Raw genomic sequence first — 54,583 nt, 5'->3', positions numbered from 1 at the left:
CGGCACCGGCACCGGCGCGGCGCCGATCATCGCCAAGTGCGCGCGCGAGCGCGGCATCCTGACGGTGGGCGTGGTCACCAAGCCCTTCCACTTCGAAGGCCGCCACCGCATGCGCCTGGCGGACGCCGGCATCGGTGAGCTGCAGCGCTACGTCGACACCCTGATCGTCATCCCCAACCAGAACCTGTTCCGCGTGGCCAACGAGCGGACGACCTTCGCCGAAGCTTTCGGCATGGCCGACCAGGTCCTGCACTCGGGCGTGCGCTCCATCACCGACCTGATGGTGCTGCCGGGCCTGATCAACCTCGACTTCGCCGACGTCCGCACGGTCATGACCGAAATGGGCAAGGCGATGATGGGCACCGGCGAGGCGACCGGCGACGACCGCGCCCTGATGGCCGCCCAGAACGCGATCCAGAATCCGCTGCTCGACGAAGTCTCCCTGAAGGGCGCCAAGGCCGTGCTGGTGAACGTCACCGGCGGCCTGGACATGACCCTGCTGGAAGTGGACGAGGCGGCCAACGCCATCTCCGAACAGGTGGACCCGGAAGCCAACATCATCTTCGGCGCCGCCTTCGATCCGGCGCTGGAAGGCATGATCCGCGTGTCGGTGGTCGCCACCGGCATGGACGGCGTCTCCATCGCCGCCATCGAGCCGCGCCTGGAGCGCCGGGCCAACACCACGGCCCAGCCGCTGCGGGTGGACACGACCCCGGCTGCGGCCGCGCCGGCCCCCGAGCCGATGGTCTCCGCGGCGCCAGCCCCGGAGCCCGTCGCCTACGCAGCCGAAGCGGTGGAGGAAGAACAACCCGACCTCTACGCCGCGCCCGTGGCCGCTGCGCCGGAGCCTCAGATCGCCCAGCCGGTCTCCCGCATCGTCGATCCGGCGGTGGAGGAGGTCTCCGAGGACGAGCCGCTGTTCGCCGAGCCCTACGAGCCCCGGCGCCCGCGCGGCGGCTTCCTGAGCCTGTTCGGCGGCCGTCCGCGCTACGACGCGCCGCAGGCCCAGCCCGCGCCGGCTCCCGCGCCACGCGCCTCGGCGAGCCGCGGCGGAGCCCTGCCGGCCGAAGCGCCCGCCCAGGTGGAGCAGCCCGAGGCCGGCGAGGACCTGGAGATCCCGTCCTTCCTGCGCCGCCTCGCGAACTAGCCGCGCAATCCAACAAACGTGAATGCCGGGCGACCGGCCTTGGGTCTAGGCTCCTCCCTGCGGCGAAAACTGCGGGGAGGCGGTCATGCGGCGCGAGCACAGGATTTCGGTGGGACCGGTGGACGGCGGATGGACCGTCCGCTGCGAGGGCGAGACCCAGCCCCTGCTGTTCCTGTCGGGACGCTGCGCCGAAGAGCACGCCCGTAACCTCGCCAAGGCGCTCAGCCGGACCGGCGACGAGGCCCTGGTCTGCATCCATGACCGCTCGGAAGCCCTGGTTGGCGCAGCGCGCTATACGGCCCGAGATTCCGCCCGGGCGTAACCGCGGGAGGGCCGTCGCCCTCGGACTTCGCGGGCTGTCCCGAACCGAAACAAAGCGAAACAGCAAGTGTTTTGCTGCGCTGCGGCAATCGCCTTAACCAGACCGTGGGACGTAGTGCGGCCGAAGGGCCGCTCGCACGAGTAAGCAGGAAGGTCCCCTTGGCCGCAGACGCATTTCAAGACCGGGCGTTCCAGCACACGCTCCGGGCCCCGGCGTTCTTCGCCGGCGTCGGCGTCCACACAGGCGCCCACACGCGCGTCAACGTGCGTCCGGCGCCCGTGGACCATGGGATCGTCTTCGTCCGCACGGACGTGACCGACCGCGACAACCGCGTGCTCGCCACGGGCGAGGCGGTCTGCAAGACCCAGCTGGGCACCGTGATCGGCAACGCCGCCGGCGTGACCGTCTCCACCATCGAGCACCTGATGGCCGCCATGGTCATGCTCGGGATCGACAACGCCGTCGTCGAACTCGACGGGCCCGAGATGCCGATCATGGACGGCTCGTCCGAGCCCTTCGTCCGCATCCTCGACCGCGCCGGCCGGCGCGCCCAGCAGGCGGCCCGCCGCTACATCGAGATCCTGGACACCGTCGAGGTCGTGGACGGCGACAAGCGCGCCGCGCTCATGCCGGCGGCCCGCTTCGAGGTGGCCTTCGAGATCCGCTTCCCCACCGCCGTCATCGGCACGCAGGCGATCGACATGGCGATGGACGGCCCGACCTTCCGCCGCGAACTGGCCGACTGCCGGACCTTCGGCTTCCTGCACGAGGTGGAGGCCCTGCGCGCCATGGGCCTCGCCCGCGGCGGCTCGATGGACAATGTGGTGGTGATCGAGGGCGACCGGGTGCTGAACCCGGAGGGCCTGCGCCGCCCGGACGAGTTCGTGCGCCACAAGGCGCTGGACGCCATCGGCGACCTCTACGTCCTCGGCATGCCGATCGTCGGCCGCTTCGAAGGCGAACTGGCCGGGCATGCGATCAACAACCAGCTGGTGCGCGCGCTCCTCGCCCGGCCGGACGCCTGGCGCGTGAAGACCTTCGTCGAGGATCTCGCCGAGGCCGTCTGACGAAGGGCTTGTTGCGAGCAATTCGCAGCTCTGCTTCAGTGGGCGCGACCGCGGGGAGGCGCCCATGTCCGAGACCATGCAGGACCAGCTGGCCAGGCTGTACCAGCCGCCGCATCCGCGCACCGTCGCCAAGGCCATCGACTACGTGGACCCGCACGGGCGGCGGTTCATCGCGCTGTCGCCGTTCGTGGTGATGGGGTCCGTGGGGCAGGGCGGCGTCGACGTCTCGCCGCGCGGCGGCGGCCCGGGCTTCGTGAAGGTCGACGAGGCGGGCCGGACCCTCCTCATGCCCGACCGACCCGGCAACAACCGGATCGATTCCCTGAAGAACCTGGCCGACACGGGCGAGGTCGGGCTGATGTTCATGATCCCAGGCGTCGACGACATCTACCGGGTGAACGGGCGGGCGGAACTCGCCGACGAGCCCGCGCTGATCCAGGCCTTCGTGGAATTCGGCAAGCCGCCGCGTTCCGTGCTGCGCATCGCGGTGCGCGAGGCTTTCCTGCATTGCCCCAAGGCGCTGATGCGCGCCGACCTCTGGGGCGACAGCCACCGCGTGGACCGGGCGACCCTGCCCTCGCTGGCCGAGATGGTCTCCGACCAGATCGGCCTGCCCAAGCCGACCGCCACCCACGAGGAGCAGGTGGCGCATCTGCGCGAGACGCTCTGACCCGCCCCACCTTGGCCGCTTTCGCGCGCCATGGTCGCAGCCTCGGGCGCTTCCGTTTGCCAGGCGCCCGGCGTGGTGTAGAAGCGACTCCTCGCGTGGGGGCGCGCGTCTGTCCTTTGAGGTGAAGGTGTCCTTGCTTCGCAATTCGTGGGCTCGTCCGGCGCTCGTGGCCGGCGTCTGCGCCCTCGCCCTGACCGGGTGCGCCGGCCGTCAGAAGAAGCCCCGGCTGGTCTATGAGGAGCGGCCGGTCGAGCTGCTCTACGCCACGGGCGCGGACCGGCTGGACCGCCGCCAGTGGGCCCAGGCCGTGAACTACTTCCAGGAAGTGGAGCGCCAGCACCCCTATTCGGAGTGGTCGCGCCGCGCGATCCTCATGCAGGCCTTCGCCCACTACCAGGGCAACGACTACCCCGAGGCGATCGCCGACGCCGAGCGCTTCATCCAGCTCTATCCGGGCAACCCCGCGGCGGCCTATGCGCACTACATCAAGGCCATCTGCTACTTCGAGCAGATCGTCGACGTGGGCCGCGACCAGGCGGCCACGGGCCAGGCGCTCGCCGGCCTGCGGGAGGTGGTGCAGCGCTATCCGCGCACCGAATACGCGTCCGACGCCCGGCTGAAGATCGACATGGTCAACGACCAGCTGGCCGGCAAGGAAATGACCATCGGCCGCTGGTATCTGCGCAACGGCGACACGCTGGCGGCCATCGGTCGGTTCCGCACCGTGGTGGACCGCTATCAGACCACCAGCCACACGCCCGAGGCCCTCTACCGCCTGGTGGAGGCCTATCTGACCCTGGGTCTGGCCGACGAGGCCAAGCGCAACGGGGCGGTGCTGGGCCACAACTTCCCCGGCGACGCCTGGTACGGCGACGCCTACAAGCTGCTCACGTCGCGCGGCCTGCGGCCCGCGGTGGAGCCTGAGGGGGGCGGCCGGCGCGGCTTCCTGAAGATCCCGTTCCGCAAGGACAAGCGGGAGACCATCAAGCCGCCCGCCGCCGTTCCGGAGGCTGCCGCCACGGACGCCGCCGCGACGGAACCTAAGGCGAACTGAGGCCTTTCCGCCCGGCCCGATTCCGGGTGATCCTGTCCCCATGCTGATCGGCCTCTGGATCCGCGACGTCGTGCTGATCGAGGCCCTGGACCTGTCCATCGGGCCGGGGCTGACCGCGCTTACCGGCGAGACCGGGGCGGGGAAGTCGATCATCCTCGACGCGCTCGGCCTCGCCACCGGGGCCCGCGCCGACGCGGGGCTCGTGCGCCGGGGCGCGCCGCAGGCGGCGGCCTCCGCGGTCTTCGCGCCCGCCGCCGACCACCCGGTCTGGGACCTGCTGGAAGAGAAGGGCCTGTCCTACGCCCGCAACGAGGACCTGGTGTTGCGCCGCACGCTGGCCGCCGACGGCCGCAGCCGGGCCTTCGTGAACGACCAGGCGACCGGCGTGGGCGTGCTGAAGGAGGTGGGCGAGCTGCTGCTCGAGGTTCACGGCCAGCACGAGACGGTGGGCCTGCTGGACGCCCGCACCCATCGGCCGATGCTGGACGCCTACGGCGACCTCTCCGGGCATCTGGCGACGGTGGGGGAGCGCTGGCGCGACTGGCGGGCGGCCCGTGAGCGGGTCGACGAGCTGCGCGAGGCGGTGAACCGTTCGGCCGCCGAGACCGAGGAGCTGCAGCTGCGGCTGTCCGAACTCGACCGCCTGGATCCCCGTGAAGGGGAGGAGACGCAGCTCGCCGAGGAGCGCGCCGTGCTTGGCGCCGCCGAGAAGGCGCTGGCCGACATCGCCTCGGCGCGCGAGACCTTCGAAGGCCTGGGGCCGAAGGTGGCCGCCGCCATCCGGGCGCTGGAGCGGGCGCGCGAGCGTGCGGTGACCGCGGGGGCGGCGGTCGAGGGGGCGGCGGTCACGCGGCTGAGCCAGGCGTCCGAGGCGCTCGACCGCGTGCTGATCGAGGCCGGCGAGGCCGAGGCCGCCATCGACGCGGCCGCCGAGGCGTTCGAGTTCGAGCCCGACCGGCTGGAGAAGACCGAGGAGCGGCTGTTCGACCTGCGGGGCCTCGCCCGCAAGCTCGCCGTCTCGGTGGAGGAGCTGCCGCTGCTGCGCGTGCGCTTCGCCGAGCGGCTGCGGGCGGTGGAGTCCTCCGAGGAGGACCTCAAGGCCGCGGAGGCCGCGCTGAAGACCGCGCGCGGGGCCTACCTGGCCGCCGCCGGCGAGCTGACCGTCGCCCGACGGGCCGCGGGCGAGCGGCTGGCCGAGGCGGTGATGGCTGAGCTCGCGCCGCTGAAGCTCGACAAGGCCCGCTTCCGCGTCGCGGTGGAGCCCGTGGCGGAGGACCGCGCGGGCCCGGCGGGCCTGGACCGCGTCGCCTTCGAGATCGCCACCAATCCCGGCGCGCCGTTCGGCGACCTGGGCGCCATCGCCTCGGGCGGCGAGCTGGCGCGCTTTGCGCTGGCTCTGAAGGCGTCGCTCGCCGGGCGGGGGACGGGGCCGCAGCCCCTGATGATCTTCGACGAGGTGGACCAGGGGGTCGGCGGGGCGGTGGCCGACGCCGTGGGCCTGCGCCTGAAGAAGCTCGCCACCAAGGCCCAGGTGCTGGTGGTGACCCACTCACCCCAGGTGGCGGCCCGCGCCGAAGCCCACTGGCGCATCGCCAAGGCGGGCGAGGGCGAGCGCATCCGGACGGCCGTCGAGGTGCTCTCCCCGTCAGACCGCGAGGAGGAGATCGCGCGCATGCTGGCCGGCGCCCAGGTCACCGACGCCGCCCGCGCCGCCGCCCGGGCGCTGATCGGGGCGTGATCGATCGGCTGCGGTTGGGCTAGGGTCCGCGCCATGGATTCTGCCCGCGCAAAACCCGTCGACCAGCTCACCGAGGCCGAAGCCGTCGAGGCGCTGACCTTTCTCGCCGACGAGATCGCGGCGCACGACATCCGCTACTACCAGCAGGACGAGCCCTCGATCTCGGATGCGGACTACGATGCGCTGAAGCAGCGCAACGCCGAGATCGAGGCGCGCTTCCCGCACCTCGTCCGGGACAACTCCCCCTCGCTCAGGGTGGGCGCGGCGCGCTCGGAGCAGTTCGCCCCGGTGGAGCACGGCGTGCCGATGCTCAGCCTGGACAACGCCTTCTCAGACGAGGACGCCGTCGAGTTCGACGCGCGCGTGCGCCGGTTCCTGAAGCTGGACGAGGCGGTGGCCTATACCGCCGAACCGAAGATCGACGGCCTGTCCTGCTCGATCCGCTACGAGAACGGGGTGCTGGTGCGCGCCGCCACCCGCGGCGACGGACGGGTGGGCGAGGACGTCACCGCCAATGTCCGCACGGTGGGCGAAATTCCCAAGCGGCTGGCGGGGAAGGGCTGGCCCGAGGTCATCGAGATCCGCGGGGAGGTGTACCTGGGTCACGAGGAGTTCGCGGCCCTGAACGCAGCGGCGGAAGCTGCGGGCCAGAAGACCTACGCCAATCCCCGGAACGCCGCGGCGGGGTCGCTGCGCCAGATCGATCCGAAGGTCACCGCCCAGCGGCCGCTGCGCTTCTTCGCCTACGCCTGGGGACTGGTCAGCGAGCCCTTCGCCACGAGCCAATGGGAGGCCCTGCAGCTCCTCAAGAGCTGGGGATTCCCGACGACGCCGGAGAGCCAGTGCGTGACGGGCGTGGAGGGCCTGCTGGCCGCCTACCGCGACATGGAGGCGGCCCGGCCGAAGCTCGGCTACGACATCGACGGCGTGGTCTACAAGGTCGATCGCCTGGACTGGCAGCAGCGGCTGGGCTTCGTCTCCCGCGCCCCCCGGTGGGGCGTGGCGCGCAAGTTCCCGGCCCAGCAGGCCCGCACCGTGCTTGAGGCCATCGACATCCAGGTGGGCCGGACCGGGGCGATGACGCCCGTGGCCCGGCTGACGCCGGTGACGGTGGGCGGGGTCGTGGTGACCAACGCCACGCTGCACAACGCCGACGAGATCGCCCGCCTGGACGTGCGGATCGGCGACACGGTCATCCTGCAGCGCGCTGGCGACGTGATCCCGCAGATCCTGGGCGTCGTGCCCGAGGAGCGGCCGAAGGATGCCGTCTCTTACGAGTTCCCGCACGTCTGCCCGTGCCCGCTGCACACTGAGGTGGTGCGCGAGACGACGGCGTCGGGGGCGGAGACGGTGGTCCGCCGCTGCTCGGGCGAGTTCGCCTGTCCTTTCCAGAAGCTCGCCCACCTGCGCCACTTCGTCAGCCGTCGGGCCTTCGACATCGAGGGGCTCGGGGAGAAGCAGCTCACCCTGTTCAACGAGCGGGGCTGGCTGAACTCGCCGGCCGACATCTTCCGGCTGCACGAGAAGCGCGAGGAGCTGCTGGCGCTTGAGCGGTTCGGCGAGACCAGCGTGAAGAACCTCCTGGAGGGTATCGAGGCCCGCCGCACCATCTCCCTCGACCGCTTCATCTATGGGCTGGGCATCCGCCACATCGGCGAGACCACGGCGGTGGTGATGGCCCGCGGCTACCACACGGCGGACGCCTTCCTGGAAGCCATGGACCGCGTCGCCGCCCGCGACCCGGAGGCCGTCCAGGAGCTGGACGACATGGACCAGATCGGCGGCGCGGTGATCGACGCCGCCGCCGCCTTCTTCGCCGAGGACCACAACCGGGCCATGGTCCAGGACCTGAAGGCCCAGCTCGCCGTGCAGGACGCCGAGGCGCCGAAGACCGACACCGCCGTCGCCGGCAAGACCGTCGTCTTCACCGGCGCCCTGGAGAAGATGACCCGGGACGAGGCCAAGGCCCAGGCCGAGCGCCTGGGGGCGAAGGTCTCCGGCTCGGTGTCCAAGAAGACCGACCTCGTGGTGGCCGGGCCGGGCGCGGGCTCGAAGCTGAAGACCGCCGCCGAGCTCGGCATTCAGGTGCTCACCGAGGACGAGTGGCTGGAGCTAGTGGCCGGGTAGGGGGAAGGCTGCCGCTACTCCGGCGCCTTCAGCTCCGCGCACGAGCCGGGCTCGGCCGTGAACATCAGGCTGGCGACCTTCCACTGGCCCTCGACCTGCACCATATCGAAGACGTCCACGCCGCAGTGCAGGCGCTTGCCGCCCTGCTTGATGTCGTAGGGCGCCCAGACCACCGCGATCGGGCCGCGGCGCATCACCGTCGGGCTCCAGATCCGCTCGTCGAGGTCGGGACTCGTCCTGATGCCCTCCAGCCAGGCCGTCACCGGCCGGCGCACATGGCGCTGGCTTCCGTCGGGCGCGACGCGCACGATGGTCATCACGCCGTCGGCGTAGATCAGCTTCTCCAGCCCCGCCGTGTCCTGCCGCTTCATGGCCGCGAAGAAACGGTCGATCTGCGCCAGGATCGCCGCCTGCTCGGCGTCGGCCGGAGGTTGCGCGGCGGTCGGCCCGGCAAGGACGATGGCCAGAGCCGCGAGGGCGAGCCGGGTCTTCATCCGGGGACGGTCGCGGAGACGATCCATGTCGCCGAGGGCAGCTTGACCCCCTCCGGACCGTCGTAGGCCGTCAGCGCCTCGCGGACGGCGGCAACGACCGCGTCCCGCTTGTCCGGGTTCTCGCGCAGCATCATGCCCAGCGGACCGATGCGCAGCGACAGGCCGACGGCGGTTCGCAGATCGCCGCCGCCGACCGCCTCGTCATGGGGGCTGATCGTGACCGCCTCGAAGCCCGCGGCGGCCAGGATGCCGCGTACCCGCTCGGGATCGGCGAAGGCGAAGGGCCCCGGTGCGTGCGGGTCCGCCGGCGGTGCGGGCGCGGGCAGGTGCTGCGCGGCCGCCGCCATCGGCGCCGTCATGATCGGGTTCTCGGCAGGCGGTCGCCAGCAGACGAAGGCCAGCCGGCCGCCCGGCTTCAGCGCCCTGCGGATGTTGGCGAAGGCCGCCGGCGGGTCGGCGAAGAACATCACGCCGAACCGGGAGAAGGCGCCGTCGAAGCTCGCCGGCTCGAACGGGTGGGTCTGGGCGTCGCCTTCGAGGAAGCTGACGCCGGCGGCGGCCGGACGGGCGCGGGCGACCTCCAGCAGCGGCCGGGAGATGTCGAAGCCCACGACCTCGCCCCCGGGCGCGACGGCGGCCGCCAGCTCGAGAGTGGTCTGGCCGGCGCCGCAGCCGATGTCGAGCAGCCGCTCGCCGGGCTTGGGCCCCAGCGCGGCCATGGCGGCGCGGCCCAGCGGGGCGAGCTGCCGGTCCAGCGCCTCCTGCATCTCGGCCCAGGTCTGGCCGGCGGCGTCGTTCCAGTACGCGACCTGGGCCGCGTTGGGGGCTTCGCTCATGGGCTCAGACCGGCGCGCAGGCGTGTTCGAGCCAGGCGCGGACCTCGGGCTCGACCTGCGGTCCGACCACGGCCAGGACGCGGGTGTGGTAAGCGTCGAGCTGGGCGCGCTCCTCCGAAGTGAGAAGATCCACGGCGACCAGGCGCCGGTCGATGGGCGCCAGCGTCAGGGTCTCGAAACCGAGCATCGGCCGCTCGCCGCCGGGGATGGCCTCGGGCGGGGTGACCACCTGCAGGTTCTCGATGCGGATGCCGTAGGCGCCTTCCTTGTAGTAGCCGGGTTCGTTGGAGAGGATCATGCCGGGCCGGAGCGCTACCGTGTTCGGCGCCTTTGCGATCCGCTGCGGGCCCTCGTGGACGCCGAGGTAGCTGCCCACCCCGTGGCCGGTCCCGTGGTCGTAGTCGAGGCCATGGGCCCAGAGCGCCATGCGGGCGAGCGCATCGAGGTGGGTCCCGGTGGTGCCGGCCGGGAACCGGACACGCGCCAGCGCCAGATGCCCCTTGAGCACCAGGGTGAAGCGCTCACGCATTTCCGCGCTTGGCTCGCCGATGGCCACCGTGCGGGTGACGTCGGTGGTGCCGTCCAGGTACTGGGCGCCGGAGTCGATCAGCAGCAGCGAACCGGGCTCGGCGCGCTTGTTGAGGCGCTGGGTCGGCCGGTAGTGGACGATGGCCCCGTTCGAGGCGGCGCCGGCGATGGTGTCGAACGACAGGTCCTTCAGGGCGCCGGTCGCCTCGCGGAAAGCCTCGAGCTTCGAGACCGCCGTGATCTCGTCCGGCGGGTTGGTCTGCCCCTCGGTCGCCAGCCAGTGCAGGAAGCGGCTGAGCGCCGCGCCGTCCCGCGCATGGGCCTTGCGGGCGCCTTCGACCTCGACGGCGTTCTTGCAGGCGCGCGGCAGGGTGCAGGGGTCTTCGGCGCGGACCACCTCCGCGCCGGCTGCGGCCAGGGCCTCGAAGTACCAAGCCGACGACTGGGCCGGATCGACCACCACCTTCTTGCCGCGCAGGTCGCCGAGCGCCGCGGGCAGGTCCTCCGGCGTCTCCAGCCGCACCTGGTTGCCGAGCCAGGCGGGCAGGTCGGGGGTGACCTTCTGCGGGTCGAGGAACAGGCGCGCCGTCCCGTCGCGGTTCAGGATCGCCTGGGCGAGCGGCAGGGGCGAGCGGATGACGTCCCCGCCCCGGACGTTGAACAGCCAGGCGATCGAGGCCGGCGCCGTGAGCACGGCGGCGTCCGCGCCGCCGGCCAACGCCCCGCCGATGCGGGCGCGCTTCGCCGAGGACTCCTCGCCGGCGTACTCGAGCGGGTGCGGCGCGACGGGTGCGACCGGCTGTGGCGGACGGGCCTCGCCCCAGGCCTTGTCCAGCGGGTTCGGCGTGACCGGGCGCAGTTCCGCGCCGGCCCTGGCGGCGGCGGCCTGCAGGTGGGCCAGGGCGTCGGGGCTGTGCAGCCGGGGATCGTAGCCGATCTTCTGGCCCTTGCCGGCGGCGGTCTCCAGGTAGGCGGGCACGCCGCCCTCCACGAGGTCACGGATCTCGAAAAGCCCGGTGTCGACCTGGTCGCGCACCTGCAGGGCGTATCTTCCGTCCACGAAGACGGCGGCTTTGTCCTTCAGGATCACGGCGGCTCCGGCGGAGCCGGTGAAGCCGGTGGCCCAGGCCAGGCGGTCGTTCGCCGCGGGGAGGTATTCGTTCTGGTGCTCGTCCTCGTGCGGCACGAGGAGGCCGTCCAGGCCCTGCTCGGCCATGGCCTGGCGGATCAGCGGCACGTGCCGGGGTCCGAAGGAGCGGTCGGTGGTCTCGTCGAAGGTCTGGCGCATGCAACGGATTTAGTCGCTTCGGCCGCTCCGGCAAAGGCCGGTGACCTCGCCGATTATACCCGGATGAAATTGACAGGCGCCGCCCTGCAGGCTAACGGGCGGCCATGGACAAGCAGCGCCGACGGGACCTGATCCGGGACTTCAAGGAGAAGAAGACGCAGGTCGGCGTCTTCGCCGTGCGCTGCGTAGTGACCGGCGAGGCGTGGGTCGGCGTCTCACGCAATCTCGGCCAGCAGCAGAACGCCATCTGGTTCTCGCTGCGCATGGGGCCGGGTGGGCGGCTGAACCGAGACCTGCACGCTGCCTGGACCAAGCATGGGGCCGACGCGCTGGCGTTCGAGGTGGTCGAGGCGATCGACGACAAGGACCTCGGGACCTACGGCGTCGACAGCCGGCTCAAGGATCGGCTGGCTCACTGGCAGGCGCAACTCGGCGCGAGGAAGGTGTTCAGCTGAGGGCGGAAGGCGCGGGCGTCGCCTGGTGGACGCCCGCGCCCCCGCTCCGGCTCTCCAGGCGCCCTTAGGGCTGCGGCGGAGCGGTCTCGGTGACCTCGGCGGAGGCGTCGGCGGCGGCGTCGGCGGTGTCGCGGGCGGCCTGCTGCGCGTCCTCGGCCATGGCCTCGGTGGCCTGCGCCGTGGTCTCCATCGCCGCCTGGGCCGAGCGGCTGGCGTCGGCGGCGGCCTGCTGGGCGGTGGCCGCGGCGGCGGCCACGGTGGCCTCCGAGGCGCCGGCGTCGCGGGCCGCCTGCAGTTCGGCGCCGCGGTCGCCGTTCATGCTGCTCATGAAGAAGATCACGCCCACCACCGCCACGATGGCGATGAGAGCCGCGACCCACCAGCCGGCGCTGCCGCCGCGCCGGTGCACGACCGTCGTGGTCGGGCCGCTGGTCGTGGTGGTGGTCCGTTCGATGTCGTCAGACATTATGGCGTTCTCCGGCCGGCCCAAGCTGGGCCGTTCGGCGGAGAAACGTCATTTCGTCGACGCGGGTTCCGGTCCGGTCAGGCCCGACGAAGGACCAGGGTCGCCCAGGCGTCGCGATGCAGCCGCCGCACCAGCCGGAACCCCTTCGACGCATAGGCGGCGAACACCCGCCGCTCCTGGGTGCGCAACAGTCCCGAGAGGATGGCGATCCCGCCGGGCTTGAGGGCGCCCTTGATGTCCTGCGACAGGGCCACGAGCGGCGGCGCCAGGATGTTGGCGAACACCAGGTCGTAGGGTGCCTCGCCGCGCACCCGCGGGTCGTCCAGACCGCTGGCATGCACGAACCGGGCGGTGGCCCGGTTCAGGGCGGCGTTCTCGTTGGCGATCCGCACGGACGGGGCGTCGATGTCGGTGCCAACCGCCACGCGGCTGCCGGTGCGCGCCGCGGCGATCGCCAGGACCCCGGTGCCGCAGCCCACGTCCAGCACCTTCTCGAAGCGCCGGGCCTTCAGGAGGTCGTGGAAGGCCTGCAGGCAGCCGACGGTCGTTCCGTGATGGCCCGTGCCGAAGGCCGCGCCCGCCTCGATCCGCAGGTTGACCGTGCTGGCCGGCGCGAGACCGCGGTCGTGGGCGCCGTAGACGAAGAACCGGCCCGCGCGCACGGGCGGCAGACCCGACAGGGCCATGGCCAGCCAGTCGGCGTCGGCGAGCTTCTCGGTGGTGACGCGCAGGGCTGCGTGGGCGCCCAGCACCTCCACGAGGGCGGCGCGCTCCTCCTCGGACGTGGGGAAGGCGTCGATGCGCCAGACGTCGTGGTCCTCGTCCTCCTCCAGGATGGAATAGGTGAGGGTCTCGGTCCCGGGGGTCTCGTCGAGCCGGGCCGCGGCGGCCTCGGCTTCGGCGCGCGGTCCACGGGCGGTGATCTGCAGGGCCTCGTCGGTCATCCCGCGCCCTCTAAAGGCCGGGGCGGCGAAAGGCGAGGGGAGATCAGCCGCGGACGATGACGGTGGTGTCGCCGGTGGCCTCCGGCATGGCCTCGGGGTCGAGATCGGCCGGCGGCGGGGGCGGCGGGGGCAGGTCGACGCCGTAGGCCACGCCGCCGCTGAGCGACGGATAAGGTGGCGGATCGGCGGCGGGCTCCTGCCAGGAGGCGTCGACCGCATAGCTGGCGGTGTCGGCCGCGGGCTCAGGCTCGTCGAAGACGGAGTAGTCCTGCGCCGCCTCGACGATCTCCGGCGCGTCCTGCCAGGCGATGGTCTGCTTCCAGTCGGTGCCGACCACATAGTCCGGGATCCGGCCCTCGTAGTAGGCGAGGGTCATGCCGTCGTCGAAGGGGCCGGTGGAGCGGGCGCCCGACCAGCCGGCGAAGATCTGCGGCCCCTCGGGCCGCTCGTCGCCTCGCAGGTCCGGCTGCATGGCGCCGCCGAGCAGCAGGCCCGACACCGCCGCCACGCCAACCCCCGCGAACAACGTCTTGAGATCCACGGCTGAAGCCTTTGATGATCGAGTTCCAGGCCGCTAGAGCGCGCGAGCCGGCGGTTGGTTCAGGGCCAAGGCTGGCGCCATATGGCGGACCGTGCGTTGAGCCTCGGGGAGACGTCACCATGAGCAAGTACAGCCCGCTGTCCGACCGCCTGGCCGGCCATCCCGCCAACGAGTGGCAGGCCAGCTTCGCCGAGATCGAGGAGGTCCTGGGCTTCCCGCTGCCGAAGACGGCGCGGACGGGGAAGTCCTGGTGGTCGGGCATGGACAAGCCGCACGCGCGGGCCTGGACCGCCCACGGGTTCGAGGCCGACGTGGACCATGCCCGTAGCCTCGTCACCTTCCGCCGCAGCGAGGTGTCGCCGGCGGCGGTGGAGGCCGTTCTGCCGCCAGTCGGCGAGATCGCGCCCGAGCGCCTCGAGGCCTCCGCTCCGCCGCCTGCCACGACGCAAGCGCCGGCCGCAGCGTCCGACGACGCCCGCCGCCAGAGGACCCTCGGCATGGCGGCGCTCGCAGCCGGGGGCGTAGCGGTGGTGGCGGGTCTCGGCGCCCTGCTGATGAAGGGCCTCGGGCGGAGAGATCGAGCTTGAGATCGTCATGGCCGGGCTTGTCCCGGCCACCCATTGAACGCTGGCCGTCGTCAGTCACCCACGACCTAGCCGAGCTTCTTTTCTGAGGACGCCGAGATCATGGGTGGCCGGGACAAGCCCGGCCATGACGAAGAGTCAGAGTGAGGGCTCCCGCCAGCTGAGGTGCGACAGCGGGCCCTGCTCGGCCACCAAGGCGGGGAACAGGTCGTCCCAGTTGGGATTGTCGCGCTCGATCAGATTGATCTTCCAGTCTCGCTTGTACTTCTTCAGGGATTTTTCGCGCTGGATGGCGCTCACGATGTCGTCGTGAACCTCGTACCAGACGAGGCGCCGCACGCCGTAACGGCTGGTGAATCCCTCGTGGACTCCCGCCCGGTGCTGCGAAATCCGTCGGACAAACTCACCGCTGACGCCAATGTAGAGCGTGCCGTGCCGACGGCTCGCGAGGATGTAGACGGCTGTCGACGAGTGCAGGTCCAGGATCTCAGCCCTTCTCCACGAAGCTGTCGAGCACCTTCTTCTCGCCGGCCTTGTCGAACTGGACGGTGAGCTTGTTGCCCTCCACGCCGGCCACCTTCCCGTAGCCGAACTTGATGTGGAAGACCCGGTCGCCGCGCTTGTAGGCGCTGGCGGCGGAGCTCTCGGCGACCAGGCGGCCCTCGCCCTCGATCACCTGCTGCCGGCCCGGGTGGCTGCCGCGGTAGTTGGCCTGCTGGGCCCGCTTCCAGCCGGGCGAGGAGTAGCCGGCCCCGAAGGAGGGGCTCTCGTCCCAGCGGCTGCCGTGCTGCTGCATGCCGGGCCCGCCGCCGTAGTAGCCGGTCTCCGACGAGGCCTCGACATTGGCCACCGGCAGCTCGTCCACGAAGCGCGACGGCAGCTGGCTGGTCCAGCGGCCGTAGACCTGGCGGTTGGCGGCGAAGGAGATGCGCGCCTCCTCCCGGGCCCGGGTGATTCCGACATAGGCCAGGCGTCGCTCCTCCTCGAGGCCCTTCTCGCCCTTCTCGTCCATGGAGCGCTGGGACGGGAAGACGCCTTCCTCCCAGCCCGGCAGGAATACCAGCGGGAACTCAAGGCCCTTGGCCGAGTGCAGGGTCATCACCTGCACGGCGTCGGCGGCGGGGCCGCGGTCGAGGTCCATGACCAGGGAGACGTGCTCCAGATAGGCCTCAAGGGTGTCGAAGCTGCCCATCGACTGGACGAGCTCCTTGAGGTTCTCCAGGCGTGTCTGGGCGGTCGGGCTCTTGTCGAGGCGCAGCGCGTCCGTGTAGCCGCTCTCCTCCAGCACCTGCTCCATCAGGCGCGGGTGGGCGATCCGCTGGGCGTCGGCGCGCCAGCGGTCGAGGTCGCGCAGGAAGTTGGAAAGCGCGGTGCGCGTGCGGGCGGCGAGTTCGTCGGTCAGCACCACCTGGCGGGCCGCGTGGACCACGGGCGTCCCGTTCAGCCGGGCGATCTGCAGCAGCTTCTGGACCGTGGTGTCGCCGATGCCGCGCTTGGGCGTGTTGACGATCCGCTCGAACGCCAGGTCGTCGTCCTCCGACTGGATCAGCCGCAGGTAGGCGTGGGCGTCGCGGATCTCGGCGCGCTCGAAGAACCTGGGGCCGCCGACCACAGTGTAGGGGATCTGCAGCAGGACGAAGCGCTCTTCGAACGCCCGCATCTGGAACGAGGCGCGGACCAGGATGGCGATGTCGCGGTAGCGGCGGCCGGCGCGCTTGGCGCGCTCGATCTCGTCGGCGATCAGCCGGCTCTCCGCCTCGCCGTCCCAGACGCCGCGGACGATGACCTTCTCGCCGCCCTCGGCCTCGGTCCAGAGCGTCTTGCCCAGCCGGCTCTTGTTGGCGGCGATCAGCCCGGAGGCGGCGGCCAGGATGTGGCTCGTGGAGCGGTAGTTGCGCTCCAGCCGGACCACCTTGGCGCCCGGGAAGTCGCGCTCGAAGCGCAGGATGTTGTCCACCTCCGCGCCTCGCCAGCCATAGATCGACTGGTCGTCGTCGCCCACGCAGCACACGTTCTGGCGCTTCTGGGCCAGCAGCCGCAGCCACAGGTACTGGGCGACGTTGGTGTCCTGGTACTCGTCCACCAGCAGGTAGCGGAACCGGTCGTGGTACTCGGCCAGCACGTCCGGCTGGCTGGTGAAGATGGTGATGTTGTGCAGCAGGAGGTCGCCGAAGTCGCAGGCGTTCAGGATGCGCAGCCGCTCCTGGTACATGCGGTAGAGCGCCTGGCCGCGGCCGTTGGCGAACTGGGCGTTCTCGGCCGCCGGGAGCTGGTCCGGGCGCCAGCCGCGGTTCTTCCAGTGGTCGATCAGGCCGGCCAGCATCTTCGCCGGCCAGCGCTTGGAATCGACGTTCTCCGCCTCGAGGACCTGCTTGATCAGCCGCTCCTGATCGTCGTCGTCGAGGATGGTGTAGTTCGACTTCAGCCCCACCAGCTCCGCGTGGCGGCGCAGGATCTGGGCGGCGACGGAGTGGAAGGTGCCCAGCCAGCGCAGGCCCTCGGCCTGCGGCCCGATGATATGGGTGATCCGCTCGCGCATCTCGCGGGCGGCCTTGTTGGTAAAGGTGACGGCCAGCAGCTCCCACGGCCGCGCCCGCCCCGTCGCCAGGATGTGGGCCAGCCGGGTGGTCAGCACCCGCGTCTTGCCGGTGCCGGCGCCCGCCAGCACCAGGACGGGCCCCTCGATCGTCTCCACGGCGTCCCGCTGCTCGGGGTTCAGGCCTTCGAGATAGTCGGCGGGGCGGGAATCGACCCGCGCCAGGTCGCTGATGCGGGTGGCGGGGGGCTGGTGCTCGGACTGGGATTCGGGAGGGAACATCGGAACATATGTAGCACACGGCGCGCCGGGCTTAAGGCCCGGGAGGAACTTCGCCGCAGGGGCGCCGTTTGGCAGGGCGAAGGTATCGGAGCCCGCCATGGCCGAGACGTCCGGACGACGCACGCCGACCTGGGTCGTGTTCCTCGCCGGCATGGTCGCGGCCCTGCTGCTGGCGCTCGCCTGGACCGCCTGGTCCCGGTGGCGCGACGCAGGGCGGGAGATGGACATCCGCGTCGCGCCGGCCGTGCCGGAGCTGCCGTCGCCCAGGCTGCCCGACGCGCCGCGCATCCCGGACGCGCCGCTGCCGATGCCGAAGTGAGAGAGGGAGACCCCATGAGCGACCAGAGCCCGCGCCATCCGACCACCGAGCGCGACAGCTTCGACAAGCCGGAGCCCCGCAAGGCCACCCGCAACATCCCGCCGCTCGTCTGGATCGTGCTCGCGCTCCTGGTCGGCTGGCTGGTCGTGGCCCTGATGCAACGTGGCGGCTCCGACGTCACCCCGCAGGGGGGCACGACGCCCGCTGCGGCCGAGGGAACGTCCGTCATGCCGCCGGCGCCGGCCAGCGGGGACGCCCCCGCCACGCCCGGCGCGGTGGTGAACGGCCCGGCGCAGCCCCCGCCGCAGTAGCTCAGGCGCCCTGGGCGAACCTCAGGGCCGCTACGCGGCAGGCGGAGGCGAGGGGGCGCTCGCCGCGCTGGGCGTCGATCCGGCCGATCAGGCCCGCGAGGCTGCCGCCCCTGGCCGCGGCCATCTCCTCCAGCACCGCCCAGAACTCCGGTTCCAGCGCGATGGACGTCGCGTGGCCGGAGAGCAGGACCGAGCGTTTGCGCAGCGACGCCATAGGCCTTTGTTCATGCATGGCGGCTATGCGTCAAACCCCTCTTGCAGGAAGGTGACGCCGTCGTCATTTTCCGGGCTGCGCACTGACGAGGGTTCCTGAACACCATGGCCATGGCCGACACCATCCGCGGCGAGGCTCCCGGCGCCCGGGTGTCTCCGAAGCTGGACTGGCCGCACGCGCTCCGCGCCCTGCGTCGCCTGCTCGCCGACAAGGAAGACACCACCCAGGTGTTCGAGATCATGCGCGCCCTGAACGGCAGCGCCACGGCCAAGGGCTACCACCGCCTGCTGGAGACGCAGCAGGGCGGCCGGATCGCCTATGCGCGCGAGGAGTTCGCCCATCGGCTGATGGACGACGCCTGGCTCGACAGCCTGCCGGCCGGTTCCGTGGGCGCGGCCTACCGCGAGTTTGTCCGTTCCGAGCGCCTCTCGGCCGAGGGGCTGGCGGAGGTGAGCCGCAAAGGCCTGGCCGCCATCGAGGAGCAGCACCCCTACGCCTGGTTCGGCCGCCGCACCCGGGACGTGCACGACGTCTGGCACATCCTCTCCGGCTACCACCGCGACGCCCTGGGCGAGGCGTGCCTGGTGGCCTTCTCCTACGCCCAGACGAAGGGGCTGGGCTGGGCCCTGATCGCCGTCGGCGCGGGCCTGCGCTCCCTGAAGGAGAAGCGGTATCCGTACCGCAAGGCGATCTGGCAGGGCTATCAGCGCGGCAAGCGCGCGGCCTGGCTGCTGGGCGAGGACTACGAGCGCCTGATGGCCGAGCCCCTCGACCAGGCGCGCCGCCGGCTCGGGATCACGCCCGCGACGATCTACGACTCCATTCCGTCCGAGGCCCGGGACCTGGTGGTCGCCGGCCGTTAGGAGCTCGTCGGCCCGACGCCGGGAACCTCGACACCTGCCTGACATTGAGGCAGGGAAGTCCGCTTTCCAGGCAGGGGCTGCGGTGGCGAGCGGTGTGCTGAGCGAGCGAAGGACGCGTGGGCGGATCCCGCCGCACATCCTGCCGCTCGTCGTCCTGGCCATCGGATTGCTGGCGAGCGCTGCGGCCGGCTGGCAGGTGGAGCGCCTGAGCCGCGCCAAGGACCAGGAGCGGTTCCAGGGCGCCGTGCAGCAGGCCCAGGACGACATCCTGAACCGGATGCAGGCCTACATCGGCGTTCTGCGCGCAACCGCAGGCCTCGTGGCGGCCGAGGACGGCGCGGTCACCCGCGAGCAGTTCGCGGCGTTTGCCCAGCGCCTGCAGCTGGCCCGGGTCTACCCCGGCATCCAGGGGGTCGGCTACAGCGCCGTCCTGCCCTCGGCCGAAGGGCCGCAGGCGGAGGCGGCCCTTGTCCGATATGGCGCCGCGGACATCACCATCACCCCCGCCGAACCCCGGCCGCAGGTCCACGCCATAATCCACCTCGAACCGCTGGATCGCCGCAATCGCGCGGCGCTGGGCTACGACATGTTCGCCGAGCCCACCCGGCGGGCCGCCATGGAGCGGGCGCGCGACCGCGGACGCAGCGCGATGTCCGGCCGGGTGGAGTTGGTGCAGGAGATCGATGATCAGAAGCAGGCGGGCTTCCTGATCTACCACCCGGTCTACAGGGGCGGCGCGCCACCGGCGACGGTTGCGGAAAGACGCGCGCGGCTGCTCGGCTTCGCTTACAGTCCGTTCCGCGCGGACGACCTTCTGCGCGGGATCTTTGTGCGCGAGCAGCAGCCGCGGATCCATATCGCCGTCTACGACGACGCCATCGCGCCGCAGAACCTGCTCCATAAGTCCTTCGCGGGCGCTCCGGACCAGATGGCCAGGACGGCGTGGTTCACGGCCGTCCGTCCCGTGGAGATCGCCGGTCGGCGATGGCAGATCGCCTACTACTCCACGCCCAGCTTCGAGGGGGATTCCACCCGAGGGCTCGGCCTCGCCTTCTTTGCCGGCGGCCTGGTCGCCACCCTGCTCGTGGCCGGTGCATCGGCCTGGCAGGCCCGCCTGCGCCTCGCCGCCGAGGCCGAGGTGGCGGCGCGGCGGGAGAGTGAGCAGCAGCGCGAGCTGCTGGTGGGCGAGCTGAACCACCGGGTGAAGAACACGCTGGCCACCGTCCAGTCGATCGCCGCCCAGACCCTGCGGGAAGGGAAGAGTCTCGAGGACACCCGCGATAGCTTTGAGTCCCGGCTGCTGGCGCTCAGTGAGACCCACAACCTGCTCACCCGCGACCACTGGCGCGGCGCGGGCCTGCGCGAACTGGTCGAGGTGGAGCTCGCCCCCTACGCCGGCGCCCGGGAGCGGATCGACGTGACGGGCGAGGAGGTGTGGCTCGCCCCCGACACCGCGCTGGCGCTCGGCATGGCGCTGCACGAACTGGCCACCAATGCGCTCAAGTACGGCGCGCTCTCGGGCGCGGAGGGGCGCGTGCGGATCTCCTGGCGCCGCCGGGCGGAGGCCGGGGCCGACCGGCTGAGGCTCGTGTGGGAGGAGGCGGGAGGTCCGCCGGTGACGCCGCCGACCCGTCGCGGGTTCGGCTCACGGCTGATCGAGACGGGGCTGCGCAGGCAACTGCGGGGCGAGGTGGAGCTGGCGTTCCGGCCGCAGGGCGTGTGCTGCACCATCGACCTGCCGCTGGAGGCGGCGGAACGCGCGACCGCCTAGTCCTCGCGCTTCGCCTGGTCGTGCAGACGGCGGACCTTGTCGGCTTCCAGCCGGGAGACCGTCTTCTCGGCCTTGGTGCGCCCGAAACGGACCCGGTTCTCCGCCGCGGTCTTTCTGGCCTCGGCCTGGGCGCGCGCCTTGCGGGCCTTGTTCAGGTTGATGGGCTCCGTCATGCGGGCAGGCCGTACCCGCGGGCCATGACCGCGGCGAACACCGGAATCAGGACGAACAGCGCGGCCTCCGCGATGAGCCAGGCGCGCACCCGCTCCACCTCGTCCTGGTAGGGACAGAAGGCGGGCTCGAGCTTCACCTTGCGCCGCCAGCGCAGCATGCTGACCGTTGGCGGCACGGAGAGCAGCCCCACGGCCAGGAAGGCCGCCATCTTGGCCCAGAACCAGGGGTTGGGGAGGTAGGCGTCGGGGCCCTTGACCCCGTAGTAGACGCGCAGCACCCCCACCACGATCAGCAGGACGGCGAGCAGGCCGTAGTGGGCGTCCACCAGGCCCAGGCGCCTCAGGCCCGCGGCGGTCAGCCCCGGCCGGAGCAGGGCGATCTCCGCGGTCAGGATGGCCGCCAGGCCGAAGGCCAGCAGGTGGTGGGCGATGGCCAGGATCAGGTCGAGGGTCATGGCGGCGACCATGCCACGCGCGGCGGCGAGCGCAACCGTGGCCGCCGCTTCCTCGTTTCGGGGCGTGCCCGCAGTACGAGGAAACAAGATGGTCCAGCCCTCCGACATCCACCCGCACATGGAAGTCGTCGGTTCAGACGGCGATCACGTCGGCAAGGTCGATCACCTGATGGGCGACGAGATCGAGCTCAGCAAGCTCGACCTCACCGCCGGCCTCAAGCACCACATGGTGCCGCTGAGCTGGGTCGACCGGGTCGAGGACGACAAGGTCTGGCTCAACCGCACCAAGGAGGCCGCGACCGCCGCCTGGAAGATGCGGATGTAACGCGCCCTATCGCACGTTGGCGCAGAACCGCTGGATGCGGCCGCAGGCGTCCTCCAGCACCGCGTTCGAGGTCGCGTAGCTGATCCGGAAGAACGGCGAGAGCCCGAAGGCCGCGCCGTGCACGACCGCGACGCCTTCCGCCTCCAGGAGCTCGGTGGCGAAGTCCTGGTCCGAACCGATCGTCCGGCCGCTGGGCGCGGTCTTGCCGATCAGCCCTTCGCAGGACGGATAGACGTAGAAGGCGCCCTCCGGCGTCGGGCACTTGATGCCGCTGGCCTGGTTCAGCATCGAGACCACGAGGTCGCGGCGCTGCTCGAACAGCCTGGCGTTCGGCTTGATGAAGTCCTGCGGGCCGTTCAGGGCCTCCACCGCCGCCCACTGCGAGATCGACGAGGGGTTGGAGGTGGTCTGGCTCATGACCTTGGCCATCGCCTTGATCAGCTCTTCGGGACCGCCGGCGTAGCCGATCCGCCAACCGGTCATGGCGTAGGCCTTGGAGACCCCGTTCATGGTGAGGGTGCGGTCGTAGAGGGCCGGCTCCACCTGGGCGATGGTGGTGAACTCGAAGTCGCCGAACACCAGGTGCTCGTACATGTCGTCGGTCAGGATCCAGACCTGCGGGTGGCGCAGGAGGACGTCGGCCAGCGCCTTCAGCTCGGCGCGGGTGTAGGCCGCGCCCGACGGGTTGGACGGCGAGTTCAGCAGGATCCACTTGGTCTTCGGCGTGATCGCCCGCTCGAGGTCGTCCGGGCGCAGCTTGAAGCCGGTCTCGGCGCTGGTCGGCGCGGCCACCGGCGTGCCGCCGGCCAGCAGCACGATATCCCAGTAGCTCACCCAGTAGGGTGTTGGCACGATCACCTCGTCGCCCGGGTTCAGGGTCGCGATCATGGCGTTCCAGATCACCGGCTTTCCGCCCGGCGAGACGTTGATCTGGCTGGGCTTGTAGGTCAGGCCGTTCTCGCGCTGGAACTTGGCGCAGATGGCCTCCTTCAGCTCCGGGATGCCGTCGACGTTGGTGTACTTCGTCTTGCCGTCGCGGATGGCCTTGACGGCCGCTTCCTTGATGTTGTCCGGCGTGTCGAAGTCGGGCTCGCCCGCCGCCAGGCCGATGACGTCGCGCCCCTGCGCCTTCAGCTCGCGCGCTTTCTGGTCCGCCGCCAGGGTGGCGGACGGCTTCACGCGGGATAGGGCGGCGGACTGGAGCGACATGGCGGAGCGGGTCCCCTGTGGGTCGATGCTGCACTGCGGGGGCCGGGTTTAACCCAAGCCGGCGCTGCGGCAAACCGCCGGTTCCCCGGAACGGCCGCTTTCGTCCTCGCGTTTGCCGGTGAGCCACAGGAGGCGATCATGCGACGCGTGCTGCACGCCCTGGGGCTCTGCCTCGTCCTCGCCGCCTGCGGGCGGGAGGCGGCCGCCCCCGAACCGGTCGCGGCGGCGCCCGAGCCTGCGCCGGCTGCGGGGCCCGCGCCCACCACCGCCGTCACCGCCGACGTCGCGCAGCCGGCGGCCTACGTCGGTCGCTGGGCCGCGACGCCGGCGCTCTGCGCGGAGGGCGCCTGGATGTTCGAGCCGGGGCGGGTGGCGACCGCGGGCGAGGTGAGCTGCGACTTCACGACCGTCACGCCGCAGGCGGCCGGCTACCAGGTCGGCGCCAAGTGCCTGGCGGAAGGGACGGCCGAGCCGCAGACCTTCCAGCTGGCGCTGGCCGGCGCGGGGGCGGCGCAGCGCATGACCGTGACCGGCGGCCCGTGGTCGGGGCCGATCACCCTCATGCGCTGTCCGGACGTCACACGAAGTTCAGGAGGCTGATGTCGGCCAGGGTCCGGCCGACCAGCATGAGCTCGACGTCGGCGCCGTCGCTGGAATCGCCGTTGGTGTCGGCGAACACCCACACGTCGTCGCCCACCTGCGCGGCCACGTACTGCGCGCCCGTGAACATGATGTGCTCGTTGGCGGTCTGCAGGGCGCGCTCGTAGGTCTCCGCCGTGAACTCCGAATATTGCCGCGGCAGGATGGTGTAGATGCTGACCTGTGCGAACGACAGGCTGTCGCCCGCCTCCCAGTCGGCGATCAGGTCCGCCATCCCCTCGCCCGGGCGGGCGTTGGAGGTGAACTCGAACCGGTCGCGCCCCTCGCCGCCGTAGAGGACCGTGGCGTCGGCGGCCGCCGAGATGATGGTGTCGTTGCCCGCATCGCCGTGGGCCAGCGCGTTGCCCGGCATGTACATGACCAGGGTGTCGTCGCCGTCGCCGCCGAGCAGCAGGTCGTCGCCGCCGTTGGAGTAGATCTGGTCGTTGCCGGCGCCGCCGAAGACGGTGTCGTCGCCGCCGCCCGCGTGGATCTCGTCGTCCCCGAGGTCGCCGAACAGCAGGTCGTCACCGTCCTTGCCGCCGATGAAGTCGTTGCCCTGGCCGCCGTAGAGGATGTCGTTCCCGTCGCCGCCGACGAGTTCGTCGTCCCCCTGGTTGCCGTGGGCGAAGGAGCCGCGGGTCTCCCGGAACGTGGAGACGTTGATCACGTCGTCGCCCTTGCCGCCGTAGACGGTGTTGGACCCCGCGCCGCCGTTCAGCACGTCGTTGCCGCTGTTGCCCTGCACGATGTCGTCGCCGGCGCCGGCGTCGACGGTATCGGCGCCCGGGCCGCCGTAGAGGCCATCGTGACCGGCCCCGCCGATCACCTGCTCGTCGCTGGTGTCGCCGATATAGAGCTTGTAGCCGTCGGCCATGACCGCGCGCCCCGCGCGGGCGAGCTGGGTCAGCTCCACGGCGAACTTCACGGTGCGATCGCCGAAGGTGACCAGGATGCTCGGCACTTCGGGCGTGAGGATCAGCGGGTCGTAGGACTGGTAGACGACGCTCACCCGACTCGCCGGACCGCCGGCGAAGGTCAGGGTGTCGAGGGCGCCGATGTTGAGCGCCTGCTCGGGCGTGATGGTTTCGAAGGCGTAGGTGGCCACTGTGGAATCTCTCTCGAAGAACGTCCCTCTCGGCCAAAGCGTGGCCGTAACGGCGCTATCTGGCCCGTGTTGCGTAAAAACGCAACAAACAAAAACGCAACAGGCGGCGCGCTATAGGATGTTGCTCGAATCCAGACTGGCGAGAGTCCGGCCCACGAGCACAACCGTGGAGCCGATGGAATTCGCGCCACCGATGTCAGCGAAGATCACGACATCGGCCCCAACCTGGATGGCCACTACGTCGATCGAGCCCTGAAGAACGGTGGTCGCGTGGCTAATGGCGGACGCGTAATCCGCAGCCGTCCCCTGGCCGTAAGCATGCGTGCCGATCGCGGCCCACTGGAAGGAGATCCGGTCGTCGGCCCCTGCCCAGTCGAGGATGCGGTCCGGCTGGCCGGAGGCGGTCCCGTTGTCTCCAGCGCCGAACACGAACACGTCGGCCCCAGCGCCGCCACTCAGCGCATCTGCGCCTCGGCCGCCGCTCAGGGTGTCGGCGTCGTCGCCGCCGCTGAGGGTGTCGTTCCCAGTGTTCCCTAGGAGGGAATCGAGGCCGGCGTCTCCGTCGAGAACCGTGGATGCAGCTCCGGCGGCAAGGGTGTCGTCTCCGGCGTCGCCGGAGATGCGGGAGCCACCGGTGAGCTTATCGTTGCCAAGCCCGCCCTCGACCGTGTGAGAGTCCACCGCTGTCACAGTGTCGTCACCGTCGCCGGCCGCCACCGTGCCGGCGCCGGGGCCACTGACGGTGATATGGTCGCCACCTCCGCCCCCATCGATGACATTCTGGCCGCCGGGATCGCTGATCGTGTCGCCACCGTCGCCGCCAAACAGGAAGTCCGCGCCCGTTCCCCCGGTAAGCAGGTCGATCCCGACGCCGCCCTCCAGGCGGCTGGCGCCCGGCCCACCGGAGAGGGTGTCGTTCCCTTCACCCCCGGACAGGGTGTTGCCGCCGGCGAACGCGGCCAGACTGTCGTTGCCATCGCCGCCGTCCAGCAGGTCGCCCACGCCGAGCCGGTTCCCCTGGCTCTGGATCGTGTCGTCGCCCACGCCGCCGAAGAGTTCGTCGCGCTCGGGGCTGAGGGAGATCAGCACGTCGTTTCCCTGGTCCCCCCAGATCAGGTTCTCGGCGCCTGCGACGCCGCCCTGACTGCTGAGGGAGGAGGCGGTTATCCGGTCGTCGCCGTCGCCGCCCCGCACGCTGTTGACGCCGCTCGTGCCCGCGACAATCACGTCCGCCCCGTCTTCACCGAGCAGAAGACCCGAGCCTTCGATATAGTCGTTGCCGAGGTTGCCGTTGATGAAGTCGACCCCACCACCCGATGAGAGCCGGTCATCGCCCTGGCCGCCGAGCAGGGTGTCGTTGCCCGTCGACCCCTGAATAGTGTCCAAGCCTTTGTTGCCCTGGACAAAATTCTGACCTGCGGGTGATCCGCCGACGAAGTAGAAGTTGATGTGGTCGTTGCCCTGGCCCCCGTAGATCGTGTTGCTGCTGTTGGCGTGCGCCCAGATGGTGTCGGAGCCTTGATTGCCTTGGATCAGGAAGGCGCCGCGGGCGGCCGTGAACTCGTCGTCCCCCGCGCCGCCGTAGATGGCTCCGCTGCCGATTTGGGCGCCCTGATCGCGGCCGTTGTCGGTATCGTCTCCGATGTAGATCGTGGTGCCATCCTGAAAGGTGAGACCGCCTTGCCGGCTGATCACGGACAGGTTGGCGCCGAACGTCACGGAATGGTCGCCGACGATCATGGTGACGGCGCCGTCGGGCAGATAAAGGATCGTGGTCTGGCGGGCGGACCCGGACGAAACGGTGACCCGATCGGTCTGGGCGATTGCGATGGCCTGCTCGGCTGTGATCGTCTCGAAAGCGTACGTCGGCATGGAGTCCCCGCGTTGCATGCGGCATCCGAGACGCTGGGGCACCCAGAGACGCAACCTTGGCCATAGCCTAGTCTGCGGCACCGGAGGGCGCCAAGGCCACGCTTGACCCGCCATCGCTGATCGGCGACCTCAGCGGCGATGCGCCGCCTCCTGCAGTTCCTGACGGACATGGACGCCAAGGCCTGGCGGGCGCTCGCGGTGTCCTTCGTCCTGTTCGGCGGGGTGGGCGTCGTCTTCCTGTTCGGGGCCCAGGTGCTGGGCTTCGACGGCGAGGCGGCGGTCGAGACCTGGCTCGGCGCGGCGAGCGGCGCCTGGGCCCTGCCGGTGGCGGTGGCCGCCTTCGCGATCCTGGCCTTCGTGGGCGTGCCGCAGTTCATGCTGATCGCGGCCGCCGTGGTCGCCTTCGGACCGGAGACCGGCTTCGCCTACTCCTGGATCGGCACCATGGTCTCGGCCGCGGTGGGCTTCTTCATCGGCCGCCTGGCCGGGGCGCGGGTGCTGGAGACCTTCTCGGGCGAGGGGCTGCGCCGGTTCATGAAGCTCGTGGGCCGCAACGGCTTCTACGCCAGCCTGATCGTCCGCCTCGTGCCCTCCGCCCCGTTCATCGTGGTCAACATGGCCGCCGGGGTGACGCCGATGCGGCTCTGGCACTTCCTCGCCGGCACCGCGATCGGCATCGTCCCGAAGATCGTGCTCACCGCCTTCGCCGGGGCCTCCATCGTCGACGTGATGAAGGGCGAGGACGGCCACAACGTCCTGTGGCTGGCGCTGATCGTGGCGCTGTGGCTGGTGATCGGCTGGTACGCCCGCAAGTGGCTGCGCAGCCGGGAGGACCGGGTGGAGCGGGAGGAGGGGTGATGCTGAAGCTGTTCCATTCGCCGGGCTCCTGTTCGCTGGCGTCGCTGATCGCCCTGGAGGAGGCCGGCGCCGCCTACGAGGTGGTGCGGACCAGCACGCGCGACGGCGACCAGCGCAGGCCCGAGTACCTGGCCATCAACCCCAAGGGGCGGGTGCCGGCCCTGGTGACGGACCGGGGCGTGCTGACCGAGAACGTGGCCATCCTCAGCTACGTGGCCCAGGCCTGGCCGGAGGCGGGGCTGGCCCCCGCCGACCCCTGGGGTTTCGCCCAGGCGGTGTCGTTCAACAGCTACCTGGCGTCCACCGTGCACGTGGCGCACGCCCACAAGCACCGCGGCTACCGGTGGGCCGACACCGAGGCGGCGTTCGAGGACATGCGCCGAAAGGTCCCTCAAACCATCGCCGAGTGCTTCCGGCTCATCGACGCCGAGCTCCTGAAGGGGCCGTGGGTGCTGGGCGAGGCCTATTCGGTCTGCGACGGCTATCTCTTCACCCTGGCCGACTGGCTGGAGGAGGACAGCGTGGACCCGGCGCAGTTTCCCCGCGTGCTGGATCACCGGGAACGGGTCCGGGCGCGGCCGTCGGTGCAGCGGATCATCGCCGCGGGGCACATGAGCCACTGAGTCATGGCTGGGCGGGGGCAAAATCTGCTTCCCGAGCGGCGTAAGGCCGCGCTTAGGGGAACAGTCTTGCGAGTGGCGCCCGGATTCGGTTAGAAGCCTCGCATGCGCACGCGGCTCGACAGCCTGCTTCTCCTTTCGCTGGGGCTTAGCCGCCCCTGGGCGCCTCTCTAGGCACGCGAGACTTCGCGGCCGGGCGCTCAGGGGTTTCAAACCCTCGCCCGTCCAACCGAACACCCCGCGAAGAGATCTCCACATGACCGTCCCCGCTTCGGAAGCCGTATCCGCGACCGCCGCCCGTTCCGACCAGGACCGGGTCATCATCTTCGACACCACCATGCGCGACGGCGAGCAGTCGCCCGGCGCCTCCATGTCGCTGGAAGAGAAGATCGAGCTCGCCAAGATCCTGGAGGAGATGCGCGTCGACGTGATCGAGGCGGGCTTCCCCATCGCCTCCAACGGCGATTTCGAGTCCGTCCGCGCCATCGCCGAGATCGTCACCGAGAGCACCGTCTGCGGCCTGGCCCGCGCCGGCATGGCCGACATCGACCGCTGCGCCGAGGCGCTGAAGAAGGCCAAGCGCGGCCGCATCCACACCTTCATCTCCACCAGCCCCGTCCACATGAAGTGGAAGCTGCAGATGGAGCCGGAGCAGGTGCTGGAGATGGTGACCCGCTCGGTCGGCCATGCCCGCAACCTGTGCGATGACGTGGAGTGGTCCGCCGAGGACGCCACCCGAACCGAGCGCGACTTCCTGTTGCGCTGCGTGGAGGCGGCCATCAAGGCGGGGGCCACGACGATCAACCTGCCGGATACGGTGGGCTACACCTATCCCAGCGAGTACGCCGACCTGTTCCGCGACGTGATCGAGAACGTGCCGGGCGCGGACAAGGTGATCTTCTCCACCCACTGCCACAACGACCTGGGGCTGGCGGTCGCCAACTCCATCGCCGGCGTCCAGGGCGGCGCGCGGCAGATCGAGTGCGCCGTCAACGGCATCGGCGAGCGGGCCGGCAACGCGGCCCTGGAAGAGATCGTCATGGCGCTGAAGGTGCGCGGCGACCGGCTGCCCTACTTCACGGGCGTCGAGACCCAGCACATCACGCGGGCCAGCCGCTACGTCTCGGCCATCACCGGCTTCCCGGTGCAGTTCAACAAGGCGATCGTCGGCAAGAACGCCTTCGCCCACGAGAGCGGCATCCACCAGGACGGGATGCTGAAGAACGCCGAGACCTACGAGATCATGAAGCCCGAGGACGTGGGCCAGATCGAATCCAACCTGGTCATGGGCAAGCACTCCGGCCGCCACGCCTTCCGCGAGAAGCTGAAGGACCTGGGCTACGAGCTGGGCCAGAACGCGCTGAACGAGGCCTTCCAGCGCTTCAAGGATCTGGCCGACAAGAAGAAGCACGTCTTCGACGACGATATCGTGGCCCTGGTGGACGACGCCCTGGCCAGCGCCGCCGACCGCGTTCAGGTCAAGCACCTGCGGGTCATCGCCGGCACCGAGGGGCCGCAGGAGGCCTTCCTGACGGTGACCATCGACGGCGAGGAAAAGTCGGCCAACGCCACGGGCGACGGCCCGGTGGACGCGGTGTTCAACGCCATCCACGCGGTGGTGCCGCACGACGCCATCCTGCGCCTGTTCCAGGTGCACGCGGTCACCGAGGGCACCGACGCCCAGGCCCAGGTTTCGGTTCGCCTCGAGGAGGACGGCCGCATCGCCACCGGCCAGGCGGCCGACACGGACACCCTGACCGCCTCGGCCAAGGCCTATGTGAACGCGCTCAACAACCTCATGGCCCGCAAGGAAAAGAGCGCGCCTGACGCCCGGGTGGCGAGCGGGTTCTGACGCCCACCGCTCATCCCGGCGAAAGCCGGGACCCAGGCGGACTCTCCACAGGCTGGACCTCAGCTTGGATTCCCGGCTCGGTCTCCGCGGCTTCGCCGCTCCGCTGGCCGGGGACGAGCGGATTTGTGCGGAATGCTCTGGATCATCATGACCGCAGCGGCCGCGCCGCTGCAGGTGGCGCGCAATGCGCTGCAGCGCGGGCTGGTGGGCGACGCCGGCCCGTGGGGCGCGACCCTGGTCCGCTTCCTGTTCGGCCTGCCGTTCTCGATCGCCCTGCTGGCGGTGGTGTGGGCGCTCACCGACGCGCCGCAGCCGGACCCGTCGCCGCGGTTCTGGATCGGCGCGGCGCTGGGCGCCCTGGCGCAGGTCGGCGCCACGGGGGCGCTCCTGATGGCCATGCACCGGTCGGGCTTTGCCGTCGCGACCATGATGCAGCAGGCCTCGCTGCCGTTCGCGGCCCTGCTGGGCTGGCTGGCGCTGGGCGACCGGCTCGCCGCCGCGGCCTGGGCCGGCGTGGCGCTGACGACCGCGGGCCTCGTCGTACTCTCCTGGCCGAAGCGCGGGGCGGGGCAGGGCGCGCTGACCGGGGCCGGCCTCGGGCTGCTCTCCGGCCTCTGCTTCGCCGTCGCGCTGAACGGCTACCGGCAGGCGGGCCTGGCGCTGGAGCCGGACCATCCGATCTTCTCCGCGTCCGCGGCGCTGGTGGCCGCCCAGCTCATGCAGTCACTCGTGCTCACCGCCCTGCTGGCGGCGACCCGCCCGGCGGCGCTGAAGGCCGTGGCCGCCTCCTGGCGCTCGTCGCTCGGGGCGGGGTTCTTCGGCTCGGCCGCCTCGGCCTGCTGGTTCGGGGCGCTGGCGCTGGCGCCGGCCGGACCCGTGCGGGCGGTGGGGGTGATTGAGGCGCCGATCGCCGCGGCCGCCGGCCATCGGCTGTTCAAGGAGAAGCTGTCCCTGCGCCAGTGGGTCGGCGGGGCTCTCGCCGCCGGCGGGGTGGTGATGACGGCGCTGGGCTGAGGCGCCACCATGGCGGCATGATCGACCGCCGCACGCTCACCGCCGGCCTGGCCGCCGGCTTCCTGCCCGCCGCCGCGGAGGCGGCCGCCCGCTGGCAGGCCTGCGCCGACGTCCCCTGGCCCGTGCAGGAGGTCTATGGCGCGGCCTTCCGCGGCCAGGTGGTGATCGCCGGCGGCATGGCGCCGGGCGCCCAGGGCCTGCGCGGCGGGATCAACCCTCAGGACCGCATCGGCCTCTACGACCCGAAGGCCAACCGCTGGCGCGAGGGGCCGAGGCTGCCGTTCCCGCGCCACCACCCGGTGCTGGCCGTAGCTCGCGACCGGCTCTACGCCTTCGGCGGCTTCCGGGTGACGGACCAGGGCGGCTGGGTCGCCATCCGCGACGCCGTGGCCTTCGACGGCGCCGCCTGGACGCCCGCTCCAGAGATGCCGCAGGTCCAGTGCGAGACCGTGGCCGTCACGCTCGGCGACCGCATCCACATCGCCAGCGGCCGCGCGCCGAAGGGCGAGGCCAACCGGCAGTGGACCGACCACGGCGATGTGGCCACCCACCAGGTGTTCGACGCCCGCACGCAGCGGTGGGAGACCGCCGCGCCGTGTCCCCTGGCCCGCAACAGCGCCACCGGCGCCGCCATCGGCGGCTTGTTCTACCTGGCCGGCGGGCGGCGGGTCGGCGGCGGCAACTCCGCCCAGCTGGACCGCTACGATCCCAGGACCGACCGCTGGGAGACGCTGCGTCCGATGCCGCGCCCGGCGGGCGGGCTCGGCGGCGCCGCGGCCGGCGGCAAGCTCTATGTCTTCGGCGGCGAGGGCGGCCCCGGCGTGATCCCCGACGCGTGGGTCTACGACCCGCGGGCGGACGCCTGGACGGCGCTGCCGCCCATGCGAACGCCGCGGCACGGCCTGGCCGGCGTCGCGGTGGACGGCCGCATCTATGCGGTGGGCGGCGGAGTGAAGGAATCCGGCGGGCAGGTGAGCGCCGTGTGTGAGGCCCTGATCCGGGCCTGAACCGCCTTGGCGAGCGGCGATTCCGCGCTGTAGTAGAGACCCATGCAGTCCCGGCGCGCCGCCTTGCAGTTGGCCATCGCCGCCGCCCTGGCGCCGCGGGCGGCGCACGCCCAGTCCGCTCCCGCCGTGGCGGCCGCAGCCGACCTTGCCGACGCCCTGCCGGTCGTCGCAGCCGCGTTCCACAAGCGCACCGGCAAGTCGGTGCGGCTGGTGTTCGGCCCCAGCGCCGCGCTCGCCAACCAGATCCAGAAGGGCGGGACCGCCTACGAGCTGCTGCTGGCCTCGGACGAGAGCTATGTGCAGCGCCTGGAGCGTGCGGGCCGCACGGCCAATTCCGGCGCGCTCTACGGCATCGGCCGCATCGGCCTGTTCCTGCCGAAGGGCTCCAAGATCCGCGCCGACGGCCGTCTGCGGGACCTGGGGGCGGCGGCGAAGGATGGGCGGCTGCAGCGGCTGGCCATCCTCAATCCCAGCGGCGGTCCCTATGGCCTGGCCGCGAAGGAGGCGCTGACCCGGGCTCGCGTCTGGATGAACGTGCGCGGCAAGCTGACCCTGGGCGAGACGTTGGGCCAGACGACCCAGCACATCACCTCCGGCGGCGTGCAGGCGGCGATCATCCCGATGACCCTGGCGCGGACGCCCAGGATCGAGACGGCGGGGACCTTCAGCCTGATCCCTGCCGAGTGGCACCATCCGCTGCGCCAGCGAGCGGTGCTCCTGAAGGACGGCAGCCAGACGGCGGAGGCCTTCTACCGGTTCCTCCGCGACCCCGAGGCGCGCGCCGCCTTCCGCCGCTACGGCTTCGTCCTGCCCGGAGGCAGGTGACGCCGTTATGTAGTTCAGCTACATAACGCCCATGACCGCGCTCAGCGCCGCCCTTTCGCTGGCCCGTGACGGATCGCGGGTCGGAACCGAGCGCATCGCGCTTCTCGAGGCGCTGGGCGAGCTGGGCTCGATCCGCGCCGCCGCCGAGCGCGCGGGCGTGAGCTACAAGGCCGCCTGGGACGCCGTGCAGGCGCTCAACAATCTCTTCGACGCCCCCCTGGTGGCGGCCCGCGCCGGCGGCCGGAGCGGCGGGGCGGCGGAGCTGACGCCCCGCGGCCGCGCCGTGGTGGCCGCCTTCCGCCGGGTGGAGACGGAGCTCGCGGGCGTCGCCGAGCGCCTGGAGCGCGGGCTGGCCGACGACGCCGGCGCCCTGTTCTGGAGCCTTGGGATGAGGACGAGCGCGCGCAACGCCCTGCGCGGCGTGGTGACCCACGTGAACGCCGCCACGGTGAACGCCGAGGTGACGCTGGAGGTGGCTCCGGGCGTGAGCATCACCGCGGTGGTCACCCGCGAGAGCCTGGACGAGCTGGGCCTCGCGCCCGGCCGCCCTGCGGTCGCCCTGATCAAGTCGAGCTTCGTCGTGCTGGCCAAGGGGGAGGGGCTGATGACCTCGGCCCGCAACCAGCTTGCCGGGCGCATCGTGCGGCGCGAGGACGGCGCCGTGTCGAGCGAGATCGTCCTGGAGATCGCCGAGGGCAAGACGCTGACCGCCGCCATCACGCGCGAGAGCGCAGAGGCCATGGCGCTCTCGGTCGGGGACGCGGTGACGGCCCTCGTCAAGGCGCCGCACGTCATCCTGGCGGTGGAGTAGGGATGCGCGCCGGTCTGCTCGCCGTCCTGGCGATCCTGCTGTTCGGCCCGGCCGCGGCCTGCGCGCAAGGCGCGCCGACGGTGGCGGCGGCCTCCGACCTGCAGGCCGCCCTGCCGCAGGTGGCAGAGGCGTTCCAGCGGAAGACCGGCCGGTCCGTGCGCCTGGTGTTCGGCTCGTCGGGCAGCTTCACCCAGCAGATCCAGAACGGCGCGCCCTACGAGGTCTTCCTGTCGGCGGACGAGGGTTATGTCCGCACCTTGCAGAGGGCGGGCCGGACCGACGGCGCAGGCGAGCTCTACGCGGTGGGGCGCATCGGCATCTTCACGCCGCGGGGCTCGCCGGTGCGGGCTGACGCGGGCCTCCGCGACCTGCGCGCGGCGCTGCGGGACGGCCGGCTGAGGAAGCTCGCCATCGCCAACCCGGCCCATGCCCCCTACGGCCGGGCGGCGCGCGAGGCGCTGCAGCGGGCGGGGCTGTGGACCGCCGCCGAGCCCCGGCTGGTGTTGGGCGAGAACGTTTCCCAGGCGACGCAGTTCGCCACGTCGGGCGCGGCCCAGGCCGGGATCATCCCGCTGTCGCTGGCGACGACGCCGCAGGTGAAGGCGGCCGGGACCTTCGTCCTGCTGCCCGCCGACTGGCATGCGCCGCTCCGTCAGCGGGCGGTGGTGCTGAAGGGCGCCGGGCCGACGGCGCGGGCCTTCCACGATTTCCTGCAGGGGGCGGAGGCGCGGGCGATCTTCGCCCGCTACGGCTTCAGCCTGCCCGGGCGCTGACGTGGACTGGGAAGCCTTCCGCGTCTCGCTGAAGCTGGCCGGCTGGACGGCGGCGATCCTGCTGCCGCTGGGGCTGGTGCTGGCGCGCACGCTCGCGTTCCGGCGCGTGCCCGCCAAGGGGCTCTGGGAGGCGTTGGTGGCCGCGCCCCTGGTGCTGCCCCCCACCGTGCTCGGCTTCTATCTGCTCACCGCCTTCGGTGCGAACTCCGCTTTCGGGCAGGCGTGGACCGAGGTGTTCGGCCGGCCGCTCGCGTTCAGCTTCGCGGGCCTGCTCGTCGCCTCGGTGATCTTCAACCTGCCGTTCGCCGTCCAGCCGATGCAGAGGGCTTTCGAGACCCTGCCCACCGACGTGCGGCAGGCGGCGTGGGTGAGCGGGCTCTCGCCCTGGCGGACCTTCTGGCGCATCGAACTGCCGCTTGCCTGGCCGGGCGTGCTGTCCGGGCTGGCGCTCACGTTCGCGCACACGCTGGGCGAGTTCGGCGTGGTCCTGATGGTGGGCGGCTCGATCCCGGGCGAGACCCGCACGCTGTCGCTGTCGATCTACGACCGGGTGCAGGCCTTCGACCACGCCGCGGCCGGGACCATGAGCGCGGCCCTGCTGGCCTTCTCGGTGGTCACCATCGCCATCGTCTACGGCCTGGGCGGGCGGGTGGGGCGGCGGCATGGCTGAGGGGCTTCAGGTGGCGCTGCGCCAGGCCGGGCCGATCCCGCTCGACCTGCAGCTGGCCTGCGCGCCGGGCGAGGTGCTGGGCGTCGTGGGGCCGTCCGGCGCCGGCAAGACCACCCTGCTGCGCGCCGTGGCGGGACTCTATCGCGCCAGGGCCGGCCGCATCGCCTGCGGGGGGGAGGTGTGGTTCGACAGCGCGGCGGGCGTGGACCTGCCGGCCCACCGCCGCCGGGTGGGGCTCGTCTTCCAGGAACACGCGCTCTTCCCGCACCTCACCGCGCTCGGCAACGTGGCCGCGGCCATGGGTCACGTACCCCGTGGTGATCGGCGGGGCAGGGCGTCCGAGTTGCTCGCCCGGGTCCATCTGGACGGGCTCCAGGACCGCAAGCCCGACGCCCTCTCCGGCGGCCAGCGGCAGCGCGTGGCGATCGCCCGTGCGCTCGCCCGCGATCCCATGGTCCTGCTGCTCGACGAGCCGTTCTCGGCGGTGGACCGGCGCACCCGCACGCGGCTGCACGCCGAGATCGCCGGCCTCCGCCAGGGGCTCTCGATCCCCATGCTGCTGGTCAGCCACGACCTCGACGAGGTGGTCCGGCTTTCAGACCGCGTCGCCGTGCTGGACGAGGGGCAGGTCAGGCTTGTCGGCCGTCCGACAGAAGCGTTGCGAGACCCCATCGCGCGCGACCTGGTGTGGGGCTCATCGCCCGAGGCGCCGGAAGGTGGCGATTCCTAGGCGAACTGCCGAGGTGAAACTCGCGCGCGACGCGAAAGCGCACACCGCTCTTTCACGCTTGAATTCGCCCAAACCACAGGGCAGAGGGGGTACGAACCTGCCAGTCAAGCGGTGCGACTCAGCGCAATCTCCTGCGCAATTCAGGTCGTTCGCTCCAACCGGCGGACCGCACGTTTCAGCCCCCATGCCCCAGGGCCCTGCATGATCCAATCCCTCTTCGGCGCCATCTCCAACGACATCGCCATCGATCTCGGGACGGCCAACACCCTGATCTACATGAAGGGCAAGGGCATCGTGCTCAACGAGCCCTCGGTCGTGGCGCTGCGCAACGTGGGCGGCCGCAAGGTCGTGCACGCGGTGGGCATCGAGGCCAAGCAGATGCTGGGCCGCACGCCCGGGCACATGGAAGCCATCCGCCCCATGCGCGACGGGGTCATCGCCGACTTCGAAGTCGCCGAGGAGATGATCAAGTACTTCATCCGCAAGGTTCACAACCGCAAGGGCTTCGTGAACCCGAAGGTGATCGTGTGCGTGCCGTCGGGCGCCACCGCCGTGGAGCGCCGGGCCATCAACGACAGCTGCCTGAACGCCGGCGGCCGCCGCGTGGGCCTGATCGACGAGCCGATGGCCGCGGCGATCGGGGCGGGCCTGCCCATCCACGAGCCCACCGGCTCGATGGTGGTCGACATCGGCGGCGGCACCACCGAGGTGGCCGTGCTTTCGCTCTCCGGCATCGTCTACTCGCGCTCCGTGCGCGTCGGCGGCGACAAGATGGACGAGGCGATCATCAGCTACATGCGCCGCAACCATAACCTCCTGATCGGCGAGACCACCGCTGAGCGGATCAAGAAGGAGATCGGCACCGCGCGGGCTCCGGCCGACGGCGAGGGCCTGTCGATCGAGGTCAAGGGTCGCGACCTGATGCAGGGCGTGCCGCGGGAAGTGCGCATCTCCGAGAAGCAGGCGTCGGACGCCCTGTCGGAGCCGGTCGGCCAGATCGTCGACGCGGTGAAGATGGCGCTGGAAGCCACCCCGCCGGAGCTTGCCTCCGACATCGCCGACAAGGGCATCATGCTGACCGGCGGCGGCGCCCTGCTGCGCGGCCTGGACGCCGAGATCCGCGACCACACCGGCCTGCCGGTGACCGTCGCCGACGATCCCCTGAGCTGCGTCGCCCTGGGGTGCGGCAAGGTGCTCGAGCATCCGAAATGGATGAAGGGCGTGCTGGAATCCACGCTAGCCTAGCAACCTAACGACTCGGCGCGATGGGGCGGCCGGGGGGCGCTCGCAGACGAGGCTTAGGTGTCCTTACGGGACAGTCCGCTTGGTGAACTGAAGGTCCCGCTGACCTGGACGGCGGCCGTGGCGCTGATCGTGGCCGGGGTCGCCGCGACGGCCGTGCTGCTGTCGGACCGGCGGGAGACCTTCCAGGGCGAGGCCTACGGCGCGAGCCGCAGCGTCTCCGACCGCGTCCTGACGCCGGTGGGCGAGGTGCTGTCCGCGCCTGGTCGCTGGACCGGCGCCGGGGTCGACAGCGTCCGCGGCTATTTCTTCGCCGTCTCCGAGAACCGCCGGCTGAAGGCCGAGCTGCGCGAGATGCGCCAGTGGCGGGACGTGGCCATCGCGCTGCGCGACACCAACGAGCGCTACCGCACCCTGCTGGGGCTGAAGACCGATCCGCCGATCCCGATGGTGGCGGCCCGCATCGTCACCGACAGCCGCGGCCCCTACGCCAACACCCGCCTGGCCAACGCCGGGCGCGAGAAGGGCGTGAAGCCGGGCAATCCAGTGATGAGCGAGCATGGCCTGGTGGGCCGGGTGATCGGCGTCACGGACGGCGCCAGCCGTATCCTGCTGCTCACCGATATCGCCTCGCGCACCCCGGTGATGATCGACCGCACCAATTCCCGGGCCATCCTCACCGGCGACGGCGGACCCAATCCCAAGCTCGAGTACCTGCGGGGCCTCGATCCCGTGAAGCAGGGCGATCGGGTGCTGACCTCGGGCGACGGCGGCGTGCTGCCGCGCGGGCTGCCGGTGGGGACGGCGGTGAAGGGCCTGGACGGCCGCTGGCGCGTGGTGCTGGCCTCGGATCGCTCGGCCATCGACTTCGTGCGGATACTGCTGTTCCAGGACTTCACCCAGCTGGTGAACCAGCAGGAGCTGCTGCGGACCGAGGTCCCGCCGCCCACCGCCGGCGCGCCGACCCTGCCGCCGCCCGTCGTCACGCCTGCGCCCAAGATCACGCCGCCGGCGCCCGGAACCGCGACCGCACCGGCCGCCGGCCCCGCGGCGCCCCCGGCCAATGCGCCCGCGGGCGCCACGCCGCCGCGGCCCGCGGCTCCGGCGCCCAAGGCTGCGGCCACCCCGCCGCCGAAGGCCGCCGCCACGCCCGCGCCGAAAGCCGCCGCGACGCCGCCGGCCAAGGCCGCGGCCACGCCGCCGCCCAAGGCTGCCCCGCCCGCGCCCAGGACGGCGACGCCCACGCCCAAGGCGGCGGGGACCACGCCGTGAGCCAGGCCCGGTCGCTCGAACCTTGGCGGTGGCTGGGCGTCCCGATGCTGCAGGTCCTGGCCGCCACCATCCTCTTCGGCATCCCGCTGAGGATCTGGGGCCTGCGCCTGCCCGAGCCGATCTTCCCGCTGGCCGTGGTCTTCGCCTGGGCAGTCATCCGCCCGTCGATCCTGGCGCCCCTGCTGGTCCTGGCGATGGGGCTGTTTCTGGACCTCTTCTGGGGCGGACCGCTGGGCATGTGGGCGCTCTGCCTGCTGATCGGCTACGGCGTGGTGCTGGCCGGCCGCAACATGATGGCGGGCCAGAGCCGGACGATCCTGTGGGCCTGGTACGGGGTGGTCGTCGCCACGGCCATGCTGGCCGGCTACCTGTTCGCCATGCTGGACGCCAAGTCGCAGCCCAGCCTGCTCGCCGTGGGCTGGCAATATCTGGCAACAGTCATACTCTATCCCTTCGCACATCGGCTCATCGACATGTTCGAAGACGCCGACGTCAGGTTCCGCTAGGGGCGCCGGAATGGCCGAACCCGCCATCTACTTTCAGGACGTCAACGAGCGGCAGGGCGTGTTCCACCGCCGGGCCTTCCTGCTGGGCGGCATCGCCGGCCTGGGGATCACCGCGCTCGGCGGGCGGCTGGCCTACCTGCAGCTCCTGGAGACCCAGCGCTACGAGAAGCTGTCGGCCTCCAACCAGTTCAACTTCAAGCTGGTGCCGCCGCCGCGCGGCCTGATCACCGACCGCAACGGCGAGATCCTCGCGGCCAACCGGCCGAACTTCCGCCTGCTCGTCTCGCGCGACGAGGACATGAAGCCCGAGGACACGCTGAAGACGCTGGCCAACTTCGTGCCGATCGAAGAGCCGCGCATGAAGCGCCTGGCCCGCGACATCAAGAACGCCCCCAAGCGTGCGCCGGTGTCGGTGATGGAGGACATGAGCTGGGAGCAGTTCAGCGCCATCAACGTGCGCGCGCCCGAGCTGCCCGGCGTCACCGCGGACATGGGCGAGGTGCGGGTGTATCCGCACGGCGGCGCCTTCGCCCACGTGATCGGCTACGTGGCCAAGGTGAACAAGGACGACATCGAGCCCACGGGCCCCAACGCCGATCCGATCATGCTCCACCCCGGCTTTCGGATCGGCAAGCAGGGGGTGGAGAAGGCCTTCGACCTCGACCTGCGCGGCAAGGCCGGGGCCCAGAAGGTGGAGGTGGACGCCAACGGCCGCGAGGTGCGCCACGATCCCGACGGCGACATCCCCGCCGTGCCGGGCAAGGAAATCCAGCTCACCCTCGATGTCGACGTCCAGAACCGCGCCCTGGAGGTGTTCGGGGAGGAGAGCGGCGGCGCGGTGATGATGGACTGCCGCACGGGCGACATCCTGTGCATGCTGTCCGCGCCCAGCTTCGACGCCAACCGCTTCGTGCGCGGCCTGACGGGCGTGGAGTACCGCTCGCTGGCCAACTACGAGCGCAAGCCGCTGCTCGACAAGTGCCTGTCCGGCCTCTACCCGCCGGGCTCCACCTTCAAGACCATGACGGCGCTGGCGGCCCTGGAGGCCGGCATCGACCCGGAGGCGCGGGTCGGCTGCGGCGGCGGGATGTACTTCGGCGGCCGCTACTTCCACTGCCACAAGAAGGGCGGTCACGGCATGCAGAACATGCGTGACGCCATCAAGAACTCCTGCGACGTCTACTTCTATTCGGTGGCCCTCCGCGTGGGCCCCGATCGCATCGCCAAGGTGGCGCGCGAGTTCGGCCTCGGCCAGACCTTCGACATCGGCATCTCCGGCCAGAAGAAGGGCGTCGTCCCCGATCAGGCCTGGAAGAAGGCCTACTTCAAGAAGGGCGGTCCCGGCGCCCAGAAGTGGTACCCCGGCGAGAACCTCAGCTACGGCATCGGCCAGGGCTACCTGCAGGTGAACTGCCTGCAGCTGGCGGTCATGACCGCGAGGCTCGCCAACGGCCGCAAGGCGCTGAACCCGCGGCTGATCAAGTCGGTGGGCGGGGTGGAGCGGCCGCGCGGCTACGAGGTGCCCGACCTGCCGTTCCCGCAGGACCACATGGACCTCGTCCGCGGCGGCATGGCCGCGGTGACCGAGGCGGGCGGCACCGCCTTCCGCGCCAGCCAGCTGGGCCTCGGAGACATCCTCATGGCCGGCAAGACCGGCACGGCGCAGGTGCGCTCCTACGACAAGGGCGGCCACCGCGGTAAGGGCGGCCCCTGGCGGCTGCGCGACCACGGCTTGTTCGTGGCCTTCGCCCCGCTGGACCAGCCGCGGTATGCGCTGGCGGTCATCGTCCAGCACGGCATGGGCGGCTCGACCGCCGCCGCGCCCCGGGCGCGGGAGATCATGCGCGTGGCCCTGCTGAAGGACCCCGAGCTGATGGGCCGGATCCAGAAGCCGCTGCCGATGCCGGAGCTGCTGCCGGATCCCGAGGGCGACCTGCTGCCCGACGCGCCCATCGTCGCCCAGCCGCCGGTCACCACCGCCGCCGCCGGCCCGGCGCCCGCCACGCCCACGACGCGAGGTCCCGCGTGACCGTCTCCGCCCTGACCCGTCCCGGCGAACGCGACCGGCTGATCGTCAAGCTTAGCGAGGTCGACTGGATCTTCGTGCTCACCCTGTGCCTCATCGCGGGCGCCGGCGCGGTGATGCTGTTCTCCATCGCCGGCTCCTCCTGGGATCCCTGGGCGGCCAAGCACGTCATCCGCTTCAGCATCTGCCTGGCGCTGATGATCGCGCTGGCGATGATCGACATCCGGGTCTGGTTCGCGCTCTCGTACCCGATCTACGCCGCGGGCCTTCTGCTGCTGGTGGCGGTGGAGGCGGTGGGCGACACGCGTCTCGGCGCCCAGCGCTGGCTCTCCATCGGGCCGTTCAGCTTCCAGCCTTCGGAGGTGATGAAGCTCGGCATCGTGATGGCGCTGGCGCGCTTCTACCACGGCATCTCGGCCGACAGCGCCAGGCTCTCCTGGTGGCTGCTGATCCCGGCGGCGATGATCGGCGCGCCGGTGCTGCTGGTGGCCCACCAGCCCGACCTGGGCACCGCCATGCTGATCGCCATGACCGGCGTGGCCATCGTCGTGCTCGCGGGGCTGGACTGGCGGGTGATCGGCGGCGGCATCGCCGCGGCCCTGGTCGCCATCCCGCCGTTCGTGATCTTCGTCCTGCACGACTACCAGCGGCAGCGCGTGCTGACCTTCCTGGATCCCGAGAGCGACCCGTCTGGGTCGGGCTATCACATCCTGCAGTCGATGATCGCGCTGGGCTCCGGCGGGGTGCTGGGCAAGGGCTATGGGCTGGGCTCGCAGAGCCAGCTCAACTTCCTGCCCGAGAAGCAGACCGACTTCATCTTCGCCACCCTGGCCGAGGAGTTCGGCTTCGTGGGCTGCGTCTCGATCCTGATCCTCTACGCCGCGGTGATCTTCATGGCGCTCAGGACCGCCTACATCAGCCACTCCCACTTCGGACGGCTGGCCGCGGCGGGGCTGACGGCGACCTTCACCCTCTATGTCCTGATCAACGGGGCCATGGTCATGGGCCTGGCCCCGGTGGTGGGCGTGCCCATGCCGATGCTCTCCTACGGCGGCACCGTCATGCTGACGGTGATGATCGGCTTCGGCTTGGTGATGAGCGTGCGGGTGCACCGCTACTCCGAGATCACCTCGGGCAAGGGCTCGCTGCTCTGATGCGCGCGACGCTCGCCGTCGCGACCCTTGTCCTCGCCGGCTGCGCCAGCACGATGGATCGGCCGGCGCCCGTGGAGAGATGGGCTGACGCCGGCGTGCTCGCTGTCGAGAAGGTCTGCGAACCGGCGGCGAAGGCGGAGCGGCTGTTCGAGCGCGAATTCGTCGCCGATCTCGCGCCCTACGGCTTCCGTCCGGCGCTTCCCGGCGAGCTCGAGGCGAGGCTGCCGCCGGTTCCGGCGGGGGCGGAGGGCCAGCGCGGCGTCCTGCAGCTGCGGATGCCGGGTGTGAGCGCGCCGGTGATCGTCAATGGCCGCTGGTGCACGGTGGGGCTGGCCGGAGGTCGTCCTTCGGTGGCGTTGCACCGGCGCCTCGTCCAGCGCTTCCAGGCGGCCGGCTGGGCGCCCTTCACCGACACGACGCGACTGGAGGCGAAGGAGACGGTCGAGCGGCGCGCCTACGCCAGGCCGGCGGACCGTTTCGGCCGCCTCACGATCCTGGAGGTCATGCTGCGGGGCCACGTGGACGACAGCTGGGTGGAGCTGACCACCTACGTGATCCGCGATCCGGCCTAGCCGCGCCTAGAACGGCTCGAAGCAGTCGTAATTCCGCTGCCGGCGGATCCTGTCCCCCTCGAACTCGAAGAAGACGGCGAAGCGGGCCTTCATGGTGTCGCCGGGCTTCAGCGAGCGCAGCGGGATCGCCAGCACGCCCCGCCAGATGATCTCGCAGGCGACGGTGTCCCCGGACTCCACCAGGCTGAGGATCTCGTAGGTCTCCGAGCGCATCACGTTCTGCCCCCGCGCGTTGGCCGCCTTCAGGTCGGCCATGGTCCGCGTGGCGCCGGTCGGCAGGAGCAGGTTGGGGAACTCCTCCTGCACGATGTCGTCCGTGTAGAAGTCGAGCACGTCCTTCCGCAGCTCGATGGCCTTCAGATAGGCGCGGACGATCTTGCCCCGGCTCATGGCCGTGCCGGCCTCAGACGGTGAGCGCCTGGTCGGTGGCCCGCACCAGGGCGTCGACGATTCCGGGTTCGGTGGAGGCGTGGCCGGCGTCCCAGACCACCTCGAACCGGGCCTCGGGCCAGGCGGTCTTCAGCTTCCACGCGGCTTCCATCGGCGTGACCACGTCGAAGCGGCCCTGGACGATCCAGCCGGGGATGCCGCGGATCTTGGCCACGCTGTCCACGATCCAGCCATCGTTCGGGAAGAAGCCGCCGTTGGCGAAGAAGTGGCACTCGATGCGGGCGAAGGCGATGGCGAAGTCGATCTCGTTGAACTTCGACGGCCTGGCCTCGGGGCCGCGGATCGAGATGGTGTCGCCTTCCCACTGGCTCCAGGCGGCCGCGGCCTCGGCCTGCACCCGGCGGTCGGGGTGGGTCAGGCGCTTGTGGTAGGCGGTGATCATGTCGCCGCGCTCGGCCGGCGGGATCGGCTTGCAGAACCGCTCCCAGGCGTCGGGGAACAGCATGGACGCGCCGTCCTGGTAGAACCACCGCAGCTCCCGCTCGGTGAGCAGGAAGACGCCCCGCAGCACCAGGCTCTCCACCCGATCCGGGTGGGTGATGGCGTAGGCCAGCGCCAGGGTGGAGCCCCAGGAGCCGCCGAACACGCACCACTTCTCGATGCCCAGGTGCTCGCGCAGCCGCTCGATATCCTCGATGAGGCTCCAGGTGGTGTTGTCCTCGAGGCTGGCGTTCGGCCGCGAGCGGCCGCAGCCGCGCTGGTCGAACAGCGCCATGCGCCACTTCGCCGGGTCGAAGAACCTGCGCATGGTCGGGTTGATCGCCCCGCCCGGGCCGCCGTGCAGGATGACGCACGGCTTGCCGTCCTTCATCCCGCACTCCTCGAAATAGATCTCGTGCGGGCCGCCCGTGGCCAGCCAGCCGGAGTTGAACGGTTCGCTCTCGGGGAACAGACCGCGCCGGTTGGCGGAGCCGGAAACGGCGGGCGGTGGCGTGTTGCGTTCCATGCGACCTTCTACTTCGGGAAGCGGCGGTCCATCCAGTCGAGGATGAGCCGGTTCACCTCGTCCGGTTTCTCCTGCTGAGTCCAGTGACCGGAGCCGCGCACCATGTGCATCTCCAGGTCGCCCACCAGGGTCTTCATCGGCTCCGCCATCTCCGGCGTCAGCACGGCGTCCAACTCCGCGGCGATCATCAGGCAAGGGATGTCATCGACCCGCTGGGGAAGCCCCGCGGCCCGCTCCCAGTTCCGGGTGAAGTTCCGATACCAGTTCACCGGACCGCTGAAGCCGGTGCGTTCGAAGGCCTCGACGAAGACCGCCAGCTCCGCCGGAGAGAGCAGGGGCGGGCCGTCGTCGGAGCCGTCCCACTGCCGCAGGAGGTCGCGGAAGGCGAAGGTGGAGCCGCCCTCCGCCGGGGCGACGGCCTGCTGCATGGCGCGGGGCCGGCGCATGAAGAAGCGCATGGTCTTCTGCACGTCGGCGCCCAGCACGGCCTCCGGTTCGTCGGGCGTCTGGAACCAGACGATGTACATGTCCGGGCCGAACCGGTGGCGGAAGATGGCGATCGGATCGGCCGGCGCGCGGGGCAGGAAGGGCGTGTTGAGGCCGATGACGCCGGCCACCCGCGACGGGTGCAGCAGGGGCATCTGCCAGACAACGATCCCGCCCCAGTCGTGGCCGCAGAAGATCGCCTTCTCCACCCCAAGGTGGTTGAGCAGTCCCACCAGGTCACCGGTCAGGTGGTCGATGTCGTAGGTCTCGACCCCCTGCGGGGTCGAGGAGAGGCCGTAGCCGCGCTGGTCCGGGGCGATCACCCAGCGCCCGGCGTCCGCCAGGGCCTGGATCTGGCGGCGCCAGGAGAAGGCGAGCTCGGGGAAGCCGTGGCAGAGCACGATGGGCACGCCGGTGCGAGGACCTGCCTCGTAGTAGGCGATCTCCACGCCGTTCACCGGCGCCCGCTTCACCGGCGGCATCATGGTCTCGAGTGCGGACATATCGGCCCTCCCTGAACGTCGTGCCGCCGAACGAGGTGGCGGTGGCGGCGCGGAGACAGTAGGCAGCCTTTCGTGACGTCAGCCATCCCCGAACCGCCCCCACCCGCGCGCACGCCCTGGGGCCTCGTGATCCTGCTGGGCTCGCTCACGGCCATGGGGCCGCTGGCCATCGACATGTACCTGCCGAGCCTGCCCGCGATCGGCGAGGACCTGTCGGCCTCGGCAAGCCGGACGCAGGCCACGGTGGCGGCCTTCCTGGCGGGCATGGCCATCGGCCAGTTCTTCTACGGCCCGGCGTCGGACCGGCTGGGCCGCAAGCCGCCGATCCTCCTGGGCACGGCGATCTTCGTGGCCGCCTCGGCGGCCTGCGCCTTGGCCGGCACCGCCGAGCAGCTGATCCTCGCCCGCTTCGTCCAGGCCCTGGGCGCCTGCGCCGGCGGGGTGGTGTCCCGCGCCGTGGTCCGCGACCGGTTCGGCCACACCGAGACGGCGCGGATGCTCTCCCTGATGATGCTGATCATGGGGATGGCCCCGATCCTCGCGCCACTGCTCGGGGGAGCCCTGCTGGCGCTCGGCGGCTGGCGGACGATCTTCTGGTTCATGGCCGCCTTCGGCGTGCTGGTGGGCCTGGCGGCCTTCTTCCGGATGCAGGAGTCGCGCTCGGAGGAGACGTCGGCCCAGGCGCGGTCGGAGAGCCCGCTGCGCGCCTACCTCGCCCTGCTCAGGCAGCCCCGGCTGGTGGGCTACGGCCTGGCGGGCGCGCTGAACGGGGCGACCCTCTTCACCTACATCTCCTCCTCGCCCGAGCTGCTGATCGAGATCTACGAGGTGCCCGCGGCGCAGTTCGGCTGGGTGTTCGGGCTGAACGCGGCCGGCATCATCGGGGCCAACCAGGTGAACCGCGTGCTGCTGCGCCGTGCGACGCCGGACGAGGTGCTGTCGCGGGCTAGCCTGGTGGCGGTTGGCATGGCCGTGCTGCTGGCGCTGGCGGCGGTGACCGGGATCGGCGAACGCTGGACCGTGCTGCCGCTGCTGTTCGGGCTCCTGGCCACCTACGGCTTCATGCAGGGCAACACCATGGCCGGGGCGCTGAACGTCGATCCCAGGCGGTCCGGCTCGATCTCGGCCCTGCTCGGCGGGGCGTCGTTCGGGGTCGGCGCGGTGGCTTCGGCGGCGGCAGGCGTGCTGCACGACGGCACGCCCCGGCCGATGGCGCTGGTCATGCTGGCGACGCTGGCGGGCTCGGCCGTAGCGCTCAGGACCCTCGCCCTGCCGAAGGCTCAGGCCTGAGGGGCGCGGAGCGCGGCCCAGGCCAGCACCGCCCAGCCGACCATGAAGGCGACCCCGCCGATGGGGGTCACCGCGCCCAGGACCCGCGGCGCGCCGAGCGCCATGGCCCAGAGCGAGCCGGAGAAGATCACCACCCCGGCCAGGAAGAATGGCGGGGCGAGCCGGGCGCCCAGCCAGCCGGCGGCGAACACCGCCAGCACGTGGACGAAGCCGTAGAGGGCGCCGGTCCGCAGCCACTCCTGCGCCTTCGGATCGCTCACGCCGTGGGCGCCGAACGCGCCGAAGCCCACCGAGGCCAGCCCCAGCAGGGCGGCCGCCGCCAGCCAGGGCCCCATCAGCCCCACACCTGCGGCCGGCGGTCCTTCCAGGGGGCTTCCTTCTCCAGCTGGCCGGCCAGCCGGTAGAGCGTCGCCTCGTCGGCGAAGCGGCCGGAGAACATCATCCCGATCGGCAGGCCGTCTTCCGACTGCCAGAGCGGCACGGACATCGACGGCTGGCCGGTGAAGTTGAAGGGCGGGGTGTAGGGGTAGGTGGCCGCCTGCCGCCGATCGAACTCCTTGAGGTCGTCGGTGAGCGGATCCAGCCAGTCGGCGCGGGGGGCCGGCGTCGCCATCACCGGGCTCAGGTAGACCTCGAAGTCCTCGAAGGCGGCGAGGATCTGGCGGTTCATCAGGCGCAGCTGCTGAAAGCCCCAGAAGGCCTGCTGGCCGCTGATCCGCTTGCCGGCCTCGTAGCCGCGGCGGGCCAGCGGGCCGAGCTCGCCTTCCTCGGGCTCACGGCCGAGCGCCTCGACCCAGCGCTGGACATTGGCGGAGAAGTTCGACGCGCTGGCCAGCCCCTGGGCGCGGTAGAGCAGGCGCTGGTCGACGCCCAGCCCGCGCTCGAACACCTCGTGGCCGAGGCCCTTGAGCAGGTCCACGGTGCGGAGCAGGGCCGCCATCATCTCGTCCGGGATCGGCCGCCCGCTCGGCGTCTCGGCCGACCAGGCGATGCGCAGCCTGCCCGGGCTCTTCGACACCTCGGCGAGGTAGGGACCGTCCTTGGCCGGCGCCTGGAACGGATCATTGGCCTGTGCCCCGTCGGTCGCGTCCAGCATGGCGGCGCTGTCGCGCACCGTGCGGCTCACCACGTGGTGGACCGAGAAGCCGAGCGCCCCGTCGGACACCTCGCAGATCGGGGTGCGGTCGCGGGTCACCTTCATGCCGAACAGGCCGCAGCAGGCGGCCGGTATGCGGATCGAGCCCAGGCCGTCGCTGGCGTGGGCCATGGGCACGATGCCCGCCGCCGTGGCCGAGGCCGCGCCGCCGGACGAGCCGCCGGAGATGTGGTCCGGGTTCCAGGGATTGCGGCACGAGCCGAGGCGCTCGGAGGCGGTGACGCCGGGGATGCCGAACTCCGGCGTGTTGGTCTTGCCGAGCAGGACGACGCCGGCGGCGCGGTAGCGCTTCACCAGCTCGCTGTCCTCGGTGTCCGCCGCGACCTGGGCGAACAGGCTGCCGGAGGTGCGGGGCCAGCCCTTCACCTGGGCGCCGAGGTCCTTGATCAGGAAGGGCACGCCCTTGAACGGCCCGTCGGGCAGGGGGCCGGTCGCCCAGCGCCGGGCGTCGTCGTAGCCCTTGTGGACCACCGCGTTCAGGGTCGGGTTGTGGTCCTCGATCCGCTCGATGGCGGCCTCCACCAGTTCGCCCGGCGTGACGGCCTTCTTCGCCACCAGCTCGGCCAGCCCCAGGCCGTCGTACTCAGAATAGGTGGTCATCTTCGGCATCAGCGGGCTCCGGCGGAGAGGAAGGCGAGCTTGTCGACGGGACCGAGACCACCGGCCTGGCGCTTCAGCGCGGCGAACGCGCCCTCGGCGGCGTCCAGCGTGGCCTCGATGTCGGCGTCGGTCATGGCCGCGCACAGGAACATGTTGTGCCAGGGGTGGGTGTAGATCCCCCGCGCCAGCATCTCGGAGGCGAAGCAGAAGCCCTTCCGGAGGTCCGGATCGTCGTCGAACAGGAAGAGCGGCATGGTCACCGGGCCGGTCTGGCGGAAGCCGAAGCCCGCCGCCTGGGCGCGCTCGGCGAGGCCGCCCCGCAACCGGGTCCCCAGCGCGGTGATGCGCTCCAGGTAGTCGGTCTCGCGGATCAGCCGCAGGGTCTCCAGCGCCGCGGCCATCGGCGCGGCCTCGTACCAGAAGGAGCCGGTGACATAGACTGAGGCCGCCGCCGCGCGGGCCTTGTCCGAGCCCAGCAGCGCCGACAGCGCGTGGCCGTTGGCCAGGCACTTGCCCCAGGTGGAGAGGTCGGGCTCGACGCCGATGCGGCTCCAGGAGCAGTCGCGGGCGAGCCGGAAGCCGGCGCGGACCTCGTCCACGACCAGCAGGGCGCCCGTCGCGTCGCAGAGCTCGCGGGCGCGCCGGGCATAGGCGGGGTCGGGCTCGGCCTGGTCGATGAAGGCGTCATGCCGGAAGGGGGCGGCGAAGATGCAGGCAAGGTCGTCGCCGGCCTGGGCGACCGCGGCCTCCAGGCTCGCCACGTCGTTGTAGTCGTAGAAGATCTGGTGGGCCCGGTCGCTCTCGATCACGCCCGCGGGCCTGGGCGTGCACCAGGCGGCCGCGCCGTGGTAGGCGCCCTTCGCCCGGACGACGGTCTTCCGCTTCGTGTGGGCGCGGGAGACGACCAGCGCCATGGAGGTGGCGTCCGTGCCGTTCTTGCAGAACATCGCCCAGTCGGCGTGGCCGACCATCCCCACCAGCGCCTCGGCCAGCTCCACCATCAGGGACGTCGGGCCGGTGAGGGTGTCGCCCTGGCCGAGCTGGCGGACATAGGCCGCGTCGATCTCGGGGTTGGCGTAGCCGAACAGGTTGGGTCCGTAGGCGCACATGAAGTCGAGGTAGCGCCGGCCGTCGGCGTCCCAGATGTGGGCGCCTTCGCCTTTCTCGAAGAACTGCGGGTAGTCGTCGGGCAGGAGGGCCACCGACTGGTGGCCGTACATCCCGCCCGGGATCACCGCCGCCGCGCGGTCCCGAAGCTCACGATCGCGGCTGTTCCCGCCTGACATCCATCCCTCCCGCGCTCTTTTTTCGCCGTTTCACGTCAACATGGACGAGGGGCTTCGTGGCCGTGGGTCAGACGGTAACCCGGCCCGGGCGGAGGGCCAAAGAAAAGCGCTGGCGATCTGCGGCGGGTGCGGGGGACGGCGTTCGGCTGTAGCCTGCCGGAGGGGGATCGGACCGAGGGGGGCGTCCGTGGCGTTCGCACTGCTGGGCCTGGACCTGGTGACCATGGCCGGCCTGCTGCTGATCGGGGCGCGGGTGGCGGGCGCCTATCCGCGGCGGCGGGAGGCCTGGCTGGTGGCGGCGGTGTGCGTCGCGGGCGTGGCGCACGTGGCGCTGGGGCGGGCCGAGTACGGGCCGTGGATCCCGCAGCCCTACAGGTTCGACTTCGGCGGAGTGGCGCCGGCGCTCGACGTGGTCCGCAACCTGGCGCCCGGACTGTTCGCGATGCTCGCCTATTCGCTGTTCACTGACCGAGGGCGGCTTCCGGCGTGGCTGTGGCTGCTGCTCGGGCTTCAGTTCGGCCTGGAGGCGGCGCCCTACGCCGTCGGGGCGGAGCGGGCGCTGAGCCTGGCCTCGGCGCTGCTGCAGCTCGGCTTCGGGATCCTGGCGATCGCCTGGACCCTGGCCTACTGGCGCACGGACCTGGTGGAGGCGCGCCGCCGCAGCCGGGCCGTGCTGGCGATCGTGCTGGCGGTGAACGGGGTGGCCTCGAGCCTCCTCCTGCGGCTGGTGATCCCGGAGGGCGCCTACGCCAACTACCAGGGGCATGTGGCGCTGACCGCGGTGATCGCGGGCCTGGTGCTGTTCATCGTCGCCAGGCTGATGGCGGGGGACGTGGGGCCCTACCTGGGCGCCGAGCCGAGGCGGCGCCCCTGGGCCGCCGAGACCCGCCGGCAGGAGGACGACCTGGCGCTGGCCCGGCTGGAGCGCCTGCTCGCGGAGGGTAGGGTCCACCACGAGCCGCGCCTGTCGCTGGCGGCGCTGGCGGCGAAGGTCGGCGTGCCGGAGTACCGCCTGCGCGGCCTGATCCACGAGCGGCTCGGCTTCCGGAACTTCAACGCCTTCCTGCACGCCTACCGGGTCCGCGACGCCTGCGCCCGGCTGGCCGACCCGGCGGAGCGGCGGACGCCGATCCTGACCATCGCCCTGTCGTGCGGCTACGACTCCATGACCACCTTCAGCCGAGGGTTCCGGGAGGTGATGGGGCTGAACCCCTCGGAGTACCGCGCCCGCCGGCTCGCCGCGGCGGACGCGCCGGATTCCGCATAGCCGCGCCAGATCCTGCAAATTGCAGGAACCGGGGCGCGCGCCCCGCCAGACGCGGGCCAGCTCTCCCGAAACGGAGGGCGGGATGCCGACGAGACGCTATTTCCTGGACTGGCTGCGGGTGCTGGCCTTCGGCGGCCTGATCCTCTTCCACGTGGGCCTGATGTATTCGGGCTGGGACTACAACCTGAAGAGCCCGGTCACCTATCCGGCGGTCGAGTGGCTGCTGGAGGCGCTGAGCCCCTGGCGGATGGCGCTGCTGTTCGTGATCTCGGGCGTCGCCTGCCGGTTCCTGATCGGCAAGCTGGGGCCCGGCCGCTTCGCGCTCGACCGGCTGGCGCGGCTGGGGCCGGTGATCCTGACCGGCATGCTGCTGGTGAACCCGCTGCAGGTCTGGGTGCAGCTGCTGGCCCAGGGCGACACGGCGAAGGGCTACCTCGACTTCTGGCTGACGTCCTACCTGGCGAGCGACCGGAGCCTGATCGCCCCGCTCGGCCGGCCCATGCCGACCTGGGACCACCTCTGGTTCCTGGTCTACCTCTTGCCCTACACCCTGCTGCTGGCGGCCGCCGCCGCGATGTTCCGGCGTCGCGCCGCGCCCGTCCCGCCGCTCGCCCTGCTGCTGGCGGCGCCCGGGATCTGGATGGCGGCGACCGACGTCCTGATCGGGACCGTCGCCCCGGTCACCCACGCGCTCTACAACGACGGGGGCGCACACCTGAAATGGCTGGGCCTGTTCGCCGCGGGCGCGCTGCTCGCCTTCCGCGACGACGCCTGGGCGGTGGTCCGGGCCCGGCGGCGGACCTTGCTGGCCGCCGCCCTGGCGCTGCTCGCGCTGTACCTGACGGCCCGCGCGGCCGTGCTGGCCCAGCCGGACGACCTCGGCCGGACCATCCTCTACCGCGCCCTGCAGGGCGCCTATGGCTGGACTGCCGTGCTCGCCGTGGCGGGCTATGCCGCGCGCTGGCTGGACCGGCCGTCGGCGGCGCTGGGTTACCTCAACGAGGCGGTGCTGCCGGTCTATGTCCTGCACCAGCCGGCGATGCTCGCCGTGGCCTACCTCGTCTTCCCGCTGCGGCTTCCCCTGGCGCTGGAGGTCGTGCTGCTGCTGGGCGCGGCAGGGCTCCTGCCGCTGGCGACCTACCACCTGGCGATCCGGCCGTGGCCGCCGGTGCGGCGGATGTTCGGCCTGAAGCCGCAAGGCGCGCGCGGGGGCGCCGACTCCGGCTAGAAGGCGGCCATGTCGCCGCCCGTCCGCATGGGGCTCTACTACGGGGCCATCTTCATCGGCACGGGCGCGAGCTCGCCCTACCTGCCGGTGTGGTTCGAGCACAGGGGTCTGTCCGGGGCGCAGATCGGGCTGATCCTGTCGCTGCCGATGCTGGCCAGGGCCTTCACCGCCCCGCTCCTGGCGGTGTGGGCCGACAGCTTCCGGCTGCGGCGCACCGCGCTGATCCTGATGGCCGCGGCGGTGGCGGGGCTGTTCGCGCTCATGGCCCTGCCGTTCGGCTTCGCCTGGTGGGCGGTGGTCTGGTTCGCCGCCTCCTCGATGTTCTCGACGCTGTCGCCGCTGACCGACGTGATCGTGCTCAGGCGCGCGGCGCGGGACGGCTTCAACTACGGCTGGCCCAGGGGGATCGGCTCGGCGGCGTTCATCGTCGCCAACCTGGTGGTGGGCTGGCTGGTGGCCCGCGGCTCGCCGGAGCTGGTGCTGGTCTGGATGGTGGCCGCCGCCTCCCTGGCCAGCCTGGGCGCGCGCCTGCTCTTGCCGGCCGACGAGGTGCACGAGGGCGGGCCGACCCCCGGCGTGGCCGAGCGCATGGCGGGTCTCAACGGCCTGCTGAAGGACCAGGCCTTCATGACTGCGGTGGTGTCGGCCGGCCTGATCCAGTCGGCCCACGCCTTCTACTATTCGTTCTCCGCGCTCTCCTGGAAGCAGCAGGGCATCCCCGAGAGTATGACCGGCGTCCTGTGGGCGGTGGGCGTGGCGGCCGAGGTGCTGTTCCTGTGGTTCATGGAGCCGTGGCGGCGCGCCGTGGGACCCCGGCGGCTGCTGGTGCTGGGCGGGGCGGCGGCCCTGGTCCGGTGGGTGGCCCTGGCCTTCTCGCCGCCGCTCTGGCTGCTGTTCCCGCTGCAGGTGCTGCACGTGCTGAGCTATGCGGCGACCTTCCTGGCTTCCCTGCAGCTCGTCGAGCGGCTGTCGACGCCGCGCAACGCCTCGGCGGCGCAGGCGATCAACTCGGCGCTCTCGGGCGGCGTGCTCGCCGGGCTCGCCACCATCGCCTCGGGCTGGCTGTTCGACCGCTACGGGGCCCAGGGCTACCTGCTCATGGCCGCGCTTTGCATTGCGGGCTTGATCGGGGCGGTCAGGCTCTATGGAGTGCGTCGCCTGGACCCCGCCTGAAGGGGCCGTCCGAGAGGGAGGCGACCATGACCCGCCTGTTCGGCTGCGTCTGCGGCCAGTTCCACAGCCCCGGCGCGGGCCTCGGCATGGCCGCCGAGCGGGTGGCCGTGCCGGTGCCGTTCTATGTGATCGAGCACCCCGAAGGCGTGGCCCTGTTCGACGCGGGCCTGCACGACGACATGCAGGACGCCGACGACCCCTACCGCCAGCGGCTCCGCGAGGGTGGCATGGACGTCTCGCTCACGGCTGAGGAGACGGTCGCCAGCCACCTGGAGCGGCTGGAGATCGACGCGGCCAAGGTGCGCTACGTGGTGCTCTCGCACCTGCACTTCGACCACGCCGGCGGCCTGAGCGCGCTGCCCAACGCCACCCTGGTGGTGCAGTCGAAGGAGTGGGCGGCGGGGGCGGACGAGGAGACCTCGCGGCGCTATTTCCTGCCGAAGCGGTTCTTCGACCTCGGCCACCAACTGCGGCTCGTGGACGGCGAGCACGACCTGTTCGGCGACGGCTCGGTGACCTGCATCCCCAGCCACGGCCACACGCCCGGCCACCAGTCGCTGCGGGTGCGCAGCGACCAGGGCGACCACATCCTGGTGGGGGACGCCTGCTACACCGCCGAGTCCGCCGTCAGCCGCAACTTCCCGGCTTATGCCGACCACGCCGCCATGAACCGCTCGCTCGACGCCCTGATGGCGATGCGCGGGCCGCAGACGGTGATGATCTACGGCCACGATCCCGGCCAGTGGGGGGAGAGGGCCCTGCTGCCCGGCGTGCGGGGCTGAGCTAGTCGAAGGGTCCTCAGTCGCCGACGAGCTCGCGTCCTTCCTCCTCGATGGAGGAAGGGTAGGGATGGTGGTGAGTGCAGGGCGACGGGGCGAGGAGCGCGAGTGGGCGCGGCGCCCAACGGCGCCCTTCCGTCGGCTCAGCAGACACACCACCACCCAACCCTCCTCCATCGAGGAGGAGGGCCAGGGACGCTGTCACGGCGGGGGGGCTTCCGGACGGCGCCCTGACGTGGGGACAGGCTTGCGGGCGGGCTGAGCCCGGCGGCAAATCGCCCGCAGGAGGACTGACCATGCGCGCACTGAACGTCGCCGCCCCCTGGGGCCTGGACGCCCTCAAGGTGGTGGAGCTGCCCGATCCCAAGCCCGGCCGGGGCGAGGTGCTGGTCCGAATGAAGGCGGTGTCGCTGAACTACCGCGACCTCCTGATGGTCAACGGCATGTACGGCCGGGGCTCCGCCAGCACCACGGACGTGATCACGCCCTTCTCCGACGGGTGCGGCGTGGTCGAGGCGGTGGGCGAGGGGGTCACGCGCTTCAAGCCGGGCGACCGGGTGGCGACGATGTTCTTCCAGGGCTGGATCTCCGGTCCGCCGACGCTGGAAAAGGCGATGACGGCGCTGGGCTTCCCGATCCCGGGGGCGGGCGCCGAGCTGCAGACCTTCAGCCAGGAGGGGCTGTCGAAGGTCCCCGAGTTCCTCACCGACCAGGAGGTCGCGACTCTGCCGTGCGCGGCGCTGACCGCCTGGCGGGCGCTGTTCGAGGACGCCAAGCTGCAGCCGGGCGACACGGTGGTGCTGCAGGGCACGGGCGGGGTCTCGATCTTCGGCCTGCAGTTCGCGCACGCCGCCGGCTACCGCACGCTGATCACCTCGTCGTCGGACGAGAAGCTGGAGCGGGCGCGCGGCCTGGGGGCCGACCACCTGGTCAACTACCGCCAGACGCCGGACTGGTCGAAGCCGGTGCGCGAGGCGACCGGCGGGCGCGGCGCGGACTTCATCATGGAGGTCGGCGGCGGCGGCACCATCGAGCAGAGCATGCGCGCCGTGCGCATCGCCGGCCACATCGCCATCATCGGCGTGGTGGCGGGGGCGGGCGAGGGCTTCAACCCCGCGGCCCTGATCGGCAACGCGGCCAAGCTGCAGG

General features: G+C 71.5%; 56 protein-coding genes and 1 pseudogene (2 of these 57 only partly in view). 37 read left to right on the top strand and 20 right to left on the bottom strand.

Translation table 11 applies throughout. From position 1 onward, the window contains the following. From ftsZ to ligA, 7 genes are all read left to right on the top strand, one after another. Positions 1–1,147: the 3' portion of a cell division protein FtsZ gene (ftsZ, locus tag VM685_RS15055; RefSeq protein WP_325460989.1), read on the top strand. 329 nt of this gene lie to the left of the window's left edge; only the last 1,147 of its 1,476 coding nucleotides appear in the window; its start codon lies off the left edge, out of view; its stop codon occupies positions 1,145–1,147. Between the two features lie 85 nt (positions 1,148–1,232). Continuing rightward, positions 1,233–1,469, top strand: a complete 237-nt coding sequence (locus VM685_RS15050) for a hypothetical protein (RefSeq protein WP_325460988.1) — start codon at positions 1,233–1,235, stop codon at positions 1,467–1,469. Positions 1,470–1,627: 158 nt separating this feature from the next. After that, positions 1,628–2,536 carry a UDP-3-O-acyl-N-acetylglucosamine deacetylase gene (gene lpxC, locus VM685_RS15045; RefSeq protein WP_325460987.1) on the top strand — a complete coding sequence of 303 codons (909 nt, stop codon included), beginning with the start codon at positions 1,628–1,630 and terminating at the stop codon, positions 2,534–2,536. 64 nt (positions 2,537–2,600) lie between these two features. Further along, entirely contained in the window at positions 2,601–3,206 is a 606-nt protein-coding gene (locus tag VM685_RS15040) for an MSMEG_1061 family FMN-dependent PPOX-type flavoprotein (protein ID WP_325460986.1), read from the top strand. A 133-nt stretch (positions 3,207–3,339) separates the two neighbouring features. Continuing rightward, positions 3,340–4,260 (top strand): outer membrane protein assembly factor BamD, encoded by a 921-nt coding sequence (locus VM685_RS15035; RefSeq protein ID WP_414693380.1) that lies wholly within the window; start codon positions 3,340–3,342, stop codon positions 4,258–4,260. A 40-nt stretch (positions 4,261–4,300) separates the two neighbouring features. Then, on the top strand, positions 4,301–5,998 hold the full coding sequence (recN, locus tag VM685_RS15030) for a DNA repair protein RecN (protein ID WP_325460984.1): 1,698 nt from the start codon (positions 4,301–4,303) through the stop codon (positions 5,996–5,998). Between the two features lie 33 nt (positions 5,999–6,031). Continuing rightward, positions 6,032–8,125, top strand: coding sequence for an NAD-dependent DNA ligase LigA (gene ligA, locus VM685_RS15025; protein ID WP_325460983.1), 2,094 nt, complete (start codon positions 6,032–6,034; stop codon positions 8,123–8,125). 14 nt (positions 8,126–8,139) lie between these two features. On the opposite strand, the gene VM685_RS15020 is transcribed toward ligA, so the two are convergent. Genes VM685_RS15020 through VM685_RS15010 form a run of 3 tightly spaced genes read right to left on the bottom strand, consistent with a single transcriptional unit; the run spans position 8,140 to position 11,271 of the window. Then, on the bottom strand, positions 8,140–8,619 hold the full coding sequence (locus VM685_RS15020) for a nuclear transport factor 2 family protein (protein WP_325460982.1): 480 nt from the start codon (positions 8,617–8,619) through the stop codon (positions 8,140–8,142). Further along, positions 8,616–9,455 (bottom strand): class I SAM-dependent methyltransferase, encoded by an 840-nt coding sequence (locus VM685_RS15015; protein ID WP_325460981.1) that lies wholly within the window; start codon positions 9,453–9,455, stop codon positions 8,616–8,618. The genes VM685_RS15020 and VM685_RS15015 overlap by 4 nt, the downstream gene beginning before the upstream one ends. Positions 9,456–9,459: 4 nt before the next feature. Continuing rightward, positions 9,460–11,271: an aminopeptidase P family protein gene (locus VM685_RS15010; protein WP_325460980.1), complete on the bottom strand. Its 1,812-nt coding sequence runs from the start codon at positions 11,269–11,271 to the stop codon at positions 9,460–9,462. 104 nt (positions 11,272–11,375) lie between these two features. On the opposite strand from VM685_RS15010, the gene VM685_RS15005 reads away from it, so the two are divergent. Continuing rightward, a complete protein-coding gene (locus tag VM685_RS15005; RefSeq protein ID WP_325460979.1) occupies positions 11,376–11,726 on the top strand; it encodes a GIY-YIG nuclease family protein in 351 nt (116 codons plus the stop codon). Positions 11,727–11,790: 64 nt separating this feature from the next. On the opposite strand, the gene VM685_RS15000 is transcribed toward VM685_RS15005, so the two are convergent. From VM685_RS15000 to VM685_RS14990, 3 genes are all read right to left on the bottom strand, one after another. Next, positions 11,791–12,192: a hypothetical protein gene (locus tag VM685_RS15000; RefSeq protein ID WP_325460978.1), complete on the bottom strand. Its 402-nt coding sequence runs from the start codon at positions 12,190–12,192 to the stop codon at positions 11,791–11,793. Between the two features lie 77 nt (positions 12,193–12,269). Next, positions 12,270–13,136 (bottom strand): 50S ribosomal protein L11 methyltransferase, encoded by an 867-nt coding sequence (locus tag VM685_RS14995; RefSeq protein ID WP_325460977.1) that lies wholly within the window; start codon positions 13,134–13,136, stop codon positions 12,270–12,272. A 43-nt stretch (positions 13,137–13,179) separates the two neighbouring features. Next, positions 13,180–13,662 (bottom strand): hypothetical protein, encoded by a 483-nt coding sequence (locus VM685_RS14990; RefSeq protein ID WP_325460976.1) that lies wholly within the window; start codon positions 13,660–13,662, stop codon positions 13,180–13,182. A gap of 134 nt (positions 13,663–13,796) precedes the next feature. Here VM685_RS14990 and VM685_RS14985 point away from each other — a divergent pair, with 134 nt between their 5' ends. Next, on the top strand, positions 13,797–14,264 hold the full coding sequence (locus tag VM685_RS14985) for a DUF7662 domain-containing protein (protein WP_325460975.1): 468 nt from the start codon (positions 13,797–13,799) through the stop codon (positions 14,262–14,264). Positions 14,265–14,399: 135 nt separating this feature from the next. On the opposite strand, the gene VM685_RS14980 is transcribed toward VM685_RS14985, so the two are convergent. Beyond that, entirely contained in the window at positions 14,400–14,714 is a 315-nt protein-coding gene (locus VM685_RS14980; protein WP_325462031.1) for a GIY-YIG nuclease family protein, read from the bottom strand. A gap of 34 nt (positions 14,715–14,748) precedes the next feature. Beyond that, a complete protein-coding gene (locus tag VM685_RS14975; RefSeq protein WP_325460974.1) occupies positions 14,749–17,079 on the bottom strand; it encodes an ATP-dependent helicase in 2,331 nt (776 codons plus the stop codon). Between the two features lie 97 nt (positions 17,080–17,176). Between VM685_RS14975 and VM685_RS14970 the strand changes: the two genes are divergently transcribed. Both VM685_RS14970 and VM685_RS14965 read left to right on the top strand, forming a co-directional pair. Continuing rightward, a complete protein-coding gene (locus tag VM685_RS14970) occupies positions 17,177–17,398 on the top strand; it encodes a hypothetical protein (RefSeq protein ID WP_325460973.1) in 222 nt (73 codons plus the stop codon). Positions 17,399–17,412: 14 nt separating this feature from the next. Next, positions 17,413–17,709: a hypothetical protein gene (locus tag VM685_RS14965; RefSeq protein ID WP_325460972.1), complete on the top strand. Its 297-nt coding sequence runs from the start codon at positions 17,413–17,415 to the stop codon at positions 17,707–17,709. Position 17,710: 1 nt separating this feature from the next. On the opposite strand, the gene VM685_RS14960 is transcribed toward VM685_RS14965, so the two are convergent. Beyond that, positions 17,711–17,923: a ribbon-helix-helix domain-containing protein gene (locus VM685_RS14960; RefSeq protein ID WP_325460971.1), complete on the bottom strand. Its 213-nt coding sequence runs from the start codon at positions 17,921–17,923 to the stop codon at positions 17,711–17,713. Positions 17,924–18,033: 110 nt separating this feature from the next. On the opposite strand from VM685_RS14960, the gene VM685_RS14955 reads away from it, so the two are divergent. Continuing rightward, positions 18,034–18,786, top strand: coding sequence for a Coq4 family protein (locus tag VM685_RS14955; protein WP_325460970.1), 753 nt, complete (start codon positions 18,034–18,036; stop codon positions 18,784–18,786). A gap of 82 nt (positions 18,787–18,868) precedes the next feature. Beyond that, a complete protein-coding gene (locus tag VM685_RS14950; RefSeq protein ID WP_325460969.1) occupies positions 18,869–20,557 on the top strand; it encodes a CHASE domain-containing protein in 1,689 nt (562 codons plus the stop codon). On the opposite strand, the gene VM685_RS14945 is transcribed toward VM685_RS14950, so the two are convergent. Beyond that, positions 20,554–20,730 carry a DUF4169 family protein gene (locus VM685_RS14945; protein WP_325460968.1) on the bottom strand — a complete coding sequence of 59 codons (177 nt, stop codon included), beginning with the start codon at positions 20,728–20,730 and terminating at the stop codon, positions 20,554–20,556. The genes VM685_RS14950 and VM685_RS14945 overlap by 4 nt on opposite strands. Further along, positions 20,727–21,272 (bottom strand): DUF2214 family protein, encoded by a 546-nt coding sequence (locus tag VM685_RS14940; protein WP_325460967.1) that lies wholly within the window; start codon positions 21,270–21,272, stop codon positions 20,727–20,729. The genes VM685_RS14945 and VM685_RS14940 overlap by 4 nt, the downstream gene beginning before the upstream one ends. 1 nt (position 21,273) lies before the next feature. Here VM685_RS14940 and VM685_RS14935 point away from each other — a divergent pair, with 1 nt between their 5' ends. After that, a complete protein-coding gene (locus VM685_RS14935) occupies positions 21,274–21,510 on the top strand; it encodes a DUF2171 domain-containing protein (protein ID WP_325460966.1) in 237 nt (78 codons plus the stop codon). 6 nt (positions 21,511–21,516) lie between these two features. Here the strand turns inward: VM685_RS14935 and VM685_RS14930 are convergent, their stop codons facing one another. Further along, entirely contained in the window at positions 21,517–22,719 is a 1,203-nt protein-coding gene (locus VM685_RS14930) for a pyridoxal phosphate-dependent aminotransferase (protein ID WP_325460965.1), read from the bottom strand. A 138-nt stretch (positions 22,720–22,857) separates the two neighbouring features. Here VM685_RS14930 and VM685_RS14925 point away from each other — a divergent pair, with 138 nt between their 5' ends. Continuing rightward, positions 22,858–23,319 carry a hypothetical protein gene (locus VM685_RS14925; protein ID WP_325460964.1) on the top strand — a complete coding sequence of 154 codons (462 nt, stop codon included), beginning with the start codon at positions 22,858–22,860 and terminating at the stop codon, positions 23,317–23,319. Here the strand turns inward: VM685_RS14925 and VM685_RS14920 are convergent. Next, complete coding sequence (locus tag VM685_RS14920; RefSeq protein WP_325460963.1) at positions 23,297–24,466, bottom strand: calcium-binding protein; 1,170 nt, start codon at positions 24,464–24,466, stop codon at positions 23,297–23,299. The two genes, VM685_RS14925 and VM685_RS14920, sit on opposite strands and share 23 nt — an antisense overlap. A gap of 111 nt (positions 24,467–24,577) precedes the next feature. Continuing rightward, the gene (locus VM685_RS14915) at positions 24,578–26,338 is read right to left on the bottom strand and encodes a calcium-binding protein (protein ID WP_325460962.1); all 1,761 of its coding nucleotides are present in this window, start codon (positions 26,336–26,338) and stop codon (positions 24,578–24,580) included. Positions 26,339–26,476: 138 nt separating this feature from the next. Between VM685_RS14915 and VM685_RS14910 the strand changes: the two genes are divergently transcribed. The 16 genes and pseudogenes from VM685_RS14910 to VM685_RS14835 all read left to right on the top strand — a co-directional run bounded on the left by VM685_RS14910 (position 26,477) and on the right by VM685_RS14835 (position 42,270). Further along, positions 26,477–27,196 carry a TVP38/TMEM64 family protein gene (locus VM685_RS14910; RefSeq protein ID WP_325460961.1) on the top strand — a complete coding sequence of 240 codons (720 nt, stop codon included), beginning with the start codon at positions 26,477–26,479 and terminating at the stop codon, positions 27,194–27,196. Further along, a complete protein-coding gene (locus tag VM685_RS14905; protein WP_325460960.1) occupies positions 27,196–27,819 on the top strand; it encodes a glutathione S-transferase family protein in 624 nt (207 codons plus the stop codon). The genes VM685_RS14910 and VM685_RS14905 overlap by 1 nt, the downstream gene beginning before the upstream one ends. A gap of 253 nt (positions 27,820–28,072) precedes the next feature. Next, positions 28,073–29,668 (top strand): 2-isopropylmalate synthase, encoded by a 1,596-nt coding sequence (locus VM685_RS14900; RefSeq protein WP_325460959.1) that lies wholly within the window; start codon positions 28,073–28,075, stop codon positions 29,666–29,668. Between the two features lie 132 nt (positions 29,669–29,800). After that, positions 29,801–30,682 (top strand): DMT family transporter, encoded by an 882-nt coding sequence (locus VM685_RS14895; protein ID WP_325460958.1) that lies wholly within the window; start codon positions 29,801–29,803, stop codon positions 30,680–30,682. Positions 30,683–30,699: 17 nt separating this feature from the next. Then, positions 30,700–31,689: a Kelch repeat-containing protein gene (locus VM685_RS14890; RefSeq protein ID WP_325460957.1), complete on the top strand. Its 990-nt coding sequence runs from the start codon at positions 30,700–30,702 to the stop codon at positions 31,687–31,689. 42 nt (positions 31,690–31,731) lie between these two features. Then, positions 31,732–32,514, top strand: coding sequence for a molybdate ABC transporter substrate-binding protein (modA, locus tag VM685_RS14885; RefSeq protein ID WP_325460956.1), 783 nt, complete (start codon positions 31,732–31,734; stop codon positions 32,512–32,514). A 31-nt stretch (positions 32,515–32,545) separates the two neighbouring features. Next, positions 32,546–33,325: a TOBE domain-containing protein gene (locus tag VM685_RS14880; RefSeq protein WP_325460955.1), complete on the top strand. Its 780-nt coding sequence runs from the start codon at positions 32,546–32,548 to the stop codon at positions 33,323–33,325. A 2-nt stretch (positions 33,326–33,327) separates the two neighbouring features. Further along, the gene (gene modA / locus VM685_RS14875; protein WP_325460954.1) at positions 33,328–34,098 is read left to right on the top strand and encodes a molybdate ABC transporter substrate-binding protein; all 771 of its coding nucleotides are present in this window, start codon (positions 33,328–33,330) and stop codon (positions 34,096–34,098) included. A gap of 1 nt (position 34,099) precedes the next feature. Continuing rightward, positions 34,100–34,768: a molybdate ABC transporter permease subunit gene (gene modB / locus VM685_RS14870; protein ID WP_325460953.1), complete on the top strand. Its 669-nt coding sequence runs from the start codon at positions 34,100–34,102 to the stop codon at positions 34,766–34,768. Next, positions 34,761–35,498: an ATP-binding cassette domain-containing protein gene (locus VM685_RS14865; protein ID WP_325460952.1), complete on the top strand. Its 738-nt coding sequence runs from the start codon at positions 34,761–34,763 to the stop codon at positions 35,496–35,498. The genes modB and VM685_RS14865 overlap by 8 nt, the downstream gene beginning before the upstream one ends. Before the next feature lie 201 nt (positions 35,499–35,699). Further along, entirely contained in the window at positions 35,700–36,743 is a 1,044-nt protein-coding gene (locus tag VM685_RS14860) for a rod shape-determining protein (RefSeq protein WP_257818622.1), read from the top strand. 57 nt (positions 36,744–36,800) lie between these two features. Further along, positions 36,801–37,847 (top strand): annotated as a pseudogene (mreC, locus tag VM685_RS14855) (rod shape-determining protein MreC); the annotation flags it as partial. A 161-nt stretch (positions 37,848–38,008) separates the two neighbouring features. Next, the gene (locus tag VM685_RS14850; RefSeq protein ID WP_325460950.1) at positions 38,009–38,518 is read left to right on the top strand and encodes a hypothetical protein; all 510 of its coding nucleotides are present in this window, start codon (positions 38,009–38,011) and stop codon (positions 38,516–38,518) included. Positions 38,519–38,528: 10 nt separating this feature from the next. Further along, on the top strand, positions 38,529–40,547 hold the full coding sequence (mrdA, locus tag VM685_RS14845; protein ID WP_325460949.1) for a penicillin-binding protein 2: 2,019 nt from the start codon (positions 38,529–38,531) through the stop codon (positions 40,545–40,547). After that, positions 40,544–41,698, top strand: a complete 1,155-nt coding sequence (rodA, locus tag VM685_RS14840; protein WP_325460948.1) for a rod shape-determining protein RodA — start codon at positions 40,544–40,546, stop codon at positions 41,696–41,698. The genes mrdA and rodA overlap by 4 nt, the downstream gene beginning before the upstream one ends. After that, entirely contained in the window at positions 41,698–42,270 is a 573-nt protein-coding gene (locus VM685_RS14835) for a hypothetical protein (protein WP_325460947.1), read from the top strand. The genes rodA and VM685_RS14835 overlap by 1 nt, the downstream gene beginning before the upstream one ends. Positions 42,271–42,276: 6 nt before the next feature. On the opposite strand, the gene VM685_RS14830 is transcribed toward VM685_RS14835, so the two are convergent. From VM685_RS14830 to VM685_RS14820, 3 genes are read right to left on the bottom strand one after another with little or no spacing between them, the layout of a single operon-like run. Further along, positions 42,277–42,660, bottom strand: a complete 384-nt coding sequence (locus VM685_RS14830; RefSeq protein WP_325460946.1) for a nuclear transport factor 2 family protein — start codon at positions 42,658–42,660, stop codon at positions 42,277–42,279. 13 nt (positions 42,661–42,673) lie between these two features. Next, on the bottom strand, positions 42,674–43,666 hold the full coding sequence (pip, locus tag VM685_RS14825; RefSeq protein ID WP_325460945.1) for a prolyl aminopeptidase: 993 nt from the start codon (positions 43,664–43,666) through the stop codon (positions 42,674–42,676). An 8-nt stretch (positions 43,667–43,674) separates the two neighbouring features. After that, positions 43,675–44,655 carry an alpha/beta hydrolase gene (locus VM685_RS14820; RefSeq protein WP_325460944.1) on the bottom strand — a complete coding sequence of 327 codons (981 nt, stop codon included), beginning with the start codon at positions 44,653–44,655 and terminating at the stop codon, positions 43,675–43,677. Between the two features lie 72 nt (positions 44,656–44,727). On the opposite strand from VM685_RS14820, the gene VM685_RS14815 reads away from it, so the two are divergent. Beyond that, the gene (locus VM685_RS14815; protein WP_325460943.1) at positions 44,728–45,945 is read left to right on the top strand and encodes a multidrug effflux MFS transporter; all 1,218 of its coding nucleotides are present in this window, start codon (positions 44,728–44,730) and stop codon (positions 45,943–45,945) included. Here VM685_RS14815 and VM685_RS14810 read toward each other — a convergent pair. The 3 genes from VM685_RS14810 to VM685_RS14800 are packed head-to-tail and all read right to left on the bottom strand — an operon-like array spanning position 45,936 to position 48,987. After that, complete coding sequence (locus VM685_RS14810) at positions 45,936–46,280, bottom strand: DUF423 domain-containing protein (protein ID WP_325460942.1); 345 nt, start codon at positions 46,278–46,280, stop codon at positions 45,936–45,938. The two genes, VM685_RS14815 and VM685_RS14810, sit on opposite strands and share 10 nt — an antisense overlap. Next, positions 46,280–47,710 carry an amidase gene (locus tag VM685_RS14805; protein ID WP_325460941.1) on the bottom strand — a complete coding sequence of 477 codons (1,431 nt, stop codon included), beginning with the start codon at positions 47,708–47,710 and terminating at the stop codon, positions 46,280–46,282. The genes VM685_RS14810 and VM685_RS14805 overlap by 1 nt, the downstream gene beginning before the upstream one ends. Beyond that, the gene (locus VM685_RS14800) at positions 47,710–48,987 is read right to left on the bottom strand and encodes an aminotransferase class III-fold pyridoxal phosphate-dependent enzyme (protein ID WP_325460940.1); all 1,278 of its coding nucleotides are present in this window, start codon (positions 48,985–48,987) and stop codon (positions 47,710–47,712) included. Before VM685_RS14800 ends, VM685_RS14805 begins: the two co-directional genes overlap by 1 nt. 187 nt (positions 48,988–49,174) lie before the next feature. On the opposite strand from VM685_RS14800, the gene VM685_RS14795 reads away from it, so the two are divergent. From VM685_RS14795 to VM685_RS14775, 5 genes are all read left to right on the top strand, one after another. Then, positions 49,175–50,254, top strand: a complete 1,080-nt coding sequence (locus VM685_RS14795; RefSeq protein WP_325460939.1) for a helix-turn-helix transcriptional regulator — start codon at positions 49,175–49,177, stop codon at positions 50,252–50,254. Between the two features lie 82 nt (positions 50,255–50,336). Further along, on the top strand, positions 50,337–51,482 hold the full coding sequence (locus VM685_RS14790; RefSeq protein ID WP_325460938.1) for an acyltransferase family protein: 1,146 nt from the start codon (positions 50,337–50,339) through the stop codon (positions 51,480–51,482). Between the two features lie 9 nt (positions 51,483–51,491). Next, positions 51,492–52,655: an MFS transporter gene (locus VM685_RS14785; protein WP_325460937.1), complete on the top strand. Its 1,164-nt coding sequence runs from the start codon at positions 51,492–51,494 to the stop codon at positions 52,653–52,655. Between the two features lie 26 nt (positions 52,656–52,681). After that, on the top strand, positions 52,682–53,437 hold the full coding sequence (locus VM685_RS14780; protein WP_325460936.1) for an N-acyl homoserine lactonase family protein: 756 nt from the start codon (positions 52,682–52,684) through the stop codon (positions 53,435–53,437). Between the two features lie 293 nt (positions 53,438–53,730). Continuing rightward, positions 53,731–54,583, top strand: partial view of an NAD(P)-dependent alcohol dehydrogenase gene (locus VM685_RS14775; protein ID WP_325460935.1) — the 5' portion only. It continues 167 nt past the right edge of the window; only the first 853 of its 1,020 coding nucleotides appear in the window; the start codon lies at positions 53,731–53,733; the stop codon falls past the right edge of the window.

The sequence above is a fragment of the Phenylobacterium sp. genome (genome assembly GCF_035539035.1).
Taxonomy (GTDB): domain Bacteria; phylum Pseudomonadota; class Alphaproteobacteria; order Caulobacterales; family Caulobacteraceae; genus Phenylobacterium.
Note: the sequence above shows the minus strand (reverse complement) of the source record. Positions and strands in the feature narration are given on the sequence as shown.

Bases quoted from the DNA above. Each gene is read 5' to 3' on its own strand.
- modA (WP_325460954.1), top strand. From the start codon at position 33,328: ATGCGCGCCGGTCTGCTCGCCGTCCTGGCGATCCTGCTGTTCGGCCCG.
- ligA (WP_325460983.1), top strand. From the start codon at position 6,032: ATGGATTCTGCCCGCGCAAAACCCGTCGACCAGCTCACCGAGGCCGAA.
- recN (WP_325460984.1), top strand. From the start codon at position 4,301: ATGCTGATCGGCCTCTGGATCCGCGACGTCGTGCTGATCGAGGCCCTG.
- VM685_RS14780 (WP_325460936.1), top strand. From the start codon at position 52,682: ATGACCCGCCTGTTCGGCTGCGTCTGCGGCCAGTTCCACAGCCCCGGC.
- mrdA (WP_325460949.1), top strand. From the start codon at position 38,529: ATGGCCGAACCCGCCATCTACTTTCAGGACGTCAACGAGCGGCAGGGC.
- VM685_RS15050 (WP_325460988.1), top strand. From the start codon at position 1,233: ATGCGGCGCGAGCACAGGATTTCGGTGGGACCGGTGGACGGCGGATGG.
- VM685_RS14995 (WP_325460977.1), bottom strand. From the start codon at position 13,136: ATGACCGACGAGGCCCTGCAGATCACCGCCCGTGGACCGCGCGCCGAA.
- VM685_RS14880 (WP_325460955.1), top strand. From the start codon at position 32,546: ATGACCGCGCTCAGCGCCGCCCTTTCGCTGGCCCGTGACGGATCGCGG.
- VM685_RS14930 (WP_325460965.1), bottom strand. From the start codon at position 22,719: ATGTCGCTCCAGTCCGCCGCCCTATCCCGCGTGAAGCCGTCCGCCACC.
- VM685_RS14925 (WP_325460964.1), top strand. From the start codon at position 22,858: ATGCGACGCGTGCTGCACGCCCTGGGGCTCTGCCTCGTCCTCGCCGCC.
- VM685_RS14945 (WP_325460968.1), bottom strand. From the start codon at position 20,730: ATGACGGAGCCCATCAACCTGAACAAGGCCCGCAAGGCGCGCGCCCAG.
- VM685_RS14960 (WP_325460971.1), bottom strand. From the start codon at position 17,923: ATGGCGTCGCTGCGCAAACGCTCGGTCCTGCTCTCCGGCCACGCGACG.
- VM685_RS14800 (WP_325460940.1), bottom strand. From the start codon at position 48,987: ATGTCAGGCGGGAACAGCCGCGATCGTGAGCTTCGGGACCGCGCGGCG.
- VM685_RS14910 (WP_325460961.1), top strand. From the start codon at position 26,477: ATGCGCCGCCTCCTGCAGTTCCTGACGGACATGGACGCCAAGGCCTGG.
- VM685_RS14895 (WP_325460958.1), top strand. From the start codon at position 29,801: ATGCTCTGGATCATCATGACCGCAGCGGCCGCGCCGCTGCAGGTGGCG.
- VM685_RS14820 (WP_325460944.1), bottom strand. From the start codon at position 44,655: ATGTCCGCACTCGAGACCATGATGCCGCCGGTGAAGCGGGCGCCGGTG.
- VM685_RS14915 (WP_325460962.1), bottom strand. From the start codon at position 26,338: ATGCCGACGTACGCTTTCGAGACGATCACAGCCGAGCAGGCCATCGCA.
- VM685_RS14955 (WP_325460970.1), top strand. From the start codon at position 18,034: ATGGCCGACACCATCCGCGGCGAGGCTCCCGGCGCCCGGGTGTCTCCG.
- VM685_RS14985 (WP_325460975.1), top strand. From the start codon at position 13,797: ATGAGCAAGTACAGCCCGCTGTCCGACCGCCTGGCCGGCCATCCCGCC.
- VM685_RS14785 (WP_325460937.1), top strand. From the start codon at position 51,492: ATGTCGCCGCCCGTCCGCATGGGGCTCTACTACGGGGCCATCTTCATC.
- VM685_RS14790 (WP_325460938.1), top strand. From the start codon at position 50,337: ATGCCGACGAGACGCTATTTCCTGGACTGGCTGCGGGTGCTGGCCTTC.
- VM685_RS14890 (WP_325460957.1), top strand. From the start codon at position 30,700: ATGATCGACCGCCGCACGCTCACCGCCGGCCTGGCCGCCGGCTTCCTG.
- VM685_RS14830 (WP_325460946.1), bottom strand. From the start codon at position 42,660: ATGAGCCGGGGCAAGATCGTCCGCGCCTATCTGAAGGCCATCGAGCTG.
- VM685_RS15020 (WP_325460982.1), bottom strand. From the start codon at position 8,619: ATGAAGACCCGGCTCGCCCTCGCGGCTCTGGCCATCGTCCTTGCCGGG.
- VM685_RS14865 (WP_325460952.1), top strand. From the start codon at position 34,761: ATGGCTGAGGGGCTTCAGGTGGCGCTGCGCCAGGCCGGGCCGATCCCG.
- VM685_RS15015 (WP_325460981.1), bottom strand. From the start codon at position 9,455: ATGAGCGAAGCCCCCAACGCGGCCCAGGTCGCGTACTGGAACGACGCC.
- VM685_RS14970 (WP_325460973.1), top strand. From the start codon at position 17,177: ATGGCCGAGACGTCCGGACGACGCACGCCGACCTGGGTCGTGTTCCTC.
- modA (WP_325460956.1), top strand. From the start codon at position 31,732: ATGCAGTCCCGGCGCGCCGCCTTGCAGTTGGCCATCGCCGCCGCCCTG.
- VM685_RS14835 (WP_325460947.1), top strand. From the start codon at position 41,698: ATGCGCGCGACGCTCGCCGTCGCGACCCTTGTCCTCGCCGGCTGCGCC.
- pip (WP_325460945.1), bottom strand. From the start codon at position 43,666: ATGGAACGCAACACGCCACCGCCCGCCGTTTCCGGCTCCGCCAACCGG.
- VM685_RS14905 (WP_325460960.1), top strand. From the start codon at position 27,196: ATGCTGAAGCTGTTCCATTCGCCGGGCTCCTGTTCGCTGGCGTCGCTG.
- VM685_RS14860 (WP_257818622.1), top strand. From the start codon at position 35,700: ATGATCCAATCCCTCTTCGGCGCCATCTCCAACGACATCGCCATCGAT.
- VM685_RS15010 (WP_325460980.1), bottom strand. From the start codon at position 11,271: ATGCGCCAGACCTTCGACGAGACCACCGACCGCTCCTTCGGACCCCGG.
- VM685_RS15005 (WP_325460979.1), top strand. From the start codon at position 11,376: ATGGACAAGCAGCGCCGACGGGACCTGATCCGGGACTTCAAGGAGAAG.
- VM685_RS14900 (WP_325460959.1), top strand. From the start codon at position 28,073: ATGACCGTCCCCGCTTCGGAAGCCGTATCCGCGACCGCCGCCCGTTCC.
- VM685_RS15000 (WP_325460978.1), bottom strand. From the start codon at position 12,192: ATGTCTGACGACATCGAACGGACCACCACCACGACCAGCGGCCCGACC.
- VM685_RS14805 (WP_325460941.1), bottom strand. From the start codon at position 47,710: ATGCCGAAGATGACCACCTATTCTGAGTACGACGGCCTGGGGCTGGCC.
- VM685_RS15040 (WP_325460986.1), top strand. From the start codon at position 2,601: ATGTCCGAGACCATGCAGGACCAGCTGGCCAGGCTGTACCAGCCGCCG.
- VM685_RS14810 (WP_325460942.1), bottom strand. From the start codon at position 46,280: ATGGGGCCCTGGCTGGCGGCGGCCGCCCTGCTGGGGCTGGCCTCGGTG.
- VM685_RS14965 (WP_325460972.1), top strand. From the start codon at position 17,413: ATGAGCGACCAGAGCCCGCGCCATCCGACCACCGAGCGCGACAGCTTC.
- VM685_RS14935 (WP_325460966.1), top strand. From the start codon at position 21,274: ATGGTCCAGCCCTCCGACATCCACCCGCACATGGAAGTCGTCGGTTCA.
- VM685_RS14975 (WP_325460974.1), bottom strand. From the start codon at position 17,079: ATGTTCCCTCCCGAATCCCAGTCCGAGCACCAGCCCCCCGCCACCCGC.